Origin of the sequence: Bifidobacterium mellis (assembly GCF_000967265.1) — a bacterium.
Lineage (GTDB): Bacteria > Actinomycetota > Actinomycetes > Actinomycetales > Bifidobacteriaceae > Bombiscardovia > Bombiscardovia mellis.
This window is the reverse complement of the sequence record NZ_KQ033885.1, coordinates 346,029-403,699: the sequence shown is the minus strand read 5'-3', so window position 1 is coordinate 403,699 and position 57,671 is coordinate 346,029. Positions and strand designations below refer to the sequence as shown.

The window sequence follows — 57,671 nt, the reverse complement described above, 5'->3', positions numbered from 1 at the left end:
TGCGGGTGATCAGGGAACCGCTGTCATAGGATTCGAAGGTGGAGTTGTACCCGTCCCATGAATCCAACATGACCAGCATATGCGGCAGGGCCTCTTCCTCATGATCCTGGTCAAGCCCACGATTGAACTCGTCAATATTGCTGTATCCGCCCTTGGAGAGGGTGGCTGACCTGGCCTTGAGCACCCTTTCGACCTTGTTCAGGAGCCGTTCGATCTTCTGCGTTTCGCTGCGCAGGGCCACAACGCCCACATTGGGCAAGGCTGTGAGAGGAGCGAGGCCGCCATTGCCACCATCGATGCAGTAGACCTGGACCTTCGTGGGTGCATACTTTTTGCAGGTGGAGAAAGCTATGGTCCGAAGGGCCGTGGTCTTGCCGCTGCGCGACGTGCCGATGATGAAGAGGTTACCGAAGGTCGCCATATCAAGGAAAACCGTGCTTTGCTTCTGCAGTTTGGGGTAATCCCCGATGGCAAAAGGAACTCGAAGGCCCGCCTGTGCATCACCATCTTCGCTGTCGGGCAGGTCATCCAGACCAATCTCATCGGTCAAGGCAGGCAGCCACGGCTGCCGCTGCTGGGGAATGCCCTCATCCTTGGCCACCTCGCAGATACTCTCGACCAACTTCATAAGGTCGGTTACGCTTACATCCCCCTTGTTCTCTTTTGACTTGGGACGCGCAGGAGCCGGCTGGCCGATCTGGGGGAAGGAAAGCACGCGGACAAAGGGCTTCTCTGTCTTTGTCCCAGCCTTGTCGTTCGGGTCAATATACCTGCCTCCAACTCTTGCGGATTGGAAGGGCACCAAGGAATTCGACCCGAGCCTCACCACGGCCCTACCCGGAGTGGACTTGCTGATCAGCGATGCATCCTTGGCATCGATCACATCCTGGCTTTCGCTGTCGTCCGTCATGCGCAGGGCTATACGAAGGTTGGTGTTGGCCCTGATTTCCGGTGAGACCACACCTCCTGGTCGCTGAGTCGCCAGGAGAAGGTGGATACCCAATGACCTGCCCCTTTGCGCAATGTTCACCAGGCCGGTGACAAAGTCGGGAAGCTCCCTGGCCAGGGAGGCGAACTCGTCGATAATGATCAGCAGACGGGGAATCTCCGTCAGATCAGGGCGGAGCTCCCGGAAGTCCATATAATCGTCAAGGTCCTTGGCACCGGCAAGGGCCAGAAGATGTTCGCGGTAGTTCAGTTCCGCGCCAAGCGAGACCAGAGCTCTGGTAACCAAATGGTTGTCCAGATCCGTGACCATTCCGACCGTGTGGGGGAGCTTGACGCAGTCCTTGAACGCCGCACCGCCCTTGTAATCGACGAGCACGAAGTTCAGCGATTCCGGCCTATTCGCCACGGCCAGCGAAGCCACCAGGGACTGGAGCAGCTCCGACTTGCCCGAGCCGGTTGTACCGGCTATCAACCCATGGGGCCCGTCCTTGGCGATGTCAAGGCCGAAGGGGCCGTCGACCGATTCACCGATCGTGCAGAAGGTCGAGCGAGGTTGCAGGGCCCATCGGGCTTCGATCTCTTCAGGAGTCGGCGTCAGCTTCAGCAGGTCCAGGAGTCTGCTCTGCGAGGGAATTGCGGACTGGCTCTCGTCAGGACTGCCATCCTCCAAAGGCGCGAGGGACAGCGAAAGAGCATCAAGCCATTGCTGTGTGACCAGATCGGGCATGATGTCATTGACATCATCAGAGACATTGCTGCGGACCTTCAGCTGGCCAGCCTCCCCTGTCACCACGGTCTGGCATTCCTCAGGCAAGAGCCTCTCATCGATCTCCACGCACAGCATGTACATGCCGACAAGGGGCCCTTCCTTGAGGAGTCTGATGGTGCCAGGCATGGATCTGAGCACATGTGCATGCTCCATCACCACAACTACCGATGGCCCAGCCCACTTCTGCATGGACTGGGAATGCATCAGCTCCTTGCGATCGTCCAGCATGGCGATGAGTTCCGAAATCCTCATCGCTATGTCTTCGATGCCGGTAGCCAATGTGCGTACTGCATTCTGCCCTTGCTGCGGAACCAGCTGCGGGAGCCATTGGGCGAAGGACCAATCAATCTGCGCTGGTATGGGAGCAGGCCGACCCCCTTCTTGTTGCTTTCTGGACCTGGGCGAAAGCAGATATATCGACAAGTCCCGGTCTGAGTGCAGAGCTGCCATTTGAGCGACAATCCACTGCACTGTCGGGAAGATGACTGCTTGCTCACCTGTGCACCCCAGGCAGCCGGCAGCCGGCAAATTCACAACGACAGGGAAATGATGGAGCTGCCATGTCTTGACACGCTCAAAATCAAGGTTATCGGGCATTTCCATGGATACATGCGACTTGACATCTCCCGTGCCTATGCGCAATCCAAGCCATGAGTCGTCCGTGGCCCTTCTGTTCCATAGCTGTGCACTATGACTGGCGCAAAGATCAAGCAAGGCTGTAGGATCAGGGTATTCGGCCCGAACATCACTGACTTCCTCTTCAAGCGCATGCTTGGCCTGTTCCTTGATGCGGTCCCGGCTCTGCTCGTAACGTTTGACCTGCGCCTTATATTTCTTCCTCATGCCGTTATTGCCGGAGAAATACGAAGCTATCATCATCACCGGTGACATGATGCCAAAAGCAAGATAAGAATAATTCTTCAGAATGACCGCCATACCCACGGACATGGCAAATGGCAACAGGGTCGACAGGATCGGTATAGGGGCCTTGTCAGGACGGGTCGGGGAGCCGGGGAGCGTATATCGTCTGTTTCGTACTTCATTCCTGATCTTCGGCGGCCGGGTATACAGCCAGTGCCCCGGGCTGTCTTCCTTGTCGACCGGCACGGAATCCGGATGCCCCTTGGTCACGCTGATGATGCATTCGGGAAGCACAAGCTCCTGTCCATAGTGCAGCTCGGTCGGCTCTATCAGCTCATGCCCGTCCAGCCAGACATCGGAATGCAATTGCCGCTTGGGCCTGCGCAGGAAGCCGACTTTCACCACGGCGCCCTCGCGTATGTTTGGCACCACCATCAGACGGCCATCCGGATGAACGTCAAGAAGAAAATCAGCGCTGATCGATACTTTTTCAGGATCCATCAGGGAACTTATCCTCAAGATACCTGGAAGCACATCATATATGGCACCTGCATTGAATCCACTGAGAAAGCGCAGCTGAACTGCTGCTGGGTCATCAGCCGGACGAACCCGAGGGTCGACAATCGTCGCTCCCTCGCACAGCAAGGAAATCCATGATCCTTCATGCAGACCTACCTGGTCAATGCTCAGACGCGGGTCCACCCGGCGCCCGTCGATACCGACATCGACCTTCCTGCCTGTCGCTCCCTCTGTAAATCCGGCCAGCGAGGGAAGCAGGTCAGCCAACGACGAGTCTCCCGGCACATCAAAGTAGGCCGTAAACCGAGCCTGCGACCGGGCATCATGAATATTGACAAGGCCTTTCATGGCTCACCGCTCCTGCTTGCCAAATGGATTGCGCCTATAGGCCATTGCCGCATGATGCCTGACAATCAGAGCCGCAAGGATGATGACCGCCAACGTCATGAGAATTCCGAGGCAGATGACCAGCACAAAAAGCAATCCGTTCTCACGTATGTATTGCCACCAGTCTGAAGCGACGACCACATCCTGATAGGTAATCAAGGATATGTTGCCCGCCGCATCTTCGGTCCTGACTGTCACCGTGTGCCTATGAGCATCCGCCGGCAGATCAATGGACTGCGCGCCTCTGAGGAGCTCATCGCCAGACCACCGTCCCTGTGTCCTGCCATCCACATCAATCCGGGCGGAGCGGACTTTCATGTTATCCTTGGCATCTATGCCCACACCATGCCGTTGCCCGTAGTACACACTGTTGGAGGCAATGCCCAGAGCTGAAACTGTTGGAGCTTGCGAATCCACTGCGAAGTTCACCGAGGCATCCCCCTTGCGCTTCGCATCCTTGTGCTGCATGGTATTCTCGGACAGATTCCCTGCTCGATCAGTGGATGTGAACATCAGGCGGTAATAGCCGTCGCCCTTAAATAACTTGGCAGGAATTTCATAGGTTCGTTTGCTCCATCCACTGTCGCTATCGTCGACAATCCGATAATCGGATCCGGGAACAGCATGGATGCTTCCGTCCTTGGCCAACCTGATGGCTGACTTACCCAGATCAATGCCGCTGACATTCAGCTCGGTGACTTCGATAGGCACCGCCTTCTTCAAATATGCACCCCTGACCGAGGACGTTCCCGCTGAAAACAGGTAGGTCGAGCCGAACCTGTTGACCGAGAAGGTCTTGCTCACAGATGTGGAATTACCGGCCATGTCTTCGCTTGTTGCAGTCAGCGTGTACACATCGTCGTTTGCTACCTTGCGCTTGAAATCAGGAATATCGACCGTTCGGGTGTTATCTTCCTCATGCTCGTTCGGGTCCAAGTCCGCGGATTTGACCTTGCCCCGCCTGTCCCCGACAAGCGCATAGGTCGTTCGGCTCTGATCCATATTCGTGTCAGCAACCTGTATTCGTGGCGCCACCGTGCCCGCATAGGCTGTCTTGTCCTCCACTTTTTCGATATGAAGATCGGGCTTGGTCATATCGATGACGAATTCCGGCTCCTTCACCGCCTCCGCAGTGTTTCCCGCCAGATCAGTGGCATTGGCCTCGAGCGTGTAATGGTACTCACCCTTGAACGATACCTGCTGGACCAAGGTGTACTCCTTGGGATCTCCTGCATACGACCAGCCATCACCCGAAGAGGCCGGAACCTCATGGCCGGCGTCATCCTTGGCCGATGTCGTTACCGTCGATTCCCCCCTGCTGAAATTACGCTCCACCAACTCGATGGTGGCCAACCGGGGGGCCTTATAGTACATGCCATTTTTAGAGTCATTGTTGTCGAATTTCAGTGAGAGCACCGGCCTGGTTGTGTCGATGACGAATTCATCATGGAATGCAACCGCTTGGTGTTCGCCTGGGTCGGTCAACGAGGCATCGACGGTCCAATCTCCATCACTCTCACAGGCCAGCTTTGCCAGATAAGTGTGCTTATCGCCGCTTGGGTTTGAAAAATCCTTGGCGGCAAGTCGGGCCCTGCGACCATCAACATTTGATTCAACGATGATGCGCCCGCCGTCCTTCGCACTTATGAAATCAAAGTTCGACTCGTCAACAACAATGGTGGCCACCCTATTGGCCTTGTAATACTTGCCGTTTCTTACATCATTGTTGTCATAGGTCACAGTGATCTTCGGACCGGCAAGATCGAGGGCAGCCCCCGTATATCCCTGGGTATCGTTGACTATGTCGCTTCGATCGCCGCCATATGAATTCAGCGCATGAGTCGATGAGGGGTTGCCGGCTAAATCCTTGACGGCCATCGATGTGGTATCGAACCTGAGACGCTGGCTGTCGGCGTTCATGTCGAAAGCAATGACTTCATCAGATTCGAATCGCAAGGTGGATTCAGGGGCCTGCGCATTCTTAGGGGCCAGCCAGGGGTCATACCCAAGCATAGGAGTCGCCTCATCCCCCTGGTAATCCGTAAACGACGCGCTCTTCTCATCCACACCGGAAACCTGGTCTTTAACACCGTCCAGGGACACATGCAGAGGCGATGTAGGGAATATCCATTGCCAATGATGGGGGGTGGTCGCCGATAAGTGAAGACTGCCCAGCTGGGGACCCGTATAGTCAATGACGAACTTACGCTGGGCTGCAGCGAACCGGCTGCTGTCGCACTGCAGGCCAGCATAGGATAGCGTCAACTCATAAACCCCCTCATGGGGACTGTTCTGGTTGGCGGAAGAACGGGGAACCCGATATCCTCGGAACACCCAGGTGTCCGGACTCGCGGAGTCAGGAACCCAGGCGTCTGGTTCGAACGACACTGCGGGGAATGGTGTCGGAGCAGCCGGACTGACGGAGCCATGGAAGAAATTCTTATTGCTCTCGTCACCGACAGCCTGATACAGCGGGAACCACCTGTCTTTCACTTTGAAGTCGACAAGCGCTTCGCCTCTGAAGTAGTATGCAGGATTCGTGGAAGCGGGATTGGACTCGGCCTGTCTAAGTATTATCTCAGCCGTCCTCTGATTCTGAGGGTTGTCGATCACCAGGGCATCGTAGGCTTCATTGAAGCCTCCGGCATCAGGGTACTTGTTGACCAACTCGTCGAGGCTGACTTTCAGCACATTCCGCGCCCGGTCACCATCACCGCCATTGACCGGATGCTCTGCCCAATCAGCAACAGTCAGCACGATTTTCGACAGATCGTATAAACCTTCGTCTTTCAGATCGATCTTGAACCAGCCGGATTCATCCACCGGTATAGTCATGTTCCTTGCAGCAGAATCGCCTATGGCATTGCCCTGCAAATCGGTTGGAGCAGGCATGGAAATCTGGACCGTGCCATGGCAGGTGCCCGCAGCGCAATTCCCGGCAATACCTGATGCTCCCTCCTGCGAGGCTCCTGGAACTTCATCAGGACCCACCTGCTCCTTTGGCAGAAGATCCTGAACCCTGAACCGGATATGATTTTGTCCGGGACTGGTCACAATGGTCTTATGGGAACCCTTGATAGGGAATCTACGGATTATCTTCAATCCGTCACCACGCGGACCCTCAAATCCGTCTGCCACAGGAGCGCTGGTATCTATACCAAACTGAGTCCTTGAGGAAGTGAACCAAGCAGGCATAATATCCGCATTGAGCACAAAGGTGTATTTACCATTGGTCGGATAGGACCCGCTGGCTCCATTGATCTGCTCGACACTGTCGTCACAGGCCAGACTCCACGTCCAGTTTTCGTCGCGATCCTCGGTTATGTTGGACTCCTCCACCTTGCAGGCCGTCTTGGCCTCGTTGGACCCATTTGGCAGATCATCGCGCCAATATTTCAATACGCCGACATTTCTGCGGGGATCATTGGCCAGCGTATGGAGGTAGTAGGCCAAATACTGGTCTTTGGTCTGCACTGCCAAGCGGACATCTGAATTGAAATAATACCTGTCCAGTCCACTGCCGGAGGGGGCAGGAGGCACAGCACCTGGCTTCCTGGGAGCGTCGGAGGAACGACTCGCAACCGCAATCCTGGGCTCCCCGATTGTTTCATAGCTGACATCAATCAGAAGTTTGCCAATCATTGCATTCGTGTCAGGAGACTTGGAGCGATCCGTCTGTCCACTCTTGAGGGGGAAGAGGTCATCTTCATTGCCGGCTTTATCAACGACTGTGGCCTTTATGGTGCTGAAATCGTAATATCCGGAGGATCGGAAATCCACGTCATAGTATTCGCCCTGTTCATCAGAACCTGCGGAGACAGAGTAATCACAGTCGTCATCGTTCCGAACGCCGGTGTCAGCGGAGCACTGTTTCAACGGAACCGGAGTCCGGGGATTGCCTTTACTATCGACACCGTCATAACGGTTCCCTTTCAACATGAGCCTTGCCAAGCCGGAGGCGAAGGGGTCGCTGGGACCGTCATTCCTGATTCGCTGCGGGTAGTGTTGTTCGCCATTCGAATTGACGATTGGTCTGGATGGAAGAATATCCTTGGCCCTCAGCCTGATGACGCGATCCTTGAAGGCCATGACTCCGTCGGAAACGGGGAAATCAACATCTCCAGGGTGTGATTCAAGACCGTGGGACAAATAGCTGGCTGAGGTCAGCATAGGCTTTTCAGTGTCATAAATGAATGAAAGGTAGTTGTGATCCTGCCCGGCATCCGCTGGATGCAGATAACGGGCGAGCTCCTCTTGGGGACGGGCCTCATAACGGGCATTGGAATTGTATGGCGGCCTGTTCACCTCGGCTTTACATGATTGATTGAGCACCTTCCAGACCCCTGAGTGATCCCCATGGCCCTTGTTGATTCGAGCATCTCTTTGCGAGTATGAGTCGTGGCGCCCGCAAGGAAAGCTGGCAGGAGGCAGATGATTGGGGTCATCGGCCTGGTCATGCTGAGGAATCCGACTTATGGTCATGGGAGCAAAATCGGCATTGGGATTGGCTCTCTTGTGGTTGTTGAAGGCAATGTTGACTATACGGTCCAGCCACGGGTCGCGTGACGAAAGAGATACTGTGTCAGCTTTGCGGAAATAGCCAGAAAGCGGGTCGGCCTTCGGAACCCCGGATACCCATAGTCTGAGGCTTCTGTCAGATGTTGAATCCACAATTATGGAATCGGGGTGTTCAGCGAAATCGATATCCTTGCCTTCGCTATCGACCGCAGCCATGCCTATAGAACTGAGCGTTTCCGAAAAGTCTCCGCTGAGGCTTTCGGCCTTTCCGCCCTCCTTGTCCGAAGTTAATGTATAGCTGAATTTCAGCTGACACTTGTCCAACAAATATTCCTGGCCATCATGGGAGTTGCCTCCGCCATGGGTGTAGCTAAGCGTATAGGTCCGGGAAGGCTGTTGTCCGGGATCGTCGCTTTGCTGCAGGACCGGACATGGTCCTTTGCCGGAGATACTGATGCCTTCGATTGCCAGCGAGCCATCCTTTGAAGATTGCCAATCGACACCATCCGCCGAACGCGGAGTGATAGTCAACGTAACAGAACGCGGCCCTGCGGCAATCCATGTCTTTCCGTCTGTAAGGTCATCTTCGGACTTCATCTGCTGATAAGTCATCGATACGGATATGCGGTCCTTGGCGCTCTTCTTCTCCGCCGCCAAGGCACGGGTGGGGAGCAATAGCTGCCATACGAGCAAGGTGAGACAGAACAGAACTGAAAAACTCATGATGCAGCAGAAGACCTTTATCGCCTTAGTGCTTTTTTCGGACTCCACCATGGTGTCAAAACCTTTCTGCAAGCGTGGTTTGGGCCTCATCATCGCGAGCGCTTGTTTCGGCGTGCTCATGGCCGATCAGAGAGGTCTGCTGCTCGTCATCATCAACCCGGGATGATTGAGCGCTCACTTGCCCGGATTCCGATGATGTATCGGCCGAATGCACCACGAATTCGACCGGATGCTCGCGGGAAGATGCGAAATCCTGACTGTTCCCAATTCCTGGGTTGAAACTCAGATCGCCAGTCTGCAGTTGTGAGCCGGCCATTGCCCATGTACCTGCCCTGGCTGTGCGCATCTGTTCAATTTCAGTAGCCGCGCTGCGGCCAGTAAGGGCATCCCGCACCTGGCGTATATGCAGGACCCTATAGAGCACAATCGCGGCAACCACCAGAACCAGGGCAACCGCCAGAAATACCAGAGCCAGCATTCTCCAGGTCCAGGTGCTCATCGCTTATCCCCCTTGATATCCACAAAGGCGTTGTCTATAGAGGCGTGCACCCGTTTTGAGGATTCATTGGCCTCGTTTTTTCTCTCGTCAAGCAACGCAGTCGTAGGGGTTACCGAGGCGGCCAAGAAGATAGACCGATCCGCCAAGGCATTCATCTGATCCTTGCCGATGCCATCCGCCCTGAACTTCCTTGGAAAGATCTGCAAGGCGTCCAGCGTCAGATTGGCGGCCTCCAATCGAATAACGTCATTGCTTTCATGACGGGAAGCATCCAGCAATTGTTGCAAGCGTCGTGCATACGGTTTGTATTTGCCGGCATCCGATCCCTCATTGATGAGTGGAACGATTTGCGTATTGAAATCTGCCATGCCTGCGTAGATATCCGCGAGTTCAGCCTTCTTGTAGTCCTTGTTCTTGGCTGCCTCATGCATCCAAGGAGAGGCCGCCCTGATGCGTTCCATCCTCATTGATTCCTGATCCGTCATAGCGGAGCCTGAGGCTGTTTTGGCTTCTTCAGGCACCTTGAAGTAGTACCAATACAGCTTTCCTGTTTCATAACACAATCTCGACCAGTCCTCGGAATGTTTACGCAGAGAATTGCTGTGCTCTGTGATTACAGCATTGAATGTGCGCTCCTCTTGTGAATCGAATGCACCGTCTGCCGTATACAAACTGATCAACCCCATATACGGGTCGACAGAGTCCGGTTTGATGGAGGCAGCATGGACAAAATCGTTTTCGGCTCTAGCGCTGACCGTTGTCTGAGCGGCTTGGTCCATCCAATAACTGAAGTCGCCATTGCGCGTTCTATACACCATGCCCAGCGAACATGCCGAAAGCCCAAAACAGACCGCTGAAGCAATTATGACAGCGATGAACGCACGCCATTTCCTGGTGAGCGCTTGACGATGAACCTCATCAACCTCCTTGTAATGTCTCAATGCATAAGCCATCTGAGCACAGTTCTGGAATCTTGCCTCAGGGTTAGTCTGAGTCGCGACAGATATGATCTCTTCAAGGCCAGCGGACAAGGAGGGAACGATGTCCCGGATTGGTTTGAATGATCCGGAACGCGGGTGTACTCCTGTCAGCAGGTTGTATAGTGTCGCACCCAAGGCATAAATGTCGGTGCGCTGATCCACGCGACCTGTTTCGCTGAATTGCTCGGGAGCACCATAACCTTGCGTGCCCAACTGCCTGTCGTCCCCGATCAGTGAGGACCGGTCATCATCAGATCCCATTTCAATGGCAATGCCAAAATCTATCAGTTTGATGGCTCCGTTTGGTGTTACCATCACGTTCGATGGCTTCATATCGCGGTATATGACCGGGGGCTTCCGGCTGTGCAGGTAGTTAAGTGCATCGCATAGCTGGATGCCCCAATCAGCTACACGGTCTTCAGGCTGCGGTCCCTCGTTTTTAAGGATATCCGCGAGCGTCCGGCCCTCCACATAGTCCATGACGACATACAGCGTGCCATGGTCATCGATCAGATCAACAATCCGAGGAATAGCCGGATGGTCCAAGCGCTTGATCATATTGGCTTCAACGGTGATGCTCTTGATAATCATGTCCCGCTTCACGGGATCAGTTACCTGTCTGATCTCCTTGACAGCCCATTGCTTGTTCAATGATGTATCCAGTGCAAGATAGACAGTGGACATTCCGCCCCTGCCTATCTGCGTCAAGATACGATATCTCCCGCCGATTACCGTATTCTCAGCAGCCACATCTCTCCCCAGCTATTGCATGTATTGTGAGTCATTGACTAACTTCGTGACAGAAACCGCATTGTTCAGGGATCAGCCACAGCCCCGATCCCGACATCAATGTGGAATCAAGCCGACATCTCAATCCTCAACAAGGTTTCTGATTCCTGCGGAGGACGCATGCACGCGAACATCACAGTCTGGCAAATACACATCCGACAGGCTGATTCTCGTAACACAACAACGAACCATTGGAGAGAGACAATTACGGTTCCTCCTGATCATGGCTGGTCAGAAGGAGCCGCAATAAGCCCAGACAGCTCCATCGCCTGCGATGTCTTGTCTTAAAGACAAGAATGCCAAAATGCACCTATACACGTCTTAAGCAACTATGCCCCACCTGCCAACACACCTGCAGGCACAAAGGCGCATATTTCCCTCGCAGACAGAGGTTCTATTGCAGAGAACTGGCCAGCTGGCTATCCAGATCAGACAGCGACTGCTTGGTCTTGTTCAGGAAGTCCTCCATGCCGTTCAAACCATCGACGGTCTGGGTGGCTCCTTTTGTGAATTCCTCATAAGACTGCTGGAAAGCGCCGGAGGCACGGTCCGTCACGAAACCGCTTGCGACAAGGGCATCAATCTTGCTCTTCAAGGCATTCAATTCGGAGACGAGTGTATCGTGCCCATTCTTCAAATCGTTGACAGCGCCGTCCAAATCACCATAAGTAACCGATACATTTGCCATAGCATTCCCTCCTATGCACGAATCAGCTGAAAGATACCGCTAAAAACAATCAGCTTCCTCAACCGACAAGAAAAGTTTATCACGGACCGGGCATTTCGCCTAATCAAGTTGGCACTCGAATCCGCAAAATTGCAAATATATTGGTTTTTATGACCCGACTGCCTTCCGGAATCCCGCCGACATTGGTACCACATCCGCCGGGCTATCGCTATGTCCGCATTTTGGACAGATGGACCACTTCGTCCATGTGCTGTATGAGCGGGAGGCTCCTTCACCCCCGGTAGCCGTCAAGGCAAGCGCCTGCAGCCATGATGCCCATGAACTCTTCTTGAGGGAGGCCAACACATTCATGTTCCGGCCGATCTGCCCCAGACCCCCGAGCGGGACGATACGCATGGAGCCCCTGCGGTACTTGGAGAAGCGCCACCAGACGCTGCACGGCCTGAATGCCCTTGCCACAGGCAATGGCACCGTTGCTTGCTTTCAGGACTGATTCAGATCAGCCCGGCAGCCTTCATGCCCTTTCAGACAAGAACCACCTGACCCTCATCGGAACCCAGATCGGACAGCCTCATGGCGGTCTGATCCAGCCTGCCGGCCGCCTTCAAAGCGGCGCTGGCCATTCAGCGCCTGGACCAGCAGGACCAGACACACAGCCAACCGCCGGTAGGTGTCCATCTCGATGTGCAGTCCGGTCCGTCCAGACACATCATAGAAAATGATTGGCCGCTCAGCCGACTCGCACACCAAACGGAAGTGGGCCACCACCCCATCCCGGGAAAGCCACGAATAGCAGTGCATCGGCCCCAGCCTCCAGGGTCATCTCCACCACCGGACCGTGCGCGCCGTGTCGTTCGAGCCCGCTCCGGAGACGACAGGCACATCGACGGCATCCTTGACGACCCTGACCAGGTTGACCTTCTCCTCCATTGGGTGACGGGAGACTCGTCTGTAGTGCCATTGACCAGAATGCCGTCGGCCCCATCAGCCACCAGAGTCCAGGCCAGGTTGGCGGCTGCCCCATAATCCACGGATCCGTCCTTGTTCATGGACGTGATCATGACGGGGATCACCAGTCAGAAGGGGGCGGGAGGAAGCAGATGGGACGCTCTTGCGGATATCAGAACAGATAGTGGTCCAGGCCCACGGTCAGTCCGGGAATGCTTCCAGCACGGCGGACTGCCAGGAGAACTCCGGGCATGAATGAGACACGCTCGAAGCTATCCGCGCGAATGGTCAGCTGCTCGCCGGGGTTGCCCATGAGGATCTCCTCGTGCGCGTTGAGTCCCCGCAGCCGGACGGCATGGACGTGGACACCGTCAACCACCCGGCCACGCGAGGGATCAGGCTGTTGGGTCGCATCGGGCATGGGACCCATGCCAGCCTGACGGCGGGCCTCGGCGATGGCGGAAGCGGTTCCCAGAGCCGTGCCGGAGGGGGCGTCGACCTTGTCGGGATGGTGCAGCTCGACCACCTCGGCCGACTCGAAGTAGCGGGCTGCCATGGCTGCGAACCGGTCGGCCAGCACTGCGGAGATGGCGAAGTTGGGAGCGATGAAGACGCTGAGTCCGGGATGCCCGTCCAAGGCCTGCCTGACCTGGTCCAGGCGCTCCTTGGTCCAGCCGGTGGTGCCGATGACGGTGTGGACCCCCTGCCCTATCAGTGCCAGGGTGTTGCCCAGGACGGCATCGGGGCTGGTGAAGTCGACCGCCACATCCGTGTTGCTCGGATTGATGGCAGCCGGATCGTCATCCGGGCCCAGCAGCAGGGCCGTCTGCATATCCTGCGCGTCCTTCAGGGCACGCACCACCTCGGTTCCCATGCGTCCGCCTGCGCCCAGCACCGATACGCGAATCATCGGCTGCCTCCTTCTTATCTGTTTATTTCACAGTTTTCACTGCGCATTTTCGGTCTTTTCCACGACCATACCCCTCCTGCGGCTCCTGGCCCAGCCCAGCAGAGCCAGAGGAACAGCGCAGCAGGTGACCACAGCCGGAATGCTCATGCCACCGTGGGGCCCGAACTGATCCAGGGCGACTCCGGCCAGGGTGGATCCCAGGGAGGTGCCGATGGATCCGCCGGTGGACAGCCAGGAGAGCCCCTCGGTCAGGGCCCGGGCATCCACGTTCTCGCGCACGATCAGGTTGCCGGTGGCGAAGATGGGCGAGACGCACAGGCCGGTCAGCACCTCGGCCAGACCCAGCAGGACCAGGTTGTCCATGACCAGGCGGAAGACCACATAGCCCAGTGTCAGCAGCACCAGGAAGGTCGCCAGATAGCGCCAGCGGGATCCTTTGAGCCTGACCGAGCCGAAGATCAGCGCCCCGCAGAGGGAGCCCAGGGCGAACAGGGCCAGCTGCAGGCCTACAGCACCCTCGCGGCCCATGGACTTGGTCAGGGCGGTCACCGAGACGTCCACCGCCGAAAAGCTCATGTTGAAGACGACGAAAATCACGACCAACAGGAGGATGCCCGGGTAGACCAGAGCCGAGCGGGAGCCCTGGTGGCCGTCAGTATCACTCGGCAGGACGTCCCCGTGGGCGTCCACCGGGGAATGATCCGCCGCCGACTGGCTGACGGATTCCATGCGAACGACAGCCGGGGGCTCGGTGGAACGCATGGCGAAGAAGGTCAGTCCGCCGATCAGCAGGGCCAGGGCAGGCAGGTAGAGCTGGGAGACCGGGCTGACCGAGGTGGCCAGGTAGGCGGAGAGGATGGGCCCCAGGATGAAAACGCACTCGTCCAGCCCCGACTCCAGGGCATAGGCGGTGTTGAGCAGGTTGGTCTTGTCGTCGCGCAGCACCCAGGCCCAGCGGGTGCGCACCAGGGCTCCGAAGGCGAACTGGGTCAGGCCCATCAGGGCCGCCAGCACAAAGAGCACACCCAGGGGAACCCGGCGCATGGCCCCCATGGCGAACCCCAGGATGGCCAGAGCCTGCACGATCAGGGCCGTCACCCCGACCCGACGCTGGCCGAACCGGTCGAACAGGCGGGCGTAGAAAGGGGTGACCAGGGCGGCGCAGAGCGTGTAGACGGCGCTCATCAGACCGGCCGAGGTCCAGTTGTCATAGATGTTGTTCAAGGCCAGTACGATGCCCAGACCCATCATGCCCAAGGGCAGTCGGGCCAGGACGGCAGACAGGCAGAAACCGGCGGCGCCCGGGTAGGTGAACAGGCGCAAGAATGGGGATTTAGCGGCCGCCATGATCACCGTCCCTGCCCAGCTGGTCGCTCACACGGCCGGCATAGATGAAGATGTCGTCGATCCCCTCGAAGAACTGCGGGTCGTCGGAGGAGTCGCGCCCGGCGAAGGCGGCATGGTCCCGCCCCTTGAGCTCGGCCAGCCGCTCCATGCCCTTGTGGTCGTAGAAGCCCACATCGCAGGAGGAGTCCGTATGCAGGTAGAAGCGCTCGATGCCCGCCTGATCCAGATGCTCCAGGTTGTCCCGCCACAGGGCGCCGCCAACGCCGCGTCCCCGGGCACGGCTGGAGACCAGGAAGAGCCTCAGCTCAGCCTGGGGCGGGACGGCCAGACCGCACTTCTCCTCCAACTTGACCTCGGTCAGCTGCCACTGGCGGGCCCGGTCCAGGGTCCGAGCGCCCAAGGTCGTGGCGGACAGCTGCTGGTCCACCTGCTCCAGCTCCTCTTGGGCCTGGGGGAAGCAGGGTTCGCCGCGCCCCTCGGCCAGCAGGGTCACCCCCAGAAAGTCCTGCCCATCGACGGCTATCCGGGCCCTGGTGGCACCCACCAGATAATGCAGGATAAAATGCGCGGCGCTCAGCCGGGACACAGTCCCCTCGGGATCCTCCTGCACCTTCCAGGTGGCATCAAAGGTCCCCACCAGGTCGGGCATATCCGCCCAGACCATGGGTCTTATTTGCACGCTCCCCCTCCGCAGGGAGGCCTGGTCGTGACTACTGGACGTTGTCATCTGTCTCATTGCTCCATTCGGGCGTGCCCGGCCCCACGACGGCCCTGGGCCGTCCGCCGATCGCCTGCTGTTCATGATTGCTGATGCGCGGCACCCATCACCCTTGTCCGGCGGGGTCTGCCGCAGACTCAGTCCTCGTCCGACTGCTCGGGTATGCCCTCGGCCAAGGATGCGAGAATTTCTTCTTCGGACCTGGCACGGGCCCTGATGAGTCGATCCTGGGGCCGGTCTTCGCTTACATAATAAAGGCAGGCGTCGATGGTCGACAGGCTGATACCCTCCAAGCGTGACAGGAGCAGCCGGTAGAAGTCCAACTGGACCAGACGGCGGTTGGTCGACTCCTCTCCGTGCGGTCGGGCTCCGGTCTTCCAGTCCACAATCGTGTAGCGCAGATCCGGGCGATCCGACTCCAGTCCGCCTGCGAAGACCGCATCCAGCTTGCCCTTGACGATGCGACCGGCCAACACCGCCACGATGGGCCGTTCCACCCAGACGGGGGTGCGCTCTGCCCAGTCGGACTCAGCCAGCCGCCGCTCCCAGGTCAGCAGACGGGCCTGAACGGGATCGGCCTTGGGATCCAGGGTCTCCCGCTCCTGGTCAAGCCCGGTCAGCATGCGGGCCCGCTCAGCCATGGCCCCGGGACCCAGTGGGCCATCGAGCAGGTTCGCTGTCTCCGCCTGATCGGGCAGGTCCACCAGTCCTTGGGGGGCGGAGATTTCGGGCAGGATGAAGCGCCTGGCCCAGTCGTGGAAGCGGGTGCCTGCCTCGGCCTGCGGGGAGGCCACCTGGGGTATGGGCCTGACCAGCCCCTGCCAGTAGTCCCTCTCCATCTTGGGATCGCCCCCAGCCGAACCGGCCTGGATGGCGGTGACGCTGCTGGCTCCATGCCCCAGGATCCGACGACCGGTGCGCCGCAGCAGATCCAGATCCGTGAGCAGCTGGTCGTCGGCGACCCCCAGACGGCCGGTGCTGACCTGCAGGACGCGGACCGCATTGGCGTAGAGCCCGTCATCGCCCTCCTCAGGCATTACGAGGGCGCCTGCTTTTCCGGCGTGCACCCAGGCGACCGAGCGATTCAAAGCTTCGCGTGTGCGCGCATTCAGAACCTGGGGCCAAAGCGCCTGATCACGCTGGCCATCTCGGGCGGCGACCTGATCCACCCCTTCCAGGGCACGGTCGACGATGGCCTGGCGGTAGGACTGGGCGTGCTCACCGACAAAGAGCCCCAAGGGCGGCGTTGGCTGGCCCTCCCGAGCATCCTCTGCCTGCTCCAGCCTGACCGCATCGGGCTCATCCTGGAAGAGCTCCACCAGCTCGGTCCAGAAGTTGGAAGCCTTATCCGGGTCCGGAGCCGGCGTATTCAGAGCCGCAGACTCCGCCTGGGAATCCTGACTGAAGGTAAGCAGCAGGTCATGCCGGGCCCTGGTCGAGGCCACGTAGATCAGCCGTCGCTCGTCGTCCAGCAGCCGACGGCCATACTGTTCGCGCTGAGAGGGGGCGATGGCATCGGCCTGGACCGGGCGTGCCTGGTCGTCCAGTCCGCTCTCCCGGGACAGGCCCGTGGCCTCCTCCTCCAGGCCCGCCAGGTCCAGTCGACCCAGCAGGTCCTCAGGGTCGGCTCCTAGGGGGGCGTCGTGGGGAAAGTGGGGCAGGATCATGGCATCAGCCCGGACCGGCACCGGCACGGCCTGGGGATCGACCAGCCAGGTACGGGCCGTGCAGTTGTACTGGTAGACCGGGCCGTCCGAAGATGGGACCACCGGCTGATTCGAGGCGGGCTTGACCGTGAGCCGGTCGCCCTGGCTGCTGGGGAAGGCTCCACGCTTGAGCCCGACCACCGCCACGGCATCCCATTCCAGACCCTTGGCCTGGTGAACGGTCATCAGGGCCACGTCGGCCTGTCGGTCGTCCCCGTCAGTGGGCATTTCGGGGCTCTGGTCCAGCGAGGACAGCCAGGAGACGAACCCGCGCAGGCTGGGCCCCAGGCCTTGGGGCAGCTCGGACAGGTAGACATCCACCTGGTCCAGCAGGGCCTGAATGCCTGCCTTGGCCTGGCTGGGCTCCAGAGGACGTTCAGGATTGGCCAGGGAGCGGGCCAGTACCAGGTCCACGTCCAGGTCCAGGGCACGGATGGCGGCGATGACCACCTGACGCAGGGGGGCCGAGGACTCGGCCTGGACCTGGCAGATGACCCGGGCGGCCTCGGCGGCCAGGACCCGTCCCCTGGCAGAGAGCCCGGAGTTCTTCAAGAGGTCCGGCAGGTCATCGCGCAGCAACAGGTCCACCAGGAAGACGTCGTTGGGAACCTGGTCACGGTAACGGTGCAGATCCTCGCGACGACGGCGCGGATCGGGGTCGGACTCGACCAGGCCGGCACGGACCAGGGCCCGGTACTGGCTGTCCTCGTTGACCTTGGTGGCCAGGGAGGCCAGAGCGCTCAGGTCGGCCGCGTCCATGCCGAACCGGGCCGAGGCCAGCAGGCGCATCAGGGAATCGCTGTCGGTGTGGTCGCAGATCAGGGAGAGCAGGGCTCTGAGATCCATGACCTCGGGCCGGTCGAAGAGGGAGGAGTACCCGACGACCTGGCAGCTCAGTCCCGCAGCCTCCAAGGCCTGACGGTACCTGGGCAGGGCAGCCTTGGAGCGGAAGAGAACAGCCACGTGCGGTGCGTCGCCTTGGTTGCCATAGAGCTCGCGTGCCCTGAGGGCGAACCTGACCACACCATCGATCTCCTGGCCGCCGGTGGCATAGCCCAAGAGGCCCACGGTACCCGGGTCGGCATCCTCACGGGGACGGAGCCTGGCCACGTCCACCTCGCGCAGTTCCGCTTCGGACCGGCTCTCCTGGCCCCTGTGACGTAGAGGGACTGTCAGCTGGTTGGCGGCCTTGAGCACCCAGCTGGAGTTGCGGAAGGTGCGCGACAGGGTCAGCGGGTCCTGGTCCTGCGAGCGCCCAAAGGTTGTCACGCCAGACAGGGGACCGCTGCCGGAGTCGGGTCGGTCGGCCAACATGCCGAACTGGGCCTGGAAGGTGCGGAAGGCCCCGGGACTGGCCCCGCGCCAGGCATAGATGGACTGGAAGGGGTCGCCCACGGCGGTCACGGCCGACCTGCCGGGAGCCTGGTCCGCACTCCCCTGATCCTCCTGCCGATTCTGCGGATGGAAGATGGCCGCCAGAAGCAGGGCCTGGGTGGTGGAGGTGTCCTGGTATTCATCCAGAAAGACGTGGCTGTAGCGGCGCCTCAGCTGGGCGCTGATGGAGGGAAAACGCTCGACCAGCTGGAAGGCGGCCAGGGTGAAGTCGCCGAACTCGGCCATGTTGGCCTGGCGCTTGGCCTGCTGGTAGTCCTGGACCAGGGTCAGCAGCTTCTCGCGTGTCAGGACGGCCCGTCGCATGGCATCCACCCGGTAGAGGCGAATGCTCTGCCGCTTGTCTTGGAAGTCCTTAATTTTACCCTGATAGTGCTCGTCGGTCTCCTTCTTGCTTCGCTTGGGCGGTGAGGTGCTGACTGTGGGCTCGGTGGCCGGCACGAGCTGGTCGCCGATGAGCCGGTCCGCACGATCCACAAAAGCCCTGTCCCATGCGCGGATCCGCTCCACAGCCTGGTCGAAATCCGGGCAGTCGCTGCTGATCATGGAGGTGGTCACCGCTCCGGTCAGCCCCAGAACCCGGTTGACCGTGGTCGAGAAGGTCGCGGAGCCCAGGTCGTCGGAGTCGCCATCCTGCGCCGAGGAACCGGCAGGAAAGATCAGATCCAGATGGTCGGCGACCACCTGGGAGGCCAGCTGGTAGGCCCCCGCCGAGCTCAGGGGACGGGTGTCCTGATCCATGCCCACCAGCAGACCGTACTGGCGCACGATGGACTGGAAGAAGGCGTCATAGGTGGACACGGTCGGCTTGAGGAAGTTGCGTTCAGGGTCCAGGCCCGAGGCTCCTCTGCCCTGGTCGCGTCGGATGACAGCCGCCCCCACCCTGGACTGGAGTTCTGAGGCAGCCTTGCGGGTGAAGGTCAACCCCAGAATCTGCTCGGAGGGCACTCCCCGGCGAATCAGGGCGATGATCCGGCTGGTCATGGTCATGGTCTTGCCCGAGCCGGCACCGGCCACCACCAGAAGATCCTCGTTCACATCCGCATCGACGATGGCGGACTGTTCGGCAGTCTGCTTCATTCCTGATCCTCCAGTAGATTGGGTGCCACCAGTTGCCATGCCTGGCATTCCTGCCCATTGCCGGCCCGATGACAACGGGCAGGGTCGAAGACCGCATCATCCCGACCGGCCGTCAGCTTGACTCCGGCGGCGAAGAAGACCCTGGCTATCATGGTCAGCCCCCATACAGCCTGGGAGGAGACTCTGGAGGCTCGGACCATGGCCCACAGGTCCGCATCCACCCCAGGCGGCACCTGCTCAGGCAGGTCCGCAGGCTCGGCCTTTGATTTGAGCGGGGAGGGCATGCCGGTTCTGGGCTGGGCGATGGTGACCAGCCTGTCGCGCTCGAACAGTGGAGGCTGGTAGGCCATCTCCTCCCGGCGCAACCCCGTTTTCTCATCCTTGGGCGGGGTCTGCAGCTGCAGGAGCAGGGACTGGCTCAGCTTCATCCCCTCGGTCCTCTCCAGATCGGGGGCCTGGGGCAGACTCCAGGCCTCCCCTACCTCCGGGCTGCTGCCAGGAGTGGGCGGGAAGGCCAGTCCCAGCTGATAGCAGACCAGCTGCAGGTCGTTGAAGAGCTGCCCCTGGGTATAGGGGACTCTGCCGGTCTTGTAGTCCACCAGCCGCAGACGGATGCCCTCGGGCAGGGACCTGACCTCCAGACGGTCGATACGACCGGTCAGCCTGACCGTGGTCCTGGCATCCAGGGCTGAAGGGAAGCCGTCGACCAGGCCGGACATCAGGGCGAAGAGCCCGTCGGCATCCAGGGGCCTGTCAGGGAAGGTGGCCTTCCAAAGTGGAACCAGGTCCTCCACGGACAGGCTGACATCAAATGAGCGCTCGCTCTGCACGCCCAGCAGGTCGCCGACCGGGACCGGGCTCTTGCCCCCCAGGCCGTATTCGGAATCCGAGGAGCGGACGAAATAAGAGGCCAGGTTGTCCAGGATGGGCTCCACCCGACTGCTGCGACCGCGTTGGTCATAGAGCTCGTCCGGGTCCCGCAGACGCTGCTCCTGGGGAGCCAGATCCTGGTAGATGTCCAGAAGTGCATCCCGCACCTGCTGCTGGCGGGTGTCCGGGTCGCCATGGCCGGGACGGTCCAGACCCTGGGCTGTGCCCTCACTGGCCACCTTATGTATCAGAGAGCCGAACTCCGTGGGCACCCTGGATGGGGATGGGCCGGAGAACTGATCACCCAAGGCCCACTCCAGGGGGCAGTTCCAGATGGCATCGACCGCCGAGGGTGAAAGGAGAACCACCTGGCGGTCGGACCCGTGTTCGTGGCGGTGCTCATGACGCTGGTCACGGTCATGGGTTGGACCCGCCTGGGTGTTTTGATTGGAGGAAGCCGGTGCGGAACGGGAGGCACGGTCCTTTTCAACAACCGATGCGACACCTGCGGCGGCCACAGCCCTTGACCCGGCAGCCTGCTCAACCGGGGCCCCTTCATCCGAAACCTGCTCATCTGAGGCATGCCGGTCCGGGGCCGACCCAACCGTGGACTGTCCGTCTGGGACATGCTGATCCAATGTCGACTGGTCGTAGAGGAAGGGCCAATGCCGTGGATCGGCCGAATCCTGACCCTGGTCGACCAGCAGCCGCAGGGTTTGTACGGCATCGTCCACCCGGTCACGGTCAATCTGGTCCTCCGGAAGCAGCGCCTGGACAGCCAGGATGGACCGGGCGGCCGCCGTCAGACCCCTGGCAGACACCTCCAGCCCCCCGTAGCGCTCACTGCCGCCTGAGCCAGCACCGACCATGCTGAATTCGGCCTGACTCATATCCGCGGTGCGTGGATAGCGTTCGGGCAGGTAACCGTAGAGGAAGTCCGATGGAACCAGGTCATCGTTCCAGACCGCGCTGATGCGCACCTGGGTCCGGGCCCGGGTCAGCGCCTCCAGAAAGCCCTTCTTCTCAGCGTAGAGGATGGAGCGCAGGGCAGGATCGTGGCTGAGCGTGTCCGCCAGGGGGTCACCGATGCGGTCGTGCAGGACCAGGTCGGCCAGCTCCTCGGCTCCGAACATGGTGTCCCGGGGAATCAGATTGGGCCAGACACCGTCCTGGACGGCGGGCAGCCAGACCAGGGGCCAGTCGGTGGCCAGGGCGGCAGCGCCGGCGGGTGTGGTCAGGGTGACGGCGTGCTCGATGGGCCCGATCCGCGCCAGGGAGTCGGCCTCAATCTGCATGGTGCGCACCTGGTCCATGAAGGCCTCGACCGTGGGGAAACGACGGGAGCCGGCCGCGTACTGGAAGAGCCGCATGAGCGCGTCCAGACGGTCGTTGGCCTCCTCCCCCTCCTGGGTGGCCATCAGGGCCCTCCGCTGCCAGTCGTCGGCAAGGTCCAGGCTCCGCCAGGCCTCCCAGAGCACGTATTGGGGCTGACGGTCCTCCAGGGCGCTGATGCGGGTGGCCGTCAGACGCAGAACCTGCAAGGCCTTGTCCAGAACCTGGACGTCAGGATCCTCCCGGCGACCTCCGGCGATGGCGGTCATGGCCTCCAGGATGATTCCCGAGGATCGGTCATCCGGGTCCAGAACCAGCAGGGTCTCCAGGGCCTGAACGGAAAGAATGGCTGGCCGTTGGGCATCCCGGTCGCCCAGATCCACAGGCTGGTCGGGGGCCGAGGCAGTGGAGAAGGGACCGGACGCTGCCCCTGACTCGACGGAATCATGCCTGGCCAACAGGGAATCGTCGACACTGATGCCGGATGAACGGTCCCGCTGAGCCCGCCGCTCGGCCAGATCCTCCACCCAGGTCCGCCAGGCCTGTCCAAGGAGCGGCAGATCGTCCAAGGTGCCCGACGAGTCCGACTCGCTTCCCTGCTGGCCGGACAGGGGGGCCAATGCGGCCATGGTCTCCATGATGGACTCCAGGCGCTCCATCCTGACGGGACGCTCTGCACGAGCGGCGGTGGCGGGGACCCGGAAGAGGGGGCCGGCCATCAGGGTGCGCAGGCGCGAACGGATCCAGGCGGCCACCTGGGCAGGATCGTCCGGGTCGCTTCCGGCAGTTCCAGGGTCCAGTACCGACTGGGCCAGCTCGACCATGGCAAAGAGACCCTGGATGGCTGGCTCCTGGCTGAGCGGACGGGTCACTGAGGAGAAGCGCACCGGCACGCCCTGCACACGCAGTTTGCGGCCCAGCGTGCGTAGTGTCATGTTGTCGTGGGCGATGACGGCCATGTCGTTCCAGTCACGTTTCTGGGCCAGGAACTCATGCTTGACCTGCCAGACCAGGTCGTCATCCTCCTGGTCGGGGGTGCGGAAGAGCCTGGTCTGCACGCTGCCGTCGCGGATAAGACTGTCGCCGTCGGTCAGAGGCGCCACCGGTCCGGCGCCGGGCCAGGCGGGCAGCTTGCCAGGTCTGGCAGGCAGGGGGGTATCGTCCTCCTCAACCCCGGCGATGCCCAGGCTGACCCTGGCAGCCACCAGATCGGCGTAGGAACCCGGAGCCGCCGAATCTGAACCCTGGCGGCCTTCGGTATGTTCTTCGACTGCTTTCGGAACCACCATCCTCCGGGGTTTCAGGGTCAGGGTGGCGGCGCCCAGGCAGGCGAAGTCCTGGGCCAGAAGGGGGGCGGCGTCACCTGGCACAGGCTTGGCCAGGGTCGTCAGACGAGTGGCCAGAAATTCCGGATAGGAGCCACGGAAGGACTGGACCGACTGGTCGGGATTGCCCACCAGAAGAAGTCGGCAACCGGCCCGGTTCAACCCCTGCAGCAGGCCCATCCCGGCCAGGGTGACGTCCTGCCAATCGTCCACGACCAACAGGTCGGGCAGGTCGTCATCAGCCAGTCCATCCAGGCTGCGGGAGGCTTCGACCATGAGCATGGAGGGGTCCAGACGGAATTCATCCGGGTAGCTCTCGGTGATGCTCTGGCGGTATTCGTCCTCCAGGGCGAAGGCCAGCCGCCACTGCAGGCCCAGCCGATCGCGGCGGTCGGGGTCCATGGGCTGGACGGCCAGGGCATCCAGAAGCTGATCCCGGTCCCCCCTGCCCAGGCCCAGTTCCGTCATGCGGGCGAACATGTCCCGTAGCTGGGCGATGAACCTGTCGGCGACCCCTACGACCCGTCCCTGTCCGTCGCCGACCAGGACGGAGGACCAGCCCGCCCCGTTGCGAAAGTAGCGTTCCAGGAGTCGGCAGACCGCGCAGTCGTCCCCGGCCTGGACATGCTCCAGGTGGACGGTCATGACCTGCCTGAGCAGGGCATCCTCCTCGGCGCCGTTGAGCAGCCTGGGCAGGAGCGGATTGCGGCCTCCCTGGGCCAGCCGGGACCGTGTCAGCAGACGGAAGGCCAGGGCCTGCAGGGTGCCGACAGGTCGGGTACGGTCGGATCTCCCCCGCTCAAGAATGACCTGGCGGCTGACCTGGTCGGCTGCGGTCCTACCTGATACGGCCATGCTGGCACCGTCGCCGAACCGTTCCATGCCGGCTAGCAGGGCCCGGGTAGCCAGCCTGGTCTTGCCGCTGCGGGGAGGACCAGCCACCACCAGGGCACGGGTGGGCCGACCCTCCCCGTTCCGGAGCCGATCGCCGATAAGGGCGCGGACCGGTTCCATGGCCTCTTGCGGATCCACCGGTGGCTGCTTGCTCATAGCTACAAGAATAGGGTCCGGCATGGTCCATCCGCAGGCCCCGGAAGCCGCTGGTCCGGGACCATCCTTGGGCGGTTGAAAGGATGACCGATCGGGAGCGGCGTGCTGTTATCGTGGATAGCAGTTCCCAGGCATTCCTTAGGAGGTGATGCCCCTTGCAGCAGAATGGTTCCCAGGCCCGGCGCCCGGGTGCGGTCCCATCCATGGACCAGGCGCCAACGCTGCCCGGGCTGCGGCTTATGCGCCCCTTGGATCTGGGAGGCACCGCCGCCGTCTACCTGTACGAGCAGGAGGGGCTCAACCGACCTGTGGCGGTCAAGGTGGCCCTCCAAGGCAGCTTGGACCAGCAGACCCATCAGCTCTTTCTGCGGGAGGCCAAGACCCTGGCCAAGCTCTCCACCCACCCCTGCATCCTGAGCATCCACCAGGCGCTGGTCAGCGATGACGGACGGGATTGCCTGGTGCTCGAATACGCTCCGGGCGGCAGCTGCAAGACCATCATGCTCAGGGGGGGCATGGACCAGGAAGGCGTGCTGGACCTGGGGGTGCGCATGGCCTCGGCCCTCTGCTGCGCCCATGAACGCGGAATCCTGCACCGGGACGTCAAACCCAGCAACTTCCTGATCACCGACCAGGGTCTGCCCGTCCTGGCCGACTTCGGCATTTCCGCGGGCATCTATGGAGACGAACGAGCCGGCGGGCTTTCCATACCCTGGGCGGCCCCAGAGGTCCTGGCGAACCGCTCGGGGGGATCAGAGGCCAGCGACATCTACTCCCTGGGGGCCTCGCTCTTCGGCATGCTGGCCGGCCGCTCCCCCTACGAGTACGCCTACCGGGCCCGGGATGAGGATCACCTGGCCCAGCTGATCCTGACAGCGGAAACCCCGGTTCTGCACATGGGCGAGTCCTCCCCTATGCTGGCCGCCATCCTGGAGAAGGCCATGGCCCATGACCGGGACGACCGCTACTACTCGGCGCTGGAGTTCGGGCGGGCCCTCCAGGAGGTCCAACAAGAGCTCTACGGCCATGCAACGCCCTTCATCGGCGAGGGAATCGACCCCTACCCCACGGAGGATGTACGTTCACACTCCCGGACCGGAGACATTGCAGGCCGACCCATTGCAGGCCGAGGGGGAAAGCGACCAGAGAATAAGGAATCCGGCCACCCCTGGGCTGGTGCACGGGCCAGCTCCCAACCACGTCTGCGCCCAGACAGGGATGCGTTCGCCGACCATGAAGGCAGCCAGGCCAAGCGGTTTTTTGGCGGCCGCCGCCGTGTGGTCCTTTTGGGACTGATCCTCGCTGTCATCCTGGCCCTGGTACTGGTCTGGGCCCTGGTTGTCGGCCTGCCAAACAGATCCGAGCGTGGTTCACAGCCGACTACTACAGGTTCCTCCCAGGCCCAATCCCGACAGGCGCAGTCCCCGGACCCGACGGATTCGAGCGACCCCCAGGATCTGCAGGAGGGCCCGGTTCCCTCACCCACCCAGGGCCAAGGCCGCTACCAAGGCACCACGGCAGTTTTCACCTGGGCCAACCCCGACCCCAAACCGGGAGACACCTATGTCTGGCATCCCCTGGATCAGGGCGGCACAGGAGACCGTGGCCGCAGCGTGCAGACCCGACAGCCGGCCGCCCGTATCGACAGCCCGCAGGGGGGTCAGACCTGCATCAGCGTCACCCTGGTACGGGCCGACAGGAGCATGTCCCAGGAACCCACGATCATCTGCGCCGTCCAATGAGCCTTCGGTGGATGAATTTCCACATTCGACCACCCCGACTTTCACAGCCCGCCAAGACCTGGCAAACCAGCTAAAATCAGTCGTCAGAGAAGGCATCGACGGCGGTCCGGGCTCAATTAACCAACAAGGGCACAAGGTAAAGGTATAGGAAAGGTATAGGTCAGGCATCCTGGCCTGTGCGGCAGAACAGGAAAGGAACCCAGGGGATTATGGACTTGCAGGGACGCTTCCTGCGGATGCGCCGGGCCGGGCTGCGTCTGCGGCATGCCCTGGCCGTCCGCGCCAAGAACCCTGCCACCATCCTGGCCGTCACGCTGACGGCTCTGGTCCTGCTCATACTGGGCGCCTTGTTCATGCGTGGAGTGGACCGCCGTGCCGTTCAGGTGGATGACGGCAGCATCTGGATCACCTCCGAAAACGAGCGCAAGGTCGCCCGGTTCAAGCCCGACATCGGCGAGGCGGACGTGGCCCTGTCGACAGGCACGGACCACTTCGACCTGGCCCAGAGCGGATACGCGGTCATCCTGGGCCGTGAAGGAGGCATGGCCCCCATAGCGGCCTCCACCGCCACACTGGGAGACACCACCCGATCGGATGCCAGGGTCCAGCGGATGGTCAACGGGCCCACTCTGGTCCTCTTCCAGGCGCGGACCGGCAAGGTCTGGGTGGGTCAGGCCACTTCTCCGGGAGATATGGACCCGCAACGCCGCGACCCTGTGCTGACCCTGGGCTCCGGGGCCGCCGTCACCGTGGATGCCTCCGGAACCGTCTACGCCTACCGGCCCTCGGACGGGGTCGTGCTGAAAATCGACGGACCGGACTCCCGGGCCCACCGTGAGCTGGACTCCCTGACGGGTCACGCCCCCGTTCGGGCCACTGCCTTCAGCGTCATCGATGGAAGACCCGTCCTCCTGGCTGGCAACCGGCTTTACTGGCCCCAGGGATCCGTCCGGATACCGCACCGGGGAGACCTGCAACTCCAGTCCACTCCTGTGGACATGGACCGTCAGGGACCCTGGGTGGGTCTGACCGATCAGGAAAGCGTCCACCTGGTTGATCTGGACCATCTGCGCAATCAGGTCGAGACCGTACGCACCGGCGGCAGCGGCCAACCCGCCCAGCCGGTCTCCTCCGGCGGATGCCTTTGGACAGCCTGGGCCTCCTCGGGAAGCAATTTCCTACGCCTGTGCGCAACAGGAACGGCCAGGCCCAAGGTCCGGTCACCCCAGCCGCGTCCCACCACCCTGGAAGCCATCAGCCCCACCTCGGACCTGGTCTTCCGGGCCAACCACCGAAGGGTCATCCTCAACGACGTGCTGACTGGCGATGTTTGGAACCCGCAATCCTCCACCAAGGTGATCCGGCCGCAGTGGCAAACCATGGAGGTCAAGCACACAGACAAAACCGATCAGCGCCAGGACTCGGCCGACAACCGCCAGCGGTTCGCTGCCACCTGTCGCTCAGGATCCCAACCCATCCAGGCCGAGGACGACAGTCTGGGCATTCGGGCCGGTTCCAGAGCCCTGCTGGACCCCCTTCGCAACGATCGTCAGACCGACTGTTCGGTTCTGCGAATCGAGGATGCGCGCAGCTCGCAGGGCAATCTGCGCCTGACCCCGGTCATGAACGGCCGTTACCTACAGGTGGATGCCAGCGACGCACCTGTCGGCCGGGCCCGAATCAACTACTCCATCACCGACGGTCGCGGCCAGGTCTCCTCGGCTGGCATCGACCTGAACATCGCCCCGGCCAAGATGGACCGAAGTGACCAAGCACCGGTCCAGAACGATACCCCTCCCGAATATGAGGTGGAGCAGGGCGCCACGACAACCGTCAACGCTCTGGCCGGCTTCGAGGATCCTGACGGAGACCCGCTGACACTGGTCGGTGCCGAATCCGTCAACTCCGATCGAATATCCCTTTCCACCAGGGCTGATGGGCAGCTGACCATGAGTGCTGGGTCGGCCACATCCGGTCGGTTGGCTGTCAAAGTCACCGTTTCGGACGGACTCATGAGCGGCCAGGGACTCATCTACTTCACCGTCAGACCCGTCAACACCCTGGCCCCACTGGTTGATCCGGTCATCCGCCAGGCCACTCCCGGCCGAGAGGTGACCGTGGACCTGAGCGGGAGCGCACATGCCAATGCCGCTCAGCCCCTCCGCCTGGTCCGGGTCGACAAACCCGATGGAATCCAGGTGGAGGTCAACGCCGAGAGCCTTTCATTCACCGCCACCGCCGCCAACCCGGGCACCTATTATGTGCCCTACCGGGTGGCCCAGGGCGACCAGGAGACCCAGGGGCTGGTCAGGCTGGAGGTGGAACACGACCAGGGCGGATCCGCGCCGCCGGTACCCGTCAACGACGTGGCCCTGCTGGGGGCCGACCAGACCGCCATCGTCGATCCGCTCGACAACGATCTGGATCCCATGGGCGGAGTGCTGGCGCTGAACGATGTGCGCGTGGACCCGGACTCCGGCATCAAGGTCGGCATCGTGGACCACCGTCGGGTCTATCTGTCAGCCAGAAAAATTCCCACACGCCCGCTGAGCATCGCCTACACGGTCGCCAACGCCGAAGGCAGCGCTCAGGGGACCATCGTCCTACAGCCCCCCTCCTTGAGCAGGGCGGCCTCGGCGCCCAAGGCCCCGAATCTGACGGTTGGGGTCCGATCATCGGGCCTGGTCACGGTTCCGGTCATGGACAGGGTCACCCACGCTGACGGGACCAGCGTCACCCTGGACCAGCAGCTGACCACGGACCAGCGGACCTTTGCGGGTCTGACCTTCGTATCCGGGGATACGGTCAGGTATCAGGCCAGCGAGCGCACCGGGGACTTCCCGGTCACCTATACGGTCAGGGATGATCTGGGCAACGCAGCCTCTGGCACCATCACCTTCCGGGTGCATGCCTCCGACCCCGCCAGCAAGCCCGCACCCACCCCCAAGGATCTACGGGCCCAGGTGGCTGCCGGGACCAAGGTACGCATCCCCGTCCCGCTGACCGGCATCGATCCGGATGGAGACTGTGACACCCTGTCCGGCTTGGGCAACCAGGCGCCCAGGCTGGGAAGGATTGTCAAAGCCGGGGCCGACTACCTGATCTATGAGGCCTATCCCGACTCGCACGGCACCGACGAGTTCACCTACGCCGTGGAGGACTGGGTGGGGCAGCGTGCCCAGGCGCGCGTCCGCATCGGCGTCTTCCCCGACTCGTCAGTGACCGGGGTCTTCGCCCGGGACGATAAGGTCAGGCTGCGGCCTGGGACCGTGGCCGACGTGCCGGTCCTGCTCAATGACATCTCCGGGGACGACGACCCCCTGAGCCTGGACCCCCACATGGAGCGCCAAGGCCTGGACCAGGCCGGCGTAGAGGCCGACATGATCCGGCTGACTGCTCCTTCGCAGCCAGGGACCTCCTATCTGGTCTACAAGGCACGCAATCGGGCAGGGCTTAGCGACCAGGCCACACTGACCGTGGTCTCGGATCCCCAGGCCCCCATCCAGCCGCCCATAGCCCAGGATTACCAGGTTGCTCCCGAGGACACGGTGGACAAGCGCAGTGTGGAGGTCGATCTGGCCGACTCCATCAGCAACCCATCCGGCACCCTCGATGACCTGCGCCTTGGGATTCATCCCAGCGCCCGTGCCCATGCCAGGATCGTGGGCGAAGCCGGCTCCACCAAGCTGGTCATCGATCTGACCGACCAGGCCAGGGCGGTGCCCTACACCGTGACCAACACCCGGTACAAGATCACTTCAATGGCCTTTGTGAAAGTCCCAGCCTACGGGGTATTCCCCCCGATGCTAAGACCCCGGGCTCCGGCTCTGAAAGTGCGGGCTGGACAGAGCATCACCATCGACATCGCCGACCAGGTCAGGGTGGGTGCGGGCAAGACCGCACGGATCGCCTCCCGCCAGTCAGTCTCGGCCACCAAGTCCGACGGATCCGACCCCTACGTGGACGAGCACACCCTGAGGTTCACCGCCGCCAAGGACTATGCCGGCCCAGCCTCGCTGACCTTTGCCGTCCGTGACGGGGATCCAGGGGGCCAGGCCATCGTCAACGAGTCGGTACTGACCCTGCCCATCACCGTGGTAGGCGGCAGAGCCTCCCCGCCGGTCCTTTCTGCACCGGTCATCGATCTGGTGGCCGGGGAGCCGGCACAGACCATCTCCCTGACCGCCATGACCCGCTGGCCCCAGGGAAGCGACCCGGCCGACAGCACCTTCTCCTCCGGGGACCCACAGGGGCCGATCCATGCCAAGCTGAGTCCTCGGGGCCAACTGAACGTAGCCGCCGACAAGACCGCGACGCCCGGCTCCAAGGCCACACTGCCGGTGACCATCACCAGTTCCTCCGGCGATGTGCATACGGTCCTGGTCTTCCGCATCGTCGCCACCACCCGACCTCTGGCTTCGGTCCCCTCGCGTCAGATAGGGCTCAAGGCCGGGCAGAGTCTGGAACTGGACCTGTTCGACGGCGCCCTCAACCCCTTCCCTGACACTCCGCTACGCTTGGTCGGCCTGGTCAGCGACGACACCTCACGACTGACAGCCACCAGCCTGGGCGACGGAAGGATCGCCATCAAAGCCGATCGCGACATCGGCGCCTCCACCAACACCATTCTGGCCACGATCGAGGATGGCAGCCGGGATCCGGGACGCCGGGTCAGCGCCACCATCACCGTGGGCATCATCGACCGCCCGCAGGCCCCCAGAATGCTGGCAGGCGCCGCCCAGGCAGGCGACGGAACGGTTCTCCTGGCCTGGGAGCCGGGCGCAGTCAACGGCAGTCCGGTGGACGAGTACCGGGTCACCTACACCTCATCGGCAGGCTCGGGACAACGCTCCTGCGGCAATGCCGTCACCTGCCGGGTCGACGGACTGGCCAACGGCCATGACTACTCCTTCACAGTCCAAGCCCACAACCAGGTGGGCTGGTCCCCCGCCTCCTCGCCGGCGGCAGCCAGACCTGATGCGCTTCCCGGAGGCGTGCAGGCACTGACCGTGGACGGCGGCAGCAAGGAAACCCTGACCGTCACCTGGCGTCCGCCGGAGAATCATGGCTCACCCATCCAGGGCTATACGGTCCACGGCGAGGGTTCCGGATGCGGTTCGCCGCGATGGCGGTCGGCCACCGCCACCAAGGCGGTCTTCGACGTGGACCATGACGAGGCAGGAGGCAGCTGCACAGTGAGCGTGACCCCCGCCAATATGGCTGGATCAGGACCTGTGGCCTCAGCCTCTGGAGCCACCTGGTCGCATCCGGATCCGCCTGCATTCCAGACTTTGGAGTACCAGGGCAAGGACCAGGTCAGGCTGGTCCTGAACCCCGGTGCCGAACATGGCCGACCCTGCGCAGATATCCAGGTGAGCATCGATGGCCTCGACACCGACAAGGCTTCCTGGACCCTGCCCTGCAACCAGCCGGAGGTCAGTGAAGTCATCACCTTGCCCGCCGGGTCAACCAAACCGGGCGCCACGCTGAACTTCCGGGCGGTCGCTCGCATCCGTGGGGTGGGGTCCGAAGGCCATTCGCCCGCCGCCACCAAGGAGCTGGACCTGCCCAAGGATGCCGACAAGCCAAGCGACAAGACCCTTAACCCGTCAGTGGTCCCCTCAGCAGACAAGGATGAATGACCATGGATGAACGAAACGTACAGGAACCCATCCAGCAGGACGGCACCATTCCCGATGACGCGACCAGGAGGAGTACCCCCAAGGCCGCCCGCGAAGCAGGCAGCGAAGGCCGACGGCTCCCTGCCGACCGACTGGATGTACTGAAGCGACAGCGCCAGGCCCTCATGGCCGGTCTGGGCCAGCAGGAATCCTCCCAGGCGATGAGCGACGACCGGACCCGTCCCGGCCGCATCCCTGTGGCTGCCAGGCAGGAAAGGACTCAGGAGTCCGAGGCGGAATCCGTCCCATCGGATCGCACCATGGTGGAAGACGGGACCATCCCCGTCCGCCAGCCGGTCCGTGACCTGTTCACCCGGTCCTCATCAACCCCTGCCAGGCCTGACCTCGTCGATGTCACCGATCAGTCCCGACACCCCCGACTGGAGCGGACCTCGGCTCCCAGATACGAAGTCAGGACCGACGAACCCAGGGGAGCAGAAAAGACCGGTCAGAACCAACGGTCTTTCACCGAAGCAGGAGATCAGGCAGAAGAGGCCAGGCGGAAGAGACGATCAGGCCAAGCAGGAGGCAGCAGCCAGGCAGTGGACCGCAGCCAAGCCGCCGTGGATGTATCGACCTTCGCCAGCCTCTTCCGCTCCATAGTCGACAACGTCGGCCAGGCGGTGCTGGGCAAGGAGGAGACCATCGCCCTGTGCGTCACCGCCCTGATCGCAGGAGGCCATGTGCTCCTGGAGGACAATCCGGGCACCGGCAAGACCCAGCTTTCACGGGCTCTGGCCGCCTCAATCGCCGTGGACTGCAAGCGGATCCAGTTCACCCCCGACCTGCTGCCCTCCGATCTGCTGGGCGTGACCTTCTACGACCAGTCTCAAGGACGATTCTCCTTCCGGCCCGGTCCGGTCTTCGCCTCCCTGGTTCTGGCTGACGAGATCAACCGAGCCTCCCCCAAGACCCAGTCGGCCCTGCTGGAGGTCATGGAGGAAGGCCAGGTGACCGTGGATGGCCGTACCTACCGCCTCCCCCGGCCATTCATGGTTATGGCCACCCAGAATCCCATCGAGCAGCTGGGCACCTATGCCCTGCCCGAGGCTCAGATGGACCGTTTTTTAATCCGCACCTCCCTGGGTGCGCCGGGGCATGATGCCAGCATGCGCATCCTCCAAGAGGCCGACATCCGCGACCGGGCCGGCCTGGTCGAACCGGTGGTCGATGCCGACCAACTGGAGGCCATGGCCGCCTGCGCCTCCAAGGTCTTCTGCGATTCCTCCATCATGGAATACGTCATCCACATCATCGAAGCCACACGGCACAGCCCCGCCATCCGGGTCGGCTCCTCCATCCGAGGCGGACTGGCCCTGGTCCGCTGCGCCAGGATCCGGGCCTGCGCTCAGGGCCGCGACTACGTGATCCCCGACGATGTCAAGGACCTGGTCGACCCCATCCTGGCCCACCGGCTGCTCCTGACCGCCCAGAGCAGGCTGGCGGACATGGACGAACACCAAGCGCTGGCCGAAGCCCTGTCCAAGGTCCCCGTCCCCACAGGAGAGCAGTGAGCCATGACCGCCTTCGCCCGCCGACCTGCCCCGGAGGCAAGGCCGGTATCCTCGACAGGATCCATACAGGGCCTGCGATCCCGGGCCGCTGACCTGTGGCAGTCCGTCACTGCCCTGGGCCGGGCCATGGCTCTGGCCGCACTCCTGTGCGCTCTGGCCTTCGTCCCTACAGGCTGGCGTGAACTGCTGGCGGGCACTTTGCTGGGCGCGGGCATGCTGTTGCTGGGATTGCTGATGAGCCTGGGCAACCTGTCCTGTAACGCTGAAACGAGTCTGGACCAGGGCCGTCTGGAGGTGGGCGGCCAGGCTGAGCTGGTCCTGGTTCTAACCAATCCGGGCAGCCGTTCCACCCGCCGTGGCCGAATCGGTCTGGCTCTAGGCCAAGGAACCATCATGGCGCCGCTGCCAGCCCTGACTCCCGGCCAGAGTCACCAGATCCGCTTGAAGCTGGAAGCCAGGTCCCGTGGCGTGATTGACCTGGGCCCGGTGACCATGGAGGCCGGGGATCCGCTGGGACTCATCCGCCGCCGCCGAATCCTGACTGGGGCCCGAAAACTCTACATCCATCCCCGCACGGTGGCCCTGCCGCCCCTTGAAGCCGGACTGGAACGCGATCTGGAGGGGGATCCTGGTCCCGGCATTGTCGACGACGACCTGGAATTCCATGCCCTTCGCCCCTATGCTCCGGGCGACGACATGAAGCGGGTCCACTGGCTGTCCACCGCCCGGGCCGGTACCCTGATGGTCCGCCAGTACGAGCCCACCCTGCGCACCAGGACCGAACTGATTTTGGACGGCCAGGCCGCCTCCTACCGGAACGCGGATGAGTTCGAACTGGCAGTTGAACTCTTCGCCTCCCTGGGCTGCCGATGCCTCCTTGATGGCCGTCGGCTGCAAGCGTTGGCCCCGGAACCCGATGATTTAGATGCCCATGTAACCACCCTGCCCACGGAGGATCCCCGAAGCTTTCTGGATGCCTGCAGTGCCATCCGCCCCAGCCAGGACAGCTACGACAAGCCAGACCTGGCTGACGCTCCTGAACGAACCAGCCTGACCATTCTGGTGACCGGTTCGTTGGGCGACCGCCAACCCTCAGCACTGATGGGCGAATCGGTTCAGGGCACCCCCCCGGTCATGCTGCTGGCTGCTGACCTGGACGCTCAACCAGACCTGCAGATGCAGCCAGGCCTGGTCAGCGCCGTTCTGGACAGCCTGCAGGACCTTCCCCCCCTTTTGGAGAACCAGCCATGAGCACATCTACATCCGCATCATGGATGGACCAAGCCCGGAGGGAGCCGATTCGCCTGATTGACCGGGCAGGCCTGCAATCCACAGTCGACCCGACCAGGCACCGCTCTCCCGTCATTCTGGTCGCGGCACTGGCGCCCCTCGACCTGCTTGCAGGGCTGCAGCTGCTGCCGGTCTACGGCAGCCTGCTCTTCTGGTTGACAGTGGGAGCCGCGGCCTGCCTGACCGGACTGCTGATCGCCCTGCTCCCCCGCCGTGGTATTGCCACAGCCCTCCTGCAACCTCTGTTGCTGATCGCGGCGCAGTTCCTGCTAGGCCCCATCCTCGCTCTGAACGGGACCACCCTGGCACACGTCCTGCCTACCTGGACAACCCTGACACAAGGGTGGTCAACCACTTTCGGCGCTTTCAAGACCCTGGCGGCCATCAATCCCCCACTTGGCCAGGAAGCCGGCGGACTGATGGCCCTATGGACGTTGATGCTCTGGACCTGTTATCTGGCCGTGCTGCTGGCCCGTCATGGCCTGGGCCGCAATCCGGGGCGGCCGGCACACCCCGTGGCCATCCTGACAGCCACCCTGCCCATCCTGGGCACCATGGCTGTGTCAGCAGCCCTAGGCACCAGCAAAGGCCTTTACCCGGCGTTGACGGGCGGCATCCTCTGGCTGCTCCTGCTGATCTGGTGCGCCAGCGGAATGGGTCTGCTGCGTCTGCAAGGACCCGCATCCACTCTTGTGACCCTGGCATTGACAGCCGGACTGATTTTCTCCGCTGGACTCCTGCCCGCCCCGCCCCGGCTGGTCATCCGAGACCACTATCAGCCCCCCATGGACCCCTACCGGTTCACCAGCCCCTTGAGCGATTACCGCGCCTATATCAAACGCCATCGCGACGATACCCTGGTCACGGTCCGCAACCTGCCCGCCGGCACGCCGGTCCGAATGGCCGTCATGGACCGTTATGACGGCAAGGTCTGGAACCTGTCCGACTCCTCGGGCGCAGGAGCCGCCGACTACCGGCGCATCGGCGCACAGATCCGCACAGAAACCCAGCAGGAGAAGGCCAAAGACGGCGAACAGACCGGACAGCCTTTTACCGCAACCTTCCAGATTCGAGAGGGATTCGACCACGCCTGGCTGCCCTCCGCCGGGCAGGTCGACGGCATCGATACGGATCAGGGCCTGCAACGAAAGGACCTCTACTTCAACAAGGCCACAGACACCGCACTGACCGATGAGACCCTGCAGGCCGGGGCCAGCTATACGGTGCGCGGCGTGGCCGAAGACCGACCAGCAACCCGCCGCATAACCGACAGCGATCCAGGAGATGCACAGGTGCCTCCCCTGGCGGATGCCCCTGAGAGCCTGCCCAAGGCGGCCGCCTCCATGACCTCCATGCAGGCGCGGGGCGGCGCCAGGGCGCTGGCCATCGAGGAACGGCTGCACCGGGAGGGATGGTTCTCCCATGGTCTGGCCGGCGACTATCCCTCGCCCTCCGGCCATGGCGACTATCGGATCAATCAGCTCCTGCAGGGCCAGGCAATGGTTGGTGACAGCGAACAATACGCCTCGGCCATGGCCCTCCTGGCCCGGCAGATGGGTCTGCCATCCCGGGTGGTCCTGGGATTCGTGCCCAAGAACCGCGATGGCTCCATCAGCCGGGCAAGGACCAGGACCCAGGCGGACGGGAGCACCCGAATCGACTTCACAGGACGCGATGCCCAGGCCTGGGTGGAGGTCAATCTGAAGGGACTCGGGTGGGTCCCCTTCTACCCCACGCCACCGGAGACCAAGACCCCGGACAAGTCCTTGGACTCCACGCCGCCCGATCCGCGCACCCTGGTCCGCCAGCCGCCTCCCCCGCTGGTCGATCCTCCCCGTGACGACCGGGCCACCCAGGGTCGAACCACCGTTGGCGGGCAGGAAGCATCCCGGCAGTCTTCGCCCTCCTTCTGGAAGCGGTACGGACCCCTGATAGCCAAAGTGACGCTCTGGACCATGCCGCTCTGGCTGCCTGCTCTGCTGGTTCTGCTCCTGCTGGCCTTCAAGTCCTGGCTGCGCCGACGGGCCCGGTCGACCGGCGACCCGAAGACACGTATCCGTGCCGGCTGGCGACAAATCAGCAACCTAGGCAGACAGACCGGTCTGTCCCTGGACGGCACCCGTAGCGAGCAGGAGGCTCTGATCACCCGGAACCTGCTGACCGACCCCACAGGGTCTTCGTCGGCCGGACTGTGCGGCGATCTGGATCGACTGCGCAGCATGGCCGATCAGGCCTCCTTCGACCGGCACCCTTCGGATGAGCAGGAGGCCGAGGACTGCTGGCAGCTGGTGGACAAGCTTCGATCCGCCATCCTGAAATCCCTGCCACGAACCCGACGCTGGCGCACCCTGCTTTCCCCCAGGCACCTGCGCTGACCTGCTGCCAATAACCTGGACCCCGAGAAAAACAAAACGAGGGCCCGTGCAATCGTCGAGATCACACGGGCCCTCATCTGGTATCACGTAACCTGCAGTAACCTGCAGCCGAATCCGCCAGGCCGGGTCATCCGGCCCAAGCGGATCTGCGGCTACTGGCCTTGCATGCGCTCACTGGTTGGAGTGCTGGTCCTCCGAGGAGGAGAAGGTGGCTGAGCCAGGCTGCTGAGGCGGCTTCTGATCGGAGTCACTGCCGTCTGCGGCATCCGGGGATCCCGCGCCTGTGGCAGCCGTCAGATCGCCCGCCCCGGCTGACGGATCCTGCACGTTGGGGGTGTCCAGATGGCTCTGGCCGCCCTGGTCGTTGAGGAAGTCGTCCGGGTTGAAGTCGTCGCCCAGCTTCAGATCTCCGAAGTCGATGTTGGAGAAGTCCACATCGTTCAGGTCGGCGTCGCTCAGATCCACGTCGCCGCCACCCAGACCGAAGTTGGGGTAGATGGTGTCGCGGATGGCCTTGTCGGGCTCCACTGTGGCGTTGCGGTACCTGGCCAGGCCGGTGCCGGCAGGGATCAGCTTGCCGATGATCACGTTCTCCTTGAGGCCCTTCAGGTCGTCGACCTTCTGGTTCAGGGCGGCCTCGGTGAGCACGCGGGTCGTCTCCTGGAAGGAGGCGGCCGACAGCCAGGAGTCGGTGGCCAGGGAGGCCTTGGTGATGCCCATGAGCTCGGGGCGTCCAGCGGCCGGCTTGCCTCCGGCCTTGACGGCCTTCATGTTGGCGGCCTTGAACTTGGCCTGGTCGACCAGCTCGCCGGGCAGCAGGTCGGTGTCGCCCGAGTCGATGACCGTCACGCGGCGGAGCATCTGGTGGACGATGACCTCGATGTGCTTGTCGTGGATGTCCACGCCCTGGGAGCGGTAGACCGTGTGCACCTCGTTGACGATGTTCACCTGGGCGGCGCGCGGGCCGAGGATGCGCAGGATCTTCTTGGGATCCACGGAGCCCTCGATCAGCTGGGTGCCGGCCTCGACATGCTGTCCATCCTTGACCATCATGGGCGCACGGCGGGTGACCGGGTAGGTCAGCGCCTCCACGGAGGTGTCGTCCGGGGTCAGGGTCACCTGACGGCCGCGGTCGGTGTCCTCCACCTTGACGGTGCCGGGGAACTCCGCGATGGGAGCCTCGCCCTTGGGGGTACGGGCCTCGAAGAGCTCGGTGACACGGGGAAGACCCTGGGTGATGTCGGAGGCCGAAGCCACACCGCCGGAGTGGAAGGAACGCAGCGTCAGCTGGGTGCCGGGCTCGCCGATGGACTGGGCGGCCACAATACCCACGGCCTCGCCGACGTCCACCAGCTTGTTGGTGGCCAGGGACCAGCCGTAGCACTTGGCGCACACCCCGCGGGTGGACTCGCAGGTCAGGACCGAACGGGCCTTGACCTCCTCCACGCCGTGGGCGACCATGTCGCGCAGCACATCCATGGACAGGGCGTCGCCGCGCTTGTAGAGCACGGTCTTGCCATCCTTGGGGTCAATGACGTCGGCGGCCAGGAGCCTGGAGTAGGGTCCGCCGTCGGCGGCCTTGACCAGGACCAGGTTGCCCTGCTCGTCGCGCTCGGCCACCTTCATGGTCAGACCGCGCATGGTGCCGCAGTCCTCCTCGCGCACGATCACGTCCTGGGAGACATCGACCAGACGACGGGTCAGGTAGCCCGACTCGGCGGTACGCAGTGCGGTGTCGGCCAGACCCTTGCGGGCACCGTGCTGGGAGATGAAGTACTCCAGCACCGACAGACCGTCGTGGTAGTTGGACTTGACCGGTCGAGGAATGATCTCGCCCTTGGGGTTGGCCACCAGGCCTCGCATACCGGCGATCTGGCGGATCTGCATCCAGTTGCCTCGTGCCCCGGACTGGACCATGATGTTCACGTTGTTGTCCGGAGTGAAGTGCTTCTGCATGGCGTCAGCCACCTTGTCGGTGCATTCGGTCCACAGGTTGATCAGCTCCTGACGGCGCTCCTCGTCGGTCAGCAGACCCATGTCGTACTGGGAGTTGACCTTGGCGGCCTGCCCCTGGTACTCGTTGACGATCTCGCCGCGCTCGGGCGGCACCACGATGTCGGAGAAGGCCATGGTCACGCCGGACCACTGGGCCCGGGTGAAGCCCAGATCCTTCAGGGCATCCAGGGTGGCCGCCACCTGGGCGGTCGAGTACCGGGTGGCGATGTCGTCCACGATGCCGGACAGCTTGCCCTTGGGTACCTGCTCGTTGATGAAGGGGTAGTCCACAGGCAGCGTCCGGTTGAACAGGACCCGCCCATAGTTGGTGGCGAAGAGCCTGGAGCCGTCCTTGAAGACCTCCTCCTTGACCACGTCAGGGCTGCCGGGCTCAGGGTCGACGACCTTGAGGTCACCGGGCTTCCAGTCCTTGGGCATGACGAAGTCGGCGGGCACCCGCAGCAGGATCTTGGCCTGCATGTCGATCTCGCCCAGGTCCAGAGCCATCCGGGCCTCGGCCAGGCTGGAGAAGATCCGGCCCTGGCCCTTGGCGCCGTCAACCACGGTGGTCAGGTAGTACAGACCCAGAATCATATCCTGGGAGGGCATGGTGACCGTATGGCCGTCGGCGGGCTTGAGGATGTTGTCGGAGGCCAGCATGAGCGAACGGGCCTCAGCCTGGGCCTCAGCCGACAGGGGCAGGTGGACTGCCATCTGGTCGCCGTCGAAGTCGGCGTTGAAGGCCGCGCATGCCAGCGGGGGCAGGTGGATGGCCTTGCCCTCGACCAGGATGGGCTCGAAGGCCTGGATGCCTAGACGGTGCAGCGTAGGCGCACGGTTGAGCAGGACGGGGTGCTCGGAGATGACCTCCTCCAGCACGCCCCAGACCTCGGGGTCGCCGCGGTCGACCAGACGCTTGGCGCTCTTCATGTTCTGCGCGTAGTTGAGGTCCACCAGCCGCTTGATGACGAAGGGCTTGAAGAGCTCCAGGGCCATGGGCTTGGGCAGGCCGCACTGGTGCATGCGCAGGGAAGGCCCGACCACGATCACGGAACGGCCGGAGTAGTCCACACGCTTGCCCAGCAGGTTCTGACGGAAGCGGCCCTGCTTGCCCTTGAGCATGTCTGCCAGGGACTTGAGCGGACGGTTGGAGGCTCCGGTGACGGGGCGGCCACGACGGCCGTTGTCGAAGAGGGAGTCCACAGCCTCCTGGAGCATGCGCTTCTCGTTGTTGAGCATGATCTCGGGGGCGCCCAGCTCGATCAGGCGCTTGAGCCTGTTGTTGCGGTTGATGACGCGCCGGTAGAGGTCGTTCAGGTCGGAGGTGGCGAAGCGGCCGCCGTCCAGCTGCACCATGGGGCGCAGGTCGGGCGGAATGACCGGGACGACATCCAGGACCATGGCTTCGGGCTTGTTGCCGGTGTTCAGGAAGGCGGAGACCACCTTGAGCCGCTTCAGGGCACGGGCCTTGCGCTGGCCGGAGCCGGTGTCGATCTCGTGACGGAGCTCCTTGGCGGCAGCCTCCAGGTCGAAGTCCTGCAGGCGCTTCTTGATGGCCTCGGCGCCCATGCAGCCCTCGAAGTAGTCACCGTAGCGGTCCTGCATCTCCCGCCACAGATCCACGTCACCCTCCATGTCGCCGGGCTTCAGGGTCTTGAAGCGGTCGAAGACGGCGGTGATCCGCTGAATCTGGTCGTCGTAGCGCTTGCGGATGGCGGTCATGTCCCGCTCGGCCCCGTTGCGCAGACGTGCCTTCATGGAACCCTTGACCTCGTCGGTCTTCTCCAGCTCGGCCAGGTCCTCCTCCAGCTTCTTGGCGCGCTTGTCGATCTCCAGGTCGCGCTTCTTCTCCAGCTGGTTGATCTCGTTGTCGAACTCGTCCTGCAGGTCGGGCAGGTCCTTGTGGCGCTGCTCCTCATCCACCTTGGTGACCATGTAGGCCGCGAAGTAGATGACCTTCTCCAGGTCCTTGGGCGCGATGTCCAGCAGATATCCCAGCCGGGAGGGCACGCCCTTGAAGAACCAGATGTGGGTGACGGGGGCGGCCAGTTCGATGTGGCCCATACGCTCGCGGCGGACGCGGGAGCGGGTGACCTCCACACCGCAGCGCTCGCAGACGATCCCCTTGAAACGCACGCGCTTGTACTTGCCGCAGGCGCACTCCCAATCGCGGGTGGGTCCGAAGATCTGCTCGCCGAACAGGCCGTCCTTCTCGGGCTTCAAGGTACGGTAGTTGATGGTTTCCGGCTTCTTGACCTCGCCATAGCTCCAGCCGCGGATGTCATCGGCCGTGGCCAGTCCGATTCTCAGTTTGTCAAATGCATTGACGTCCAGCACTCTGTGTCCTGTCTCTGATCTTGTAACTGCTCTGAAGTTTGCCTCTTGGCGGGATGCCCTTCAGGCGGGCATCCCTGTGACTTGTGGTTCAGCGGTACTCCGGCTCGGGAGCGGACTGGTCGGCCTTCGCGGCGGCGTCCGGGCGGGCGCCGATGTTGAAGCCCAGGTCGTCGGAGGCGGCGCTCGGGTCGTCGTCCTCGTCCTTCATCTCGATCACGTTGCCTTCCGCGTTGAGCACCTCCACGTTCAAGGAGAGCGACTGCATCTCCTTGAGCAGCACCTTGAAGGATTCGGGGATGCCGGCCGCCGGCAGGTTCTCCCCGCGCACGATGGCTCCATAGGCCCGGACACGGCCGTCCACGTCGTCGGACTTGGTGGTCATCATCTCGTGCAGGGTGTAGGCGGCGCCGTAGGCCTCCAGGGCCCAGACCTCCATCTCGCCGAAGCGCTGGCCGCCGAACTGGGCCTTGCCGCCCAGGGGCTGCTGGGTGATCATGGAGTACGGTCCGGTGGACCTGGCGTGGATCTTGTCATCGACCAGGTGGTGGAGCTTGAGCATGTACATGTAGCCCACGGAGATGGGCTTGGTGAAAGGCTCGCCGGTGCGGCCGTCGTAGAGCACGGCCTTGCCGTCATCGCCCACCAGGCGCTCGCCGTCACGGTTGGGCAGGGTGGTCTTGAGCAGACCGTTCAGGGCGTCCTCACGCACGCCGTCGAAGACCGGGGTGGCCACGGCGGTGCCGGGTTCGGCCTTCTCAGCGCCTGCCGGGATGTGCTTCTTCCACTCGGCCTCCAGGTCGGGATCCAGACTGATGTCCCAGCCGGAGTGGGCGATCCACCCCAGGTGGAGTTCCAGGACCTGTCCCAGGTTCATACGGGAGGGCACGCCCAACGGGTTGAGCATGATGTCGATGGGGGTGCCATCGGCCATGAAGGGCATATCCTCCTCGGGAAGGATCCTCGAGATGACGCCCTTGTTGCCGTGGCGGCCCGAGAGCTTGTCGCCCTGGGTGATCTTGCGGTGCTGGGCGATGTAGACCCGGATCATCCGGTTGACGCCGTTGGGCAGCTCGTCGCCGTCCTCCTCGGCATCCTCGCGGGTGACCTCCTTGACCTCGATGACCGTTCCGGTCTCGCCGTGGGGAACCCTGAGGCTGGTGTCGCGCACCTCGCGGCTCTTCTCGCCGAAGATGGCCCGCAGGAGCCTCTCCTCGGGTGTCAGCTCGGTCTCGCCCTTGGGGGTGACCTTGCCGACCAGGATGTCCCCGGCCTCGACCTCGGCGCCGATGCGGATGATGCCGCGCTCGTCCAGGTTGGCCACCGCATCCTCGCCCACGTTGGGCAGGTCGCGGGTGATCTCCTCGGCGCCCAGCTTGGTCTCGCGGGCGTCGGTCTCGTACTCCTCGATGTGGATGGAGCTCAGGGTGTCGTCCTGGACCAGCCGCTGGGAGATGATGACGGCGTCCTCGTAGTTGTAGCCGTTCCAGGGCATGAAGGCCACCAGGACGTTCTTGCCCAGGGCCATCTCGCCCTTCTCGGTGGCGGGGCCGTCAGCCAGGACCGTGCCGGCCTCGACCCGCTCCCCGTCCTTGATCAGGGGGACCTGGTTGTAGCAGGTGGTCTGGTTGGACCGCTGGAACTTGGCCAGCTTGTAGGAGGACTGGGTGCCGTCGTCATTCATGACGCGGATGATGTCGGCGGAGACGTAGGTGACCACGCCCGGCTTCTCGGCCAGGATGACATCACCCGAGTCGATGGCGGAGCGCCACTCGGAGCCGGTGCCCACCAGGGGACGCTCGGACTTGACCAGGGGGACGGCCTGACGCTGCATGTTGGTGCCCATCAGTGCTCGGTGGCCCTCGTCGTGCTCCAGGAATGGAATCAGGGAGGCGCCCACCGAAACCATCTGCCGGGGGGAGACATCCATCAGGTCCACCTGGGAGACGGGCACATCCTTGGCCTCGGCCTCGGCGTCACGCACCAGGGCCTCGTCCTCGACGAAGTGTCCGGTCTCGTCGATCTCCTGGTTGGCCTGGGCGATGGTGTGCTCGGACTCCTGGTCGGCGGTCATGTAGACCACGTCGTCGGTCACCTGGCCATCGATGACCTTGCGGTAGGGGGTCTCGATGAAGCCGAAGGGGTTGACCCGGGCGAAGGTTGCCAGGGATCCGATCAGGCCGATGTTGGGGCCTTCAGGGGACTCGATGGGGCACATGCGTCCGTAGTGGGAGGGGTGCACATCGCGCACCTCCATGGAGGCGCGGTCGCGGGACAGGCCGCCGGGGCCCAGGGCCGAGAGACGACGCTTGTTGGTCACGCCGGCCAGCGGGTTGTTCTGATCCATGAACTGGCTCAGCTGGGAGGTTCCGAAGAACTCCTTGATGGTGGCGTTGACCGGGCGGATGTTGATCAGGGACTGCGGGGTGATGGCCTCCGCGTCCTGGGTGGTCATCCTCTCGCGGACCACGCGCTCCATACGGCTCAGGCCGGTGCGCAGCTGGTTCTGGATCAGCTCGCCCACCTGGCGGATGCGGCGGTTGCCGAAGTGGTCGATGTCGTCCACGTCCACCCGCAGCTCGATGTCCTTGCCGTCGCGGCGGCCGGGGAAGGTCTGCCCGCCGGCATGCAGGGTCACCAGGTACTTCAGGGTGGCGATGATGTCCTCGGGATGCAGGCTGCGGTCGTTGAAGTCGGCCTCAAGACCCAGCTTGCGGTTGATCTTGTAGCGACCGACCCGGGCCAGGTCGTAGCGCTTGGTGTTGAAGTAGAAGGAATCCAGCAGGTTGCGGCCGGCCTCGGGCGAGGCTGTGTCCGCGGGCCGGATCTTGCGGTAGAGGTCGGTCAGGGCCTCGTCCTGGGTCTCGATGGTCTCCTTCTCCAGGGCGTCCAGCACCAGTGGATAGCCCTTGAAGGCCTTGCGGATCTGCGGCTTGGTCATGCCGATGGCCATGAGGAAGACGATGGCGGACTGCTTGCGCTTGCGGTCCACGCGCACGCCCAGCACATCGCGCTTGTCGATCTCGAACTCCAGCCAGGCGCCCCGGCTGGGGATGATCTTGGCCCCGAAGATCTCCTTGTCGGAGTTGCGGTCCTGGGTGCGGTCGAAGTAGACGCCGGGAGAGCGGACCAGCTGGGAGACGATGACGCGCTCCGAGCCGCCGATGATGAAGGTGCCGTGGGGGGTCTGCAGCGGGAAGTCGCCCATGAAGACGGTCTGCGACTTGATCTCGCCGGTGTCCCCGTTCTCGAACTCGGCGTTCACGTACAGGGGGGCGGAGTAGGTGTAGTCCTTCTCCTTGCACTCCTGGACCGTGTGCCGGGGCTCCTCGAAGTAGGGATCGGAGAAGGTCAGGCTCATGGTCTGCGCGAAGTTCTCGATGGGAGAGATCTCCTGGAAGACCTCATCCAGGCCGGAGACGGGGGCCACGGTATGGGTCCCGTTGACCCGATCCTCCTCGACACGCTTCTTCCAGCGGTCATTGCCGACCAGCCAGTCGAAGCTATCGGTCTGCACGCCCAGGAGGTAGGGCACCTCGATGGGTTCGCGGATGGATCCGAAATTGACACGATCGGTGGCCTTGTGCAGTTTGATGTCGTGTTCGTCAGCGCGTGCCTGCGTTGCGGTGGTACTACTTACAGCTTTATTGGCAGCCAAAATGGACGTTCCTTATCGCTCGCCGTACTCGATCATTCCTGTTACCCCAGGGAGATGCCGAACGGCCGCCATATGCCTATTCGCGGGCATCTCCTCGATGATGCATGCCCGCTATATGACACACCTCATGCAAAGACAAAACTATAGCAGACAAGAACCATGGACGCAATCGGCGTGTCGTCTTGGAAAAGCTGCTATTGGACCATGACCGGCACTGGCTGGGAGACCACATTGGAATCGGCCTTGAGCACCAGCTTGGCCTGGTAGGAACCGGCCTTGACCCGGGGCAGCTTCTGGTCGGGCTGACAGCTCTCCTGGCTCCTGTCGGCATGCCAGGTGATGGTCTGCACATCCTTGTCTCCTGTGGCCATGAGCAGGGTGCGCGCCCCCACCGGGCAGGCATCGGAGCGCCAGACGGTATCCTGACCGCTGGTGATGACCAGCACCCGGCTACCGTCGGAACCGTCCACCAAGCATGAACCCGTTCCCTTGTGCCGGATGGTCACCGTAAAGTCGATGGACCCGCCGACCCCAGTGCTGGGATCGGGCGCAGCCAGCTCCAGAGCCAGATCCCCCTTGTCGCAGTCAGGAGCCCCGGAGGAACGCTTCTTGCCGGCGTCCTTCTTCTGCTTGTCCTTGTCTTTGGATTTGGTCTTTGTGGTCTGCTGGGCGCTGGTCGAGGCTCCCTGGCCCCCATCACCTCCACGCAGGGCTCTGATGCCGGCCCCCACGCCCCAGACCAGGCCAGCGCAGACCAGCAGGAAGAGCACCGCCAGCAGGGCGGCCGCAATCCTCCGGCGACGATACATCCGCCGCTTCTTCTCGCTCATGCGTCGCTTGGCCATACTTCTCCAGTCTAATCGCCGGGGCGGCCTTCACTTCGGCAGACTCAGACTGCCATCCTGGCCAATCTCCAGAAGACCATCCTCGTCCAGGGATGCGATGCACCGATCAAGCCGGATTTCGTCCTTGCACAGGGGTTTCAGATCCTTCCTTGGGACAGGCGCGCCCGAAGCCTGCCGCAGGGCCTGAAGGATGGCGCCGCGGACCTGCCGGTCGGTGCCTGCGAAGCGCTGCCGGGGCCTGGTCCTGCCTGCGCCCAGACCGGGCAGTCCGGCCTTGAGAAAGCGGCAATGGCCGGCCAGAGGGCATATGTCGCAGGCCGGCTTGCGGGCGATGCAGACCGTGGCACCCAGCTCCATGACGGCCTGGTTCCATCGGGCCGAGGGCGGCTCCCGCCAGGCTGCCGACCTGACCTTCGGATCAGCCAGTCCCAGACGGCCACTGCCGCCATCTTCCTGGACACCGCTGTCTTCGGCACCGATATCCTCCGGCCCTCCGTCCTCGGGCAGGACCTGCCAGGCCAGCTGGCGCTCCTCTCGACTGGCAGCGCCCCCGGTGGATTCATGCCCCAGAAAGACCCTGGAAAGCACCCTGCGGATATTGGTGTCGATGACGGCGATCCTCTCGCCGTAGGCAAAGCTCATGACAGCGCTGGCCGTGTAGTCGCCGATGCCAGGCAGGGCCACCAGCTGGTCGTAGTCACGGGGCAGCCGGTCTGCATACTGGCCGGCCACCTGCTGCGCACACTCCTGCAGGCGCAGGGCTCGGCGCGGGTAGCCCAACCGGCCCCAGGCCGTGATGACCTCGGCCTTGGGTGCAGCAGCCAGGGAGGCCGCATCCGGCCAGACCTTCATCCAGGCCGTCCAGTAGGGCACCACCCGGCTCATCTGGGTCTGCTGGCTCATGACCTCGGAGACCAGGACCCCCCAAGGCGTGGTTCGTCCGAAGCGCCAGGGCAGGTCGCGGGCGTATCGGCTCCACCAGTCGAACAGCCGCAGACGGATGGGCTCAGTCTTCGCAAAGTCCGTCTCCGCGTTCTCCATGGTCACACCACCCTTCGCCATCCGGTTCCGCCTCATTCAACGGCCGTATTCTGCCCGACGGTGCCGACCAGCCCTGCCGGGCCTGTCGTTTGGCGACGGTAGGTTGGCCTCATGAACAGGCAGGAGCAGGAGCGGCCAGGCGACCCATCGAAGGCCGTCGAAAGCATGTACGAGTACGGATACCGCAAATCGAATTATGGTCCCGACGAGCTGGTCACCGACGCCCACGGCAACCCCATCTCCGTGGTGGATGCCATGATGAAGGCCGATCAGGCCAGCCGGGTGAAGACCTCCACCCCCCACCTTTGCTACTACTCGCCGCGAATCCCCGGCAACACCGGATCGGCCATCCGCCTGTGCGCCGTGACCGGCACCATCCTGCACCTGATAGAGCCCCTGGGCTTCAACCTCAAGGACACCAAGCTGCGCCGGGCCGGCCTGGACTACCACGACATGGCCCACGTGGTCCTGCACCCGGACTTCGACGACCTGGTCCGCTCCATGCCCGACAGCCGGATCATCGCTTTCACCGCCCACGCCGAAAAGCTCTACACCGAGGTCGACTACCGGCCGGACGACATCCTTCTGTTCGGACCCGAGCCGGGCGACATCCCCGACCCCATGGACATCATGGCCGGCCCCCACGTGGCCGAACAGGTCAGGCTGCCCATGCGGCCCAGCCTGCGCAGCCTGAACCTGACCAACTGCGCCTCCATCGCCATCTACGAGGCCTGGCGGCAGCTGGGATTCCAAGGCGGACGCTGAACCCTGCGAGCGCGCTCAGTTCTTGAAACTGTGAATGGGCGCCGGGATGTGTCCGCCCCGATTGACGAAGTCCGCGCAGGAGCGGGTATTGACGGGCACGACCGGACCGCCGCCCATGAGCCCGCCGAACTCGGCCCACTCGCCCACCTGCTTGCCGATGACAGGAATGACCCTGACTGCGGTGGTCTTCTGATTGATCATCCCGATGGCCGCCTCGTCGGCGATCAGGCCGGAGATGGACTCGGCGGAGGTGTCCCCGGGGATGGGGATCATGTCCAGCCCCACCGAACAGACGCAGGTCATGGCCTCAAGCTTCTCCAGGGTCAGGCTCCCCTCTTGCGCCGCCTGGATCATGGCGGCGTCCTCGGACACTGGGATGAAGGCCCCGGACAGCCCGCCCACCGAGCTGGAAGCCATGATGCCGCCCTTCTTGACCTGATCGTTGAGGATGGCCAGGGCCGCAGTGGTCCCGGGTGCGCCCACCTGCTCCAGGCCCATGGTCTGCAGGACCTCGCCCACCGAGTCTCCGACAGCCGGGGTGGGTGCCAGTGACAGGTCGATGATCCCGAAGGGGACATCCAAACGACGGCTGGCCTCCTGGGCCACCAGCTGTCCCACCCGGGTGATCTTGAAGGCCGTGCGCTTGATGGTCTCGCAGAGCTGCCCGAAGTCGGCTCCCTTGGCTGATTCCAAGGCGGTCTTGACCACGCCGGGCCCGGAGACCCCCACGTTGATGACGGCCGACCCCTGGCTGACCCCATGGAAACCGCCGGCCATGAAGGGGTTGTCATCCGGGGCGTTGCAGAAGACCACCAGTTTGGTGCAGCCGGAGCTGTCCGAGTCGGCGGTGCTCTCGGCAGTGGCCTTGACGACCCGGCCCATCAGGGCCACGGCATCCATATCGATGCCCGTTCTGGTGGAGCCCACGTTGACGCTGGCGCAGACCCGTTCCGTCTGGCTCAGCGCCCTGGGCAGGGACTTGATCAAGAGCCGCTCGGCCGGGGTCATGCCCTTGCCGACCAGGGCCGAGTAACCACCAATCAAGTTGACACCGACCTCCTGGGCCGAGCGGTCCAGGGCCTTGGCCACGGTTACATAATCCTCCACGGTGTGGCAGGCTCCGGCGGCCACCAGGGAGATGGGAGTGACGGTGATCCGCTTGTTGACGATGGGAATACCGTACTCGCGGGCGATGGAGTCCCCGGTGGACACCAGGTCGCCGGCCAGGGAGACGATCCTGCGATGAATGTTCCGGCAGAGCATGTCCACATCCTGGCTGGCGCAGTCCAGCAGACTGATACCCATGGTGATGGTGCGCACGTCCAGGCGCTCCCGGTCGATCATGTCGTTGGTCTCCAGGACCTCGTCACGTGTGATCATGGCTGCCTCCTCAGACCCGGTGCATCCTGGTGAAGATCTCCTCGCGCTGGCAGCGGATGGAGACTCCGATGTCCTCTCCCAGGGATTCCATCCGCTGGCTCAGTGCATCGAAATCATCCCGGCAGGCCGTGCAGTCCACAATCATCATCATGGTGAAGAAGCCATCCAGAATGGTCTGCGAAATGTCCAGCACATTGATACCCTGCTGCGAAAGGTCTGTGCAGACCTTGCCGATGATGCCTATGGCATCCTTGCCCACCACCGTGATGATCGCCTTGTCCATGGCCGTCCTCCTCATCCACCTCACCCTTGACCGGACCCACTGAAAACCGGGACCCCGCTCCTCCAGCTTAGAGGAGCGCCGGGAGAAGCGGGGTCGTGAGGTCTGCAGCCTGATTCAGGCTTCGCGCGCAGCCGCCGAGGAGGGCAGGGCGATCAGGGCCCTGGGGGCCTTGAATCCCTTGGAGGCGAATCGTCCGGCGATGTCATGGGCAAGATCGGAACCCTTGCCGGCGTCAGCCAGGGCGATGATGGATCCGCCGAACCCGCCGCCGGTCATGCGAGCCCCGTAGGCCCCACCCTGGCGTGCTGCGTCCACTGCCTCGTCCAACTCCGGGCAGGTGACCTCGTAGTCGTCCCTCAGGGAGTCATGGGAGGCGTTGAACAGGCGGCCCGCCAGGACGTAATCGCCCCTGCCGAAGGCCTCGATGAAGCGGTCCACCCGTCCTATCTCGCTGACGACATGACGGACCCGCCGACGCATGGTCTCATCGGGCAGCCGCTCCAGCAGGGCAGCCAGGGCGGATGGCGGATCAGCAGCCCCATTGACCCGGTCTGCCGCCTGGCGCAGGTTGGCCACCCCCAGCAGATGCGCAGCCTGCTCGCAGGTGGCCCGCCGCTGATCGTATTGACCATCGTTGAGCTGGTGCTGGGCCCTGGTGTCGACCACCAGCAGCTCCAGGCCCGCAGCCTGCAGGTCGAAGGGCACCTGGCGCACGTTGCTCATGGCATCCAGCTCCGGCCGGCAGTCCAGCCGCAGGGCGCAACCGGATCGACACCGCATGGCGGCGCTCTGATCCATGCCGCCGGTGGACGCGCCGGCCATATCGTTCTCAGCCGTGATGGCGGCCTGGATCAGCCTGACCCGGCCAGCCTCGTCACCGCCCAGCCCCAGACCGAACAGGTCATCCAGGGCCAGGGCCACGGCACAGGTCATGGCCGCCGAGGAGCTCAACCCGGACCCGACTGGCACGCAGGAGGCCAGGGCCAGGTCGAACCCTCGAACCTGGGGGAAGCCATCCCGCTGCAGGGCCCAGGCCACGCCGACCGGATAGGCCGCCCAGCCGCTGACTCCCCTGGCCTGAAGACCATCCAGGTCAGCCTGGACCGGGTTCTCCGGATCCATGCTGGAGACCAGGCGGACCCGGCTGTCCGTCCTGGGACTGGCGGCCACATAGGTACGGTTGGGCAGGGCGATGGGCAGGCAGAGCCCGGCGTTGTAATCCGTGTGCTCGCCGATCAGGTTGACCCGGCCTGGAGCGCTCCAGACGCCCTGGGGATCCTCGCCATAGACCTTCTGGAAGAGCTCGCGGGCCTTGGTAGCCCCTTGGCCGTCAGCTCCCTGGGTCCAGGCCTGTATGAATTGGACTGTCGTCGTCATTGATTCTCTCCATTCTCCAGGTCCAGGGGCCCCAGCTGGCGGAATCGGTCGGCGATCCGCTCAGGAGTGGTGTCCGACACCCAGGCGGCCATGCCTGACTCGGACCCGGCGAGATACTTGATTTTGTCCACGGCACGGCGGAAGGAGAAGAACTGCAGGTTGAGCCGGTAGTCCTCCCGCCGCGGATCGTGCAGTGGGGCCTGGTGCCAGGCGGCGATGTAGGGCAGATCCATCCCCCTGCCGTCGCCCCTGTCGAAGAAGGCGTTGCCCCGCTTGAGCAGGGTGGAATACATGACGGCCAGGTCCCAGCGCTCCTGGTCGTTCAGCTGGTCCAGGCTCAGGATCCCGTCGCGCACGGGGGCCATGTGGACCTCCAGCGGCCAGCGGGCGGCGGCGGGCACATAGGCCACCCAGGTGGCGTTGCGGAAGACGACCCGTCGACCGGAGTCCAGCTCGGCCTTGAGGATGTCCGCCAGGAGGTTGCCGCCGGTGCGTTCCCGGTAGGCGGCGCACTGTCTCAGCTCCTGCTCAAGGCGGGGGGCGATGAAGGGATAGCAGTAGATCTGTCCGTGGGGGTGGGCAAGGGAGACGCCGATCTCCTGTCCATGGTTCTCGAAGGGGAAGATCTGTTCGATGCCCTCCATGGCCGAGATCTCAGCAGTGCGGAAGGCCCAGGCCTCCACCACCGTCCGCAGACGCGAGACCGGCAGATCGGCAGGGAGTGCATGCTCGTCAGGGTCGAAGCAGACCACCTCACAGCGTCCGTTGGCCTCGCGCACCGGCCAGAGGGGATTGCCGTCCACCAGGGAGGGCTGGTCGGCCGCCTGCATATCGGGCACCTGCATCATGGAGGGGAAACGGTTCTCGAAGACCGCCACGTTGTAGTCCACATCGGGGATCTCCCCATCCTGGTAGGGGTCTCCGGGCTTTCTGGCGGCCAGGGGGTTGCCCTTGGCGGTGGCCTGTGGCCCGGCGGTGATGGGCCGGTTCATCCGGGCCGTGGCCATGGGGATCCAGTCTCCGGTCAGAGGGTCCCGGCGCATCTGCGGCGGCTGGAAGGGCACCGTCCTGCCCTCCTGATCCTGGTGCGGGGCGAACCGGTCGGTCAGCGGACGAGGATCGTCCAGACGCCTGGTCCTGCGGCCGGATACATACTCGGGATCATCGTCCAGGTAGAAGAACCGACGCCCGTCGGCCAGCCTGGTGGGGGTGATGCGGATGTGCCCCTTGGCATAGTCACCGGGAACATACCGTTGGGGGACATACTGCTCTGACTTCATGCTGCTCCTTCATCGTCCGTGATGATTGACAATCCATGGCAACCCGCTATGGCAACCTGCGCACCCCTGTGTGACCGGTCGTTCATTGAATCTGGGCTGCTTTCCCGGCATCGGCCTTAGACACGTCGGAGGAACCCTCTTGAGCCTGGCCTTCCTCGGGGTTGACCGGGACCAGGACCAACCGCTTGACCAGGGACCGGGTTGCCTCGGCCGACTCCTGGTCCAGCTGGTCGTCGGTGATGACGGTGTCCACCTGGTCGAAGGATGCGAACAGGGAAAGGGAGGTGCAGCTCCACTTGGTGTGATCGGTCAGGATGATGGTCCGGTCGGCGATGTCCATCAGGGCCATATCCGTAGCCGCCTCCAAGGAGTTTGGCATCAGGAAACCCCGCGGAATGGAGACCGAGTGGGTCCCCAGGAAGACCGTATTGACCCGCAGGGAGGCGATGACCTTGTCTGCAATGGGGCCGACCAGGGAGTTGGATCGGGTGATGACACCGCCGGTGACGATGACCTCCACATCCTTGCTCTCCATGGCCTGGACCAGTTCGGCCACGGGGATGGAATTGGTCAGCAGGGTCACGCCCGCGCACTGGCGGCTCTCCAGCAGGTGCTGGGCGAAGACATAGGCCGTGGTCCCTCCCCCGATGGCGATGACGTCGCCCGGGGAGACATAGTCGATGGCGCGACGGGCGATGGTGTCCTTGAGGCCCATGTCCATCTGCGACTTGACCGAGAAGAGCGGCTCAGCCAGAAGCGAGCTGGTGGTGACGGCCCCTCCGTGGACCCTCTTGAGCAGGCCCTTGTCCGCCAGGTCGGCAATGTCACGGCGGATGGTCATGGCGGAGACGCCCAGCTCCTTGGAGAGGGCGGTGATACGGACTGCGCCACGAGTACGCAACCGGTTCAATATCAGGTGTTGGCGTTGTGACGATATCATTCGAACATTATCGCACACATTCGCCCAAATTGGCAAGCTGGCAATCGGACTGCGGTCGCTGCCCAGATGCAAGGGCGAAAATCGACATTTCTCAGGTACTGGGACCATTCTTCCATACACCTGAGGCTTGTCAGGACTCTTACAGAAATCCAATCACCGAAGTGTAATTTGTCCTTTAAGGTCCCAACAAGGCCTGCAGGGTCGCTTATGAAAACGAACACGAATATGAGCCAATGTCAGTTTCGACGGGTCAACCGTTCAAGCCCCCACAGCGTCACCTGGACCATGGCCTCCAGCACGATCCCGGCATCCATCTTCGAGCTGCCGCGAACCCGCTCCACGAAGACTATAGGCACTTCGACCACGCTGACGCCCATGGCCTGGACTCGGCGCAACATATCCACCTGGAAGACATAGCCGCTGGATCGGACCCTTCCCAGATCGATCCGCCTCAACACGTCCGCTCGATAGACCCGCAGGCCGGCGGTCATGTCCCTTACCGAGGATCCCAGGGCGGTGCGGGCATACCAGGATCCCGCGCGCGAAATCAGATCCCGATACCAGGGCCAATGTTGAGTGCGGCCTCCGCGCACCCGGCGCGAGCCGATGACCAAGCCCGGATGCGTTTCTCCTCGGGCCACAGCCAGCATCCTGGCCAGATCCTGAGGTCGGTGGGAACCGTCCATATCCATCTCGCAGATCAGGTCATAGCCATGCTCCAGCGACCAACGGAACCCCTGTACGTAGGCTGGACCCAACCCGCGGCGGGCATGCCGATGGATGACGTGCACGCGAGGATTGCCACTGGCCATATCCTCAGCCAGGGCGCCGGTGCCGTCCGGCGAGTTGTCGTCGACGACCAGGACATCGACCTCGGGGCAGCATGCCAAAAGCCGAGGAAGGGTCAACCCGATGTTGTCAGCCTCCTGGTAGGTGGGCATGACCACAACGATCCCCGCTCCGCCACGAACAACGTCCATGGCCGCTCTCAGCGTGCGATGCCGTAGGCCCCGCGCCGGTAAGGCTCAGGGTAGGGGGCCTGCTGAGCGGACAGCCCCAGTTTGTAGGCGGCCCTGAGCGGCCAGTAGGGGTCGCGCAGGCAGGCTCGACCGATCTCGACCGCATCGGCCAGGCCCTTGCGCACAATCCGATCAGCCTGCCTGGGCTTGGTGATCAGCCCCACCGCCGTGGTGGGAATCAGCACCTGGCTGCGCACCTGGTAGGAGAAGGGCACCTGGTAGTTGGGAGCGGCCGGAATCTTCACGCCTGGCACCAGACCCCCAGTGGAGACGTCAATCAGGTCCACCCCATGCAGCTTGAGCACCTTGGCAGTGCGGATGGTCTCGTCCAGGCCCCAACCGCCGGTGGCCCAGTCGGTGGCGGACATGCGCACCAGCAGGGGCATGCCCGAGGGAATGACCTCGCGCACGGCATCGGTGACCTGAATCAGCAGGCGCATCCTGCCGGACAGGTCGCCCCCGTACTCGTCGTTTCGTCGGTTGATCAGGGGATCAAGGAATTGGGAGAGCAGGTAGCCGTGGGCGGCATGCAGCTCCACTGCCAGGAAGCCGGCCTGAACGGCTCGCACGGCAGCGGAGCGGAAGTCGGCCACGATGGAGGCTATCTGGGCCCGCGAAAGCTGGACGGGGACCGCCATCCTCCCAAAGGCGATGGGGCTTGGGCCTACAGGTTGCCAGCCGCCCTCGGCCACGGGCACGGTGGCGTTGATGTAGCCCATGGAGGAGCACCCGGAGGAACCCTTGCGACCAGAGTGGTTGAGCTGGACGATGGGCACTGCCCCGGCGGCCTTGACGTCCCGGACGATGCCCTGCCAGGCCCTGGTCTGCTCGTCGTTCCACAGTCCCACATCGCAGGGCGAGATCCGCCCCTGGGGATTGACGGCCGTGGCCTCCCCAATGACGACTCCGAAGCCGCCCAGGGCCCGGGACACATAGTGCTGGTAGTGGAAGTTGGTAGGAACGCCGTCGTGCCGCAGGGCCGAATAGGTGTCCATGGGCGGCATCCAGATCCTGTTGCGGATATGCTGGTCGCGCAGTTCCATGGGCTGGAAGAGCGCAGGCAGGGCCCTCTCCCGCCTTCTTCCTGATTTTGATTTCCCAGCCTTTTTGGCCCTTTTGTCCTTCTTGCCCTTCTTGGCCGATTTGACCCCCTTGGCAGCCTTGCCAGCCTTCTTCTTTCCGTCGGCGGCATCCGACTCGAAGGGCCGGATCGGTTTGGAGACATCCAGCCTGCCGGAGCCGCTCACCGGCCCCGGCATCGCCTGATCTTCCTTGACCCGGCTGTCGGCCCGAGGGGCCTTGTCATCCAGCTCTGAGTATTCCTGGACCATCAGTTCCTGCCTCTCCCGGCGGGCGGCCGCACCCCTCGTGGTCCGCCCGTTGACGAATCCCTCATGGTCTCCATTGTAGGCACAGGCCCTAGTCCTCCGGCGAATCCACCGTCTGCGACTGGTCCTGACTGGTCCGCTGGTTGCCTTCTTGTCCTCCTTGGCTGTGATGGTAGCTCTGCCGCTGTCTGCCCGAGGACCGTTGCTGGGACTGCTGGGACGGCTGAGGCTGCTGGACCCCGCCGGTGAACCGGGGATCGGGATTGCCGTAGGAGTTGTCCGGCTGGATATTGGCTGCGGCCAGGTAGGTGTTCATGAAGTCCTTCCAGGCCGGGGTGGCAATATACATGCCGTACCAGGTGTGCATGGACCTTCCGTTGATGGTCCTGTTGGTAAAGGAGACCTGACCCTCCGCATTGCCCACAGTGACGAAGGCGGCCACCTGGGGCACGAATCCGCCGGTCAGCATGTACTTGTCCTCATGGGTGCCGGTCTTGGCGAAGGTCTTGCGTCCCCCGTCCAGCTGGGTCGTGGATGCCTCGCCTCCTGGCTGGACAACGCCCTGGTTGAGTGCATAGGCGGCGGTCTCGGCGATGCCCGGATCGATGGCCTGATGGCAGTTGGCCTTGGGCACCTTGACGGACTTGCCGTTCTTGTCGATCACCTTGGTCATGGCTATGGGGCTGCAGGCCACCCCCTTGGCGGCGATGGTGGCGTAGACGTTGGCCATGGTCAGCGGGGAGGCCTGGACCGCACCAATGACCATAGGCGGCTGGAAGGTGTTGACCGAGTGGATGTCCATCTGATCCTTGGGCGAATTGTGGTAGCCCATCTCCTTGGCCGTGTCGGCTATGGTGCACAGACCGATCTGCTGGGCCATGGATGCCTGGGTGGTGTTGTGCGAACGCACCAGACCCTGCAGGGGGGTCTCCGGAGATGTGGTGCCGCCGCCGGAGTTCTCAACATGCCAACTGCCGGTGCCGAACCCGTAGGGGGTGCCGTCCGCCATCTTGCAGGCGAAGGAGGTCTGAGGGTAGCTGGTGGAGGTGCGCAGGGGCTGGTTGATGGATTTGCCGGCCTTCATCCAGGACACCAGGTTGATGGGCTTCCAGGTGGATCCCACAGGGAAGCCCCAGCCGCCGCCGTCGACCTGATCCACAGCGTAGTTGATGGCCGTGCGTGTGCCGCCGCCCGAGTCCTGTGTGGCATCGTAGATGCGGTTGATGCCGAAGCCCAGGACCTCGCCTGTGCCCGGGCGGATGGAGGCTATCGTGACCTCGAAGCCGCTTCGATCATCGACGGGGATGGTGTCCCGGGCCGCCTTCATGGCTGCAGCGTTGGCGTTGACGTCCATGGTGGTGTAAATATCCAGGCCGCCCTCCTTGAGGAGCTTGTTGCGCTCCTCCTGGCTCTTGCCGAACTCCTTGGAGTTGAGGATCTGCTTGGTCACGTAATCGCAGAAGAAGGCTGCGTCTCCAGCCGCCTGGCATCCGGCATCGACCGACTGCACGTGCAGCATCTGGTCCAGAGGCTTGGCCTTGTTCTCGTCATACTGGCGCTGGGTGATGTAGTTCTCCTGACGCATCAGATCCAGGACGATGTCCCGCTGCTCCTGGGAGGCCTTGATATTGACGGTTGGATCGAAGCGGGCGGGATTCTTGGTCACGGCGGCGATGGTGGCGGCCTCGCCCGGATCCAGGTCCTTGGCCGACTTGCTGAAGTAGCGCCTGGCCGCCGACTCAACCCCGTAAACGTTGGTGCCGAACTGAGCTATGTTCAAATACCCTTGAAGAATCTCGGCCTTGGAGTACTTCTTCTCCATCTGCACCGCAATCAGCATCTCCCGCATCTTGCGGGCTATGGTCTCCTCCTGGGCGTGGTACTCGGCGATGGGGTCGTTGTTCTCCTCAGCCTGGCTCATGAGCACATTCTTGACATACTGCTGCGTCAGGGAGGAGCCGCCCTGGGTGTCGCCCTGTTTGATGTAGGTCTGGATGAAGGCCCTGAGCACGCCCTGGGTGTCCACGCCGGCATGCTCGAAGAAACGACGGTCCTCGCGGGCCACCACGGCCTTCTGCATGTAGTCGGAGACGTCCTTGATGGGCACCACGATCCTGTTCTGCGCATAGAAGGTGGCGATGACCGTATGCCCGTCGGAGGCGTAGAGGCGGGACTGCTGGGGCAGATCGTTGACGTTGAAGTCGATGTTGTCCGTCTTCAGGGCAGGCATCAGATTCCTGGAGGCGGCGTTGATGCCGAAGACAGCGGGGAACAGGAAACCAGAGACGACCACGCCACCTGCGACGCAGAAGATGAGGTAAGCCAGCAGCAGCGTGAAGAAGCGCCTGACCGACATGGATTTCTTTTGTTCGGGCATGGTCTCCATCCTAGGCCGTCGGCTCTACCGAACAGTGGCGTTCACATGCGCGAGCGTCGAATCAGCGGTCCGGGCTGGAAAATGATGA

General features: G+C 63.2%; 29 protein-coding genes and 1 pseudogene (2 of these 30 cut by a window edge). 6 read left to right on the top strand and 24 right to left on the bottom strand.

Going from position 1 to position 57,671, the window contains the following annotated elements; translation table 11 throughout:
* From JF70_RS02035 to JF70_RS08925, 11 genes and pseudogenes are all read right to left on the bottom strand, one after another.
* Positions 1-3,445, bottom strand: partial view of an FtsK/SpoIIIE domain-containing protein gene (locus tag JF70_RS02035; RefSeq protein WP_052690689.1) — the 5' portion only. It extends 1,127 nt beyond the left edge of the window; 3,445 of the gene's 4,572 nt are visible here — the first part of the coding sequence; the start codon lies at positions 3,443-3,445; the stop codon falls past the left edge of the window.
* Between the two features lie 3 nt (positions 3,446-3,448).
* Entirely contained in the window at positions 3,449-8,845 is a 5,397-nt protein-coding gene (locus JF70_RS08450) for an Ig-like domain-containing protein (RefSeq protein WP_082069340.1), read from the bottom strand.
* Entirely contained in the window at positions 8,781-9,224 is a 444-nt protein-coding gene (locus tag JF70_RS02025; RefSeq protein WP_045935101.1) for a hypothetical protein, read from the bottom strand. Before JF70_RS02025 ends, JF70_RS08450 begins: the two co-directional genes overlap by 65 nt.
* Positions 9,221-10,954, bottom strand: a complete 1,734-nt coding sequence (locus tag JF70_RS02020; RefSeq protein WP_045935100.1) for a serine/threonine protein kinase — start codon at positions 10,952-10,954, stop codon at positions 9,221-9,223. The genes JF70_RS02025 and JF70_RS02020 overlap by 4 nt, the downstream gene beginning before the upstream one ends.
* A 433-nt stretch (positions 10,955-11,387) precedes the next feature.
* Positions 11,388-11,681, bottom strand: a complete 294-nt coding sequence (locus JF70_RS02015; protein WP_029677804.1) for a WXG100 family type VII secretion target — start codon at positions 11,679-11,681, stop codon at positions 11,388-11,390.
* Between the two features lie 654 nt (positions 11,682-12,335).
* A pseudogene (locus JF70_RS09245) lies at positions 12,336-12,742 on the bottom strand (dihydrodipicolinate synthase family protein); the annotation flags it as partial.
* A gap of 59 nt (positions 12,743-12,801) precedes the next feature.
* The gene (dapB, locus tag JF70_RS02000) at positions 12,802-13,539 is read right to left on the bottom strand and encodes a 4-hydroxy-tetrahydrodipicolinate reductase (RefSeq protein WP_045935098.1); all 738 of its coding nucleotides are present in this window, start codon (positions 13,537-13,539) and stop codon (positions 12,802-12,804) included.
* 36 nt (positions 13,540-13,575) lie between these two features.
* Complete coding sequence (locus JF70_RS01995; protein ID WP_045935097.1) at positions 13,576-14,886, bottom strand: MFS transporter; 1,311 nt, start codon at positions 14,884-14,886, stop codon at positions 13,576-13,578.
* A complete protein-coding gene (locus tag JF70_RS01990) occupies positions 14,873-15,613 on the bottom strand; it encodes a GNAT family N-acetyltransferase (protein ID WP_045935096.1) in 741 nt (246 codons plus the stop codon). Before JF70_RS01990 ends, JF70_RS01995 begins: the two co-directional genes overlap by 14 nt.
* 128 nt (positions 15,614-15,741) lie before the next feature.
* Positions 15,742-19,782: an ATP-dependent DNA helicase gene (locus JF70_RS01985; protein ID WP_045935095.1), complete on the bottom strand. Its 4,041-nt coding sequence runs from the start codon at positions 19,780-19,782 to the stop codon at positions 15,742-15,744.
* Positions 19,779-24,359, bottom strand: a complete 4,581-nt coding sequence (locus JF70_RS08925) for a PD-(D/E)XK nuclease family protein (protein WP_052690685.1) — start codon at positions 24,357-24,359, stop codon at positions 19,779-19,781. The genes JF70_RS01985 and JF70_RS08925 overlap by 4 nt, the downstream gene beginning before the upstream one ends.
* A gap of 155 nt (positions 24,360-24,514) precedes the next feature.
* On the opposite strand from JF70_RS08925, the gene JF70_RS01975 reads away from it, so the two are divergent.
* The 5 genes from JF70_RS01975 (at position 24,515) to JF70_RS01955 (ending at position 36,961) form a co-directional block, all read left to right on the top strand.
* Positions 24,515-26,101 (top strand): serine/threonine-protein kinase, encoded by a 1,587-nt coding sequence (locus JF70_RS01975; protein WP_052690683.1) that lies wholly within the window; start codon positions 24,515-24,517, stop codon positions 26,099-26,101.
* A 209-nt stretch (positions 26,102-26,310) separates the two neighbouring features.
* Complete coding sequence (locus JF70_RS01970) at positions 26,311-31,743, top strand: Ig-like domain-containing protein (protein ID WP_045935094.1); 5,433 nt, start codon at positions 26,311-26,313, stop codon at positions 31,741-31,743.
* Positions 31,744-31,745: 2 nt separating this feature from the next.
* Entirely contained in the window at positions 31,746-33,296 is a 1,551-nt protein-coding gene (locus JF70_RS08445) for an AAA family ATPase (protein WP_231578803.1), read from the top strand.
* Positions 33,297-33,299: 3 nt separating this feature from the next.
* The gene (locus JF70_RS01960; protein WP_052690680.1) at positions 33,300-34,547 is read left to right on the top strand and encodes a DUF58 domain-containing protein; all 1,248 of its coding nucleotides are present in this window, start codon (positions 33,300-33,302) and stop codon (positions 34,545-34,547) included.
* Positions 34,544-36,961, top strand: a complete 2,418-nt coding sequence (locus JF70_RS01955; RefSeq protein WP_082069338.1) for a transglutaminase TgpA family protein — start codon at positions 34,544-34,546, stop codon at positions 36,959-36,961. The genes JF70_RS01960 and JF70_RS01955 overlap by 4 nt, the downstream gene beginning before the upstream one ends.
* 171 nt (positions 36,962-37,132) lie before the next feature.
* On the opposite strand, the gene JF70_RS01950 is transcribed toward JF70_RS01955, so the two are convergent.
* The 4 genes from JF70_RS01950 to JF70_RS01935 form a co-directional block, all read right to left on the bottom strand.
* A complete protein-coding gene (locus tag JF70_RS01950; RefSeq protein ID WP_045935093.1) occupies positions 37,133-41,293 on the bottom strand; it encodes a DNA-directed RNA polymerase subunit beta' in 4,161 nt (1,386 codons plus the stop codon).
* Positions 41,294-41,381: 88 nt separating this feature from the next.
* On the bottom strand, positions 41,382-44,948 hold the full coding sequence (gene rpoB / locus JF70_RS01945) for a DNA-directed RNA polymerase subunit beta (RefSeq protein WP_045935092.1): 3,567 nt from the start codon (positions 44,946-44,948) through the stop codon (positions 41,382-41,384).
* A 194-nt stretch (positions 44,949-45,142) separates the two neighbouring features.
* Positions 45,143-45,793 carry a hypothetical protein gene (locus JF70_RS01940; RefSeq protein WP_052690678.1) on the bottom strand — a complete coding sequence of 217 codons (651 nt, stop codon included), beginning with the start codon at positions 45,791-45,793 and terminating at the stop codon, positions 45,143-45,145.
* A 30-nt stretch (positions 45,794-45,823) separates the two neighbouring features.
* Entirely contained in the window at positions 45,824-46,855 is a 1,032-nt protein-coding gene (locus JF70_RS01935; RefSeq protein WP_082069337.1) for an HhH-GPD family protein, read from the bottom strand.
* A 90-nt stretch (positions 46,856-46,945) separates the two neighbouring features.
* Here JF70_RS01935 and JF70_RS01930 point away from each other — a divergent pair, with 90 nt between their 5' ends.
* Positions 46,946-47,599 carry a tRNA (cytidine(34)-2'-O)-methyltransferase gene (locus tag JF70_RS01930; protein WP_082069336.1) on the top strand — a complete coding sequence of 218 codons (654 nt, stop codon included), beginning with the start codon at positions 46,946-46,948 and terminating at the stop codon, positions 47,597-47,599.
* 15 nt (positions 47,600-47,614) lie between these two features.
* On the opposite strand, the gene JF70_RS01925 is transcribed toward JF70_RS01930, so the two are convergent.
* The 9 genes from JF70_RS01925 to JF70_RS01885 form a co-directional block, all read right to left on the bottom strand.
* A complete protein-coding gene (locus JF70_RS01925; RefSeq protein ID WP_045935091.1) occupies positions 47,615-48,979 on the bottom strand; it encodes a PFL family protein in 1,365 nt (454 codons plus the stop codon).
* A 10-nt stretch (positions 48,980-48,989) separates the two neighbouring features.
* Positions 48,990-49,262 carry an ACT domain-containing protein gene (locus JF70_RS01920; protein ID WP_029677784.1) on the bottom strand — a complete coding sequence of 91 codons (273 nt, stop codon included), beginning with the start codon at positions 49,260-49,262 and terminating at the stop codon, positions 48,990-48,992.
* 114 nt (positions 49,263-49,376) lie between these two features.
* Complete coding sequence (galK, locus tag JF70_RS01915) at positions 49,377-50,639, bottom strand: galactokinase (protein ID WP_045935090.1); 1,263 nt, start codon at positions 50,637-50,639, stop codon at positions 49,377-49,379.
* The gene (gene galT, locus JF70_RS01910) at positions 50,636-51,919 is read right to left on the bottom strand and encodes a galactose-1-phosphate uridylyltransferase (RefSeq protein ID WP_045935089.1); all 1,284 of its coding nucleotides are present in this window, start codon (positions 51,917-51,919) and stop codon (positions 50,636-50,638) included. The genes galK and galT overlap by 4 nt, the downstream gene beginning before the upstream one ends.
* An 82-nt stretch (positions 51,920-52,001) precedes the next feature.
* Positions 52,002-52,877 carry a DeoR/GlpR family DNA-binding transcription regulator gene (locus JF70_RS01905; protein WP_045936018.1) on the bottom strand — a complete coding sequence of 292 codons (876 nt, stop codon included), beginning with the start codon at positions 52,875-52,877 and terminating at the stop codon, positions 52,002-52,004.
* A gap of 218 nt (positions 52,878-53,095) precedes the next feature.
* Positions 53,096-53,839, bottom strand: coding sequence for a polyprenol monophosphomannose synthase (locus JF70_RS01900; RefSeq protein WP_045935088.1), 744 nt, complete (start codon positions 53,837-53,839; stop codon positions 53,096-53,098).
* Between the two features lie 8 nt (positions 53,840-53,847).
* The gene (locus JF70_RS01895; protein WP_052690677.1) at positions 53,848-55,209 is read right to left on the bottom strand and encodes an NADH:flavin oxidoreductase/NADH oxidase; all 1,362 of its coding nucleotides are present in this window, start codon (positions 55,207-55,209) and stop codon (positions 53,848-53,850) included.
* Positions 55,210-55,297: 88 nt separating this feature from the next.
* Entirely contained in the window at positions 55,298-57,583 is a 2,286-nt protein-coding gene (locus tag JF70_RS01890) for a transglycosylase domain-containing protein (protein ID WP_045935087.1), read from the bottom strand.
* 41 nt (positions 57,584-57,624) lie between these two features.
* Positions 57,625-57,671, bottom strand: the end of a protein-coding gene (locus tag JF70_RS01885; protein WP_045935086.1) for a Crp/Fnr family transcriptional regulator. The gene runs 673 nt beyond the window's last position; only the last 47 of its 720 coding nucleotides appear in the window; its start codon lies beyond the right edge, outside the window; it ends in the stop codon at positions 57,625-57,627.

Bases quoted from the DNA above. Each gene is read 5' to 3' on its own strand.
- JF70_RS01895 (WP_052690677.1), bottom strand. From the start codon at position 55,209: ATGGTCCAGGAATACTCAGAGCTGGATGACAAGGCCCCTCGGGCCGAC.
- JF70_RS01940 (WP_052690678.1), bottom strand. From the start codon at position 45,793: ATGGCCAAGCGACGCATGAGCGAGAAGAAGCGGCGGATGTATCGTCGC.
- JF70_RS01920 (WP_029677784.1), bottom strand. From the start codon at position 49,262: ATGGACAAGGCGATCATCACGGTGGTGGGCAAGGATGCCATAGGCATC.
- JF70_RS02025 (WP_045935101.1), bottom strand. From the start codon at position 9,224: ATGAGCACCTGGACCTGGAGAATGCTGGCTCTGGTATTTCTGGCGGTT.
- JF70_RS01970 (WP_045935094.1), top strand. From the start codon at position 26,311: ATGGACTTGCAGGGACGCTTCCTGCGGATGCGCCGGGCCGGGCTGCGT.
- JF70_RS01930 (WP_082069336.1), top strand. From the start codon at position 46,946: ATGAACAGGCAGGAGCAGGAGCGGCCAGGCGACCCATCGAAGGCCGTC.
- JF70_RS01935 (WP_082069337.1), bottom strand. From the start codon at position 46,855: ATGGCGAAGGGTGGTGTGACCATGGAGAACGCGGAGACGGACTTTGCG.
- JF70_RS01925 (WP_045935091.1), bottom strand. From the start codon at position 48,979: ATGATCACACGTGACGAGGTCCTGGAGACCAACGACATGATCGACCGG.
- JF70_RS01890 (WP_045935087.1), bottom strand. From the start codon at position 57,583: ATGCCCGAACAAAAGAAATCCATGTCGGTCAGGCGCTTCTTCACGCTG.
- JF70_RS08450 (WP_082069340.1), bottom strand. From the start codon at position 8,845: ATGAGCACGCCGAAACAAGCGCTCGCGATGATGAGGCCCAAACCACGC.
- JF70_RS01900 (WP_045935088.1), bottom strand. From the start codon at position 53,839: ATGGACGTTGTTCGTGGCGGAGCGGGGATCGTTGTGGTCATGCCCACC.
- JF70_RS01995 (WP_045935097.1), bottom strand. From the start codon at position 14,886: ATGGCGGCCGCTAAATCCCCATTCTTGCGCCTGTTCACCTACCCGGGC.
- JF70_RS01990 (WP_045935096.1), bottom strand. From the start codon at position 15,613: ATGACAACGTCCAGTAGTCACGACCAGGCCTCCCTGCGGAGGGGGAGC.
- dapB (WP_045935098.1), bottom strand. From the start codon at position 13,539: ATGATTCGCGTATCGGTGCTGGGCGCAGGCGGACGCATGGGAACCGAG.
- JF70_RS01960 (WP_052690680.1), top strand. From the start codon at position 33,300: ATGACCGCCTTCGCCCGCCGACCTGCCCCGGAGGCAAGGCCGGTATCC.
- JF70_RS08445 (WP_231578803.1), top strand. From the start codon at position 31,746: ATGGATGAACGAAACGTACAGGAACCCATCCAGCAGGACGGCACCATT.
- galK (WP_045935090.1), bottom strand. From the start codon at position 50,639: ATGACGACGACAGTCCAATTCATACAGGCCTGGACCCAGGGAGCTGAC.
- JF70_RS01985 (WP_045935095.1), bottom strand. From the start codon at position 19,782: ATGAAGCAGACTGCCGAACAGTCCGCCATCGTCGATGCGGATGTGAAC.
- JF70_RS08925 (WP_052690685.1), bottom strand. From the start codon at position 24,359: ATGAGCAAGCAGCCACCGGTGGATCCGCAAGAGGCCATGGAACCGGTC.
- galT (WP_045935089.1), bottom strand. From the start codon at position 51,919: ATGAAGTCAGAGCAGTATGTCCCCCAACGGTATGTTCCCGGTGACTAT.
- JF70_RS01955 (WP_082069338.1), top strand. From the start codon at position 34,544: ATGAGCACATCTACATCCGCATCATGGATGGACCAAGCCCGGAGGGAG.
- JF70_RS02015 (WP_029677804.1), bottom strand. From the start codon at position 11,681: ATGGCAAATGTATCGGTTACTTATGGTGATTTGGACGGCGCTGTCAAC.